Below are 57,671 nucleotides of genomic sequence, written 5' to 3'. Positions count from 1 at the left end.
TGCTAAAGGAATTATTGGTGTAAAATATGCTACTGACAGAGTTGGTGCATTCACTAAAACCGTAACTGTAACTTCTAACGCTGAAGGACAACCTACAAAAGTACTTACAATTAAAGGTACAGTTTTACCAGATCCAGTAAAAAGCTAATCTGAAAAACAATTAAATATCGAAAAAGCTTCCTTATCTTTGGAAGCTTTTTTTATGACCTGAATTTACTTCCAATGAGAAAACTTGAAAATAGCGAACTAGACAGAAAATCAATTGAAGATTTTAAAAAATCAGACAAAACACCTTTAATATTGGTTTTGGATGATATTCGCAGTTTACACAATATTGGTTCTGTTTTTAGAACTGCCGATGCTTTTTTGATCGAAAAAATTATTCTTTGCGGCATTACTGCTACTCCGCCAAATAAAGAAATTCATAAAACGGCACTTGGCGCTACAGAAACTGTTGCGTGGGAACATCACGAAAATGTATTGGAAGTTATTGAAAATCTAAAGAAAGAAAATGTTCTGACAATGGCAATTGAACAGGTCGAAAGTTCTGTTTTTCTTCAGGACTTTAAAGTAGAGAAAAATCAAAAATATGCTTTGGTTTTTGGAAACGAAGTTTACGGCGTAGCTCAGGAAGCGGTTGCCATTTGTGACGGTTGTATTGAAATTCCACAATTAGGTACAAAACATTCTTTGAATATATCGGTAAGCGCCGGAATTGTGGTTTGGGATTTGTTTCAAAAACTAAACTGGCCAAATAATTAATTTAGAAGTGTTTTCGCTAAAAAAATGTGATTTTTAAAATAGTTTCCAGCTTTAAATGTTAGAAATGTAAATATATTTTTTTATTATTATAAAAGTGATACTTTTATAAAATGAAAACTATCTATTACCAAAAACCACTACGTTTATTATTCTTACTGCTTTTCCCTTTTGTGGGATTTGCTCAATATACCTCTATTCCTGACCCAAAATTTGAACAGGCCTTAATTGATTTGAATATTGATAGCGGCGCTATTGACGGAAAGGTTTTGACTGCAAATGTTAAAGATGTAACAACACTGCTACTTCTTGGAAAAAACATTACCGACTTGACCGGTATTGAAGCTTTTGAAAAACTAGAAACATTAGGTCTAGACATACTTAATGATAATATATATCAAAGAAATTTTATTACCAATTTAAATCTTACAAAAAATATTTTCCTGAAACGTTTATCTTGTGGTTATAATGAATTATCTACAATAGATCTTTCAAAAAACACAGCATTAGAAGTTTTAACTATAAATAATAATAATTTAAGCAGTCTGGATGTCTCAAAAAATACATCTTTAAATACTCTGGTATTAAACAACAATAACATTACAAGTATAGATCTTTCAAAAAATACTTCTTTAACGACTATAGCTTGTATCTTTAATAAATTAACCACTTTAGATGTTTCGAAAAACATTAGTTTAATAAATTTAAACTGCAATAATAACAATCTATCAAATCTTGATATTTCTAAAAACTCAGCACTCCAAGCATTATACGTAAATAACAATCAAATAACTTCTCTGGATACTTCTAATAATCCAAATTTAGGATTGTTAATTTGCAATAATAATCAAATAACTTCTCTGAATCTCTCTAATAGTATAGGAGTCTTAGAATGCAGTCATAATCAATTATCTAGTTTAGATTTATCTAATAATACTAATTTAAATACTTTTTTTTGTGAAGATAACTTGTTAACCTATTTGAATTTAAAAAATGGACAGAATGCAAAACTAACCTCTCCAAACTTTAAATTTAATTCTGGTCTAACCTGTATACAAGTAGATGATGAAGCCTATTCAAACACAAACTGGACACGCAAAGATAATACAGCAAAATATTCAAACGACTGCAGTAAGATTTCAACAACTGCTCCTATTGTTAAAGCAACCGGAGATCAGTTATACTGCCCGCAAAATACAATCAAAATTGTAACTGATTTTACTATTACACACGATCCTGCAGAAACAGGAACCAAAGCTGTTTACATTCAAATTTCATCTGGTTATTCTAGTGGTTTAGATCAGCTTTCGCTTTCAAATCCGGCAGCGCACCCTAATGTAACAACAAGCTGGGATGCAACAGCAGGAAAATTAAGCATAACAAGTCCAACTGGTACTGATGTTTTATATTCTGATTTAGTTGCCGCTGTAAAAGACGTAGTTTTTACAAATTCTTCGGCTTCAGCTTCTGGAACAAGAACATTTTCGATAACAATTGGTAATGCCAATTATTTACCTTCAACACAGCATTTTTATCTATTTGTTCCAAGTATTGGCATTACATGGACAAGTGCCAAAGCTGCTGCTGAAGCCAGTACTTATTACGGATTACAAGGATATTTGGCTACTATTTTATCTCAGGATGAAGCCCAATTAATAGGCGAACAAGCTTCTGGAACGGGATGGATCGGCGGAAGCGATGCACAAACTGAAGGTGTCTGGAAATGGGTTACAGGTCCTGAAGCCGGAACTACTATGACTTATACTTTCTGGAATTCAGGAGAACCAAATAATCAGGGCGACGAAGATTATGCGCATATCACCCAACCAGGAATTGGAATTCGAGGTTCATGGAATGACCTTTCCAACACAGGTTCATTAACTCCAGGCGATGCTTATCAGCCAAAAGGGTATGTTGTTGAATATGGCGGAATGCCGGGAGAATCTCCACTTGAAATTGCGACAAGTACTAAAATTACGATTCCGGTTGCAACGCCTGGTACAAATCCAAATCCGGTTTGTGATTCTGGAACTTTTACTTTTAATGCTACAGCGACTGCCGGTGCCACAATCAGCTGGTATGATGCGGCTGTTGGTGGAAATGTATTAGGAACTGGAACTTCGTATACAACTCCAACCATAACTTCGACCACAACTTATTATGTTGATGCCGGATGCGAATCAAACAGAAAATCGGTAACAGCTACTGTAAATGCAACTCCTGCAAATCCCGTTGCGGGTCAAACCTCTTATTCAAACTGCGGACCCGGATCTGTAACGATTACGGCGTCTTCAAATATTGGAAATATTAATTGGTTTACAACTCCAACTGGCGGAACCAGCGTTTTTACAGGAAACAGTTTTACAACACCAACTATTTCATCCAATACAACTTATTATGCCGAAGCTTCAAATTCGGGCTGTGTTAATCCAAATCGTGTTCAGGTAGATATAGAAATTTATACGCCGCCTGTGGTTCAGGATGAAACTGTGGCTTTATGTCAAAATCAAACTGTAACATTAGATGCCGGAGTTTCAGGAATGACTTATTTATGGTCTAATGGCGCAACTACACAAACAACTGTTGTTTCTCAAGGCGGAACTTATACAGTAGATGTAATAAGTCCGTCACCTGAAAATTGTACAAGTCGAAAAACAGTAGTTGTTGAAGAACATCAGTTTCCTGAAATTGATCGAATTGATGTAAACGGAACCCGCGCTATTATTTATCTCAAAAAAGAAACTTCTTATTTTGAATTTTCTGTTGATGGTATCAACTTTCAGGATTCGAACGTTTTCTACGATGTTCCGGGTGGACTTCAAACGGCTTATGCCCGCGAGAAAAGCGGCTGCGGCGGTGATACACAAAATTTTGTAGTTTTAGTTTTTCCTGCCTTTTTTACTCCAAATAATGATACTTATAATGATTTATGGGAAGTAACCGGAATGGAAAATTACCCTCAGGCAGAAGTAACTATTTTTGACCGTTATGGCAAACTGATAGCACAGTTAAATAGTTCTAAAATGAGTTGGGATGGAACGTTTGAAAAAACACCGCTTCCGGCTTCAGACTATTGGTATGCTTTAAAAATAGACAATACAAAACCTATTTTAAGAGGACATTTTACTTTAAAAAGATAGTTTTAAATTAGAAAATGTGCCAATTAGAAAATGAGATAATTAACTTATAATTTTAAAAATTATCTAATTGACACATTCTCCAATTATCTAATTAAGCTTTTTCTGAATTTCATTTAAAACGAAAAGATAATCTTCCTGCTTTTTTACAAAATCGCGGTCAGAAACATCAATAATCAAAACGTTCAAATCAGTTTGAGATTTAATGTATTCCAAATATCCGTTGTTGATTTTGTCTAAATATTGAGCTTCAATGTTTTGTTCGTAGCTTCGGCCTCGTTTTTTAATATTTTGTAGAAGACGCTCGGTATTTTGATACAGATAAATGTACAAATCCGGTTTTGGCATTTCTTTGTAAATAATATCAAATAAATTTCGATACAAACGATATTCATCTTCCTGCAAAGTTATTTTAGCAAAAATCAGCGATTTAAAAATATGATAATCGGCTACGATAAAATCTTTAAACAAATCAAACTGCGCCAAATCATCTGATAATTGCTGGTAACGATCGGCCAGAAAAGACATTTCAAGCGGAAAAGCATATCGGTTTTGATCTTTATAAAACTTAGGCAGAAACGGATTATCAGCAAATCGTTCTAAAACCGTTTTGGCATTAAAATCATCGGCTATTTTTTGAACCAAAGTAGTTTTTCCGGCTCCAATATTTCCTTCAAAGGCAATATAATTATATTTCTCCAGCGGAATTTTACTCAGCGGACATTCTAATTCCTGAACAACCGTGCAAACACTGTCGTCTGGAGAAACGGCAATTAAGTCAGAAACAGATTTTTGAAAAACCGGATGATTCCAGTCCAGTTTTAAATCCTGCATTGGCAGTAAAACAAAATTTCGATTCTGCATCAAGGGATGCGGAATATGAAGTTTTTCGGTTTCAATAATTTCATCATCAAAAACAATCACATCAACATCAATAATTCGGGATTGATATCCTTCCTGATTTAATCTTATTCTTCCTAACTGTTTTTCAATTTTTAAAACCTGATTTAATATTTTTTGTGCCGATGAAGTAGTGTGCAAAAGCAGCGCACAATTATAAAAAGCATCACTTTCAAAACCCCATGCAGGCGTTTCATAAAGCTTCGAAACCCTGATCACAGTTCCCACTTCCTGATGTATCAAAGCAATACAGCTTTCGATGTTTTCTAACCTGTTTCCCTGATTACTGCCTATAGATAAAACGACTTGATGCTGTGATTTCATAATTAATGCAAATTAACTAAAACTATTTTAGAATTAACCAATATATTTGTGAAACGGCGTTATTCAATGAATTAAAATTTATGTACGAAATTTGTAACAAACAGCTCATTAACGCTACTTATTAAAAAAAATATATTTATGAAGTTTTTAGGAAATGTAATTGCCACAGTTGTTGGTATTTTTGTATTTATTATGCTTTTCTTTTTTGGAGCAATCCTAATTAGCGCCATTTTTAGCGATGGTGATAAAGTCACGGTTAAAAACGATTCGGTTATCGAATTAGATTTAAAACAAATTGATAACGATTATGCAGGAAAATACAAAGATCCGTGGGTAACCGTTTTTTCAGATAAAAAAGGTATTGGTTTAACCGATGTTATTAATGCTATTGAAGCGGCAGAAACCGACGATAATATTAAAGGAATTTCAATCTTAAACGATGAGTCTTCATTAGGACTTGCGCAATATAAAGATTTGAGAAATGCGCTGGAAAGCTTCAAAAAATCTGGAAAATTTGTCTGGGCTTACGCCAATACCTATTCGCAGAAAGAATATTACTTAAATTCTGTTGCCGATAAAATTTATTTGAATCCGGCCGGAGATTTAGATTTTAAAGGACTTTCGTCTGAAGTGATGTTCTTTAAAGATTTTCAGGAAAAATCAGGAATCCACATGGAAGTAATTCGTCACGGAAAATATAAAAGTGCCGTTGAACCGTTTTTAGAAAACAAAATGAGCGATGCCAACAGAGAGCAGGTTACAGCACTTTTAAATTCTATTTGGTCTACCGTTTGCAGCGATATCTCAAAAAGTAGAAACATTCCGGTTGAAAAATTAAACGAAATTGCCAACGGATTATTAGCCAGAACTCCTGAAATGGCAAAAACACAGCGTTTGGTAGATATTGTGGCTTATGAAGATGTGTACCACAATGCCATCCGAAAAGCTTTGAAAGTAAAAGATGATGAAGATTATAATAAAATTTCAATTTTAGATTATACTCAAAACCATCTAACTACCGCTTTAATGAATACTGCTGATAATCAAATTGCCGTTATTTACGCTCAAGGCGAAATTGCCAGCGGCGAAGGCGATGTAAACGTTATTGGTGAAGGCTCAATGCGTCGTTCTCTGCAGGAAGCCAGAAAAAATGAAGACATAAAAGCAATTGTTTTAAGAATTGACAGCCCGGGCGGAAGCGCATTGACTTCTGATTTAATCTGGAGAGAAATTGAAGTTACCAAAAAAGTAAAACCTGTTGTAGTTTCTATGGGTAATTACGCAGCTTCTGGAGGTTATTATATTGCCTGCAACGCTAATAAGATTTTTGCAGAAAGCAACACTATTACAGGTTCTATCGGGGTTTTTGGAGTATTACCAAACTTCACTCCGCTTGCCAATAAATTAGGAATCAATACAGAGCAGGTAAAAACACACGAAAATTCAGCCAACTACAGTCCATTTGTTCCTGTTGATGAAAAATTCAAAGCTTTTACACTTGAAGGTGTTGAACAGATCTACAAAACCTTTGTTACGCATGTTGCAGAAGGCAGAAAAATGACTTTTGCACAAGTTGATTCAATTGCTCAGGGAAGAGTATGGTCTGGAACAGAAGCTTTAAAAATTGGATTGGTTGATAAAATTGGAGGCTTAAATGATGCGATTGCCGAAGCTGCTAAAATGGCTAAAATCAAAGATTACAGCACACAAAATTATCCTGAATACGAAAAAACTTTTGGCGATTTAATGGGTAATCTGCCTTTTGCCCAATCTAAAGAAGCTTTTATAAAAGAAGAAATTGGCGAAGAAAACTACATGCTTATCGAGCAGGTAAAAAGATTACAGAGACAAAAAGGTGTTCAGGCGATGATGCCTTTTGGAATAAACATTAAATAATGTTGTTTAAAATGAAAAATATAGTTCTGTTTTTTATCGCTTTATTTTTGGTATCTGCAAATGCGCAAACGGCAAAACAAGATACTTTTACAGAAACGAATGTTACTTTAAAAATCAATATTGATCAGCTTTTTGGTACGCTTACCGTTCCTAATGAAGTAAAAAAATGTCCGGTTGCTTTGATAATTGCGGGTTCTGGTCCAACAGACAGAAACGGAAATAACCCGATGATGAAAAATAATTCCTTAAAAATGCTGGCCGAAGCGCTTGCAAAAAACGGAATTGCATCTTTACGTTTTGATAAAAGAGGAATTGGCGAAAGTAAAGCTTCTGCCGTTGCTGAATCGAGTCTCGTTTTTGAAAATTATACAGAAGATGTCAAAAGCTGGATTAACTTTTTAAAACAAGACAAACGTTTTACACAATTAACAATTATTGGTCACAGTGAAGGATCTTTAATAGGAATGATTGCCGGAGCCAAAGCCAATAAATTTATTTCGATTGCCGGAGCGGGAGAATCTGCAGATAAATTAATAAAATCTCAGATTACTTCAAAATCAAACAAACAATTAGAGGACATGACTTTCCCTATTATAGACAGTCTGAAAGCTGGAAATAAAGTAAACAAAGTCGATCCACTTTTAAATTCACTTTTCAGGGCCAGCATTCAGCCGTATTTGATTTCATGGTTTAAATATGATCCGCAGACAGAAATTAAAAAGCTAAATATTCCGGTTTTAATCATTCAGGGAAATAATGATTTGCAAGTTTCGGTAAAAGATGCAGAGGAATTATCAAAAGCAAAAACAAATTCAGAACTGGTAATCGTTGATAAAATGAACCATATTATGAAAGTTATCGATGGCGATAAACAGGCAAATATGGCAAGTTATACAAACGAAACCCACCCTATTTCTGAAACGATGGTAAATAAGATTGTTTCTTTTATTAAAAAATAGTTACAATAATAAAAAAGTAAAATCCGTTTGAAACTTATCAGGCGGATTTTTTTATTTAAAAACAACATAATTTTCCTACATTTTTAAGAAAATTTTATTCTTGTAGTTCAATAAAAAAACTATTTTTGCAAGAGTCTATTTTTAAAAATTAAACCTCAAATCTATAAATATGTTAAAGAAAATTTTAAAAGTAACTGCCATTGTTCTTGTGGTCATTGTCGCCGCATTATTTGCCATTCCGTATTTTTTTAAGGACCAGATCAAAGCAAAAATTGCCGATGCTATCAACGAAAGTGTTGATGCAAAAGTAAGCTTTGCCGATGCTGATTTAAGTTTGTTTAAAAATTTCCCGAATGCTGCGGTTGGAATCGAGAAACTGGTAATTATAAACAAAGCACCTTTTGAAGGTGATACTTTAGTTTCATTAGGAGAATTAAATCTTAAAATGAGTATTAAAGAACTTTTTAAAGGAAAAGATGAACCATTGAATATTCAGGGAATTACTTCTGAAAATGGTTTGATCAACATTATTTTCAACAAAGATGGTGTTGGGAACTTTGATATTGCTTTAAAAGATAAAAAAGAAGACGATAAAAAAGATGACAAAAGCAGTCCGCTTTCTTTAAAAATCCAAAACTATAAAATTGAGAACTTTACGTTTAGATATATCGATCAGGGTTCAAAAATTAAAATGGTTATTGATAGTTTAAATCATGAAGGAACAGGAGATTTTACCAATTCTAAACTGGATTTAAATACAAAAACTACCGCAAACGTATCTTTAGATATGGATAAAGTGAATTATATGAAAAACATAAAATTGACTTTAGACGCTGTTTTAGGAATCGATTTAGATCAAAGCAAATATACTTTTAAAGAAAACAAAGCTTTGATTAACCAATTGCCGTTAGAATTTGACGGATTTATTCAGATGGTTAAAGAAGGTCAGATTTATGACCTGAAATTTAAAACGCCAACTTCGTCGTTTACTAATTTCTTAGGATTAATTCCATCAGCTTATGCATCAAGTCTTGACGGTGTAAAAACAACCGGAGAATTTACTGTTGATGGTTTTGCAAAAGGAAAATTAACAGACACAACTGTTCCCGCTTTCAAAATTGCTATTGCGTCAAACAATGCTTCTTTCCAATATCCGAACTTGCCAAAATCAGTTCAGAATATTGTAATTGATACTAAAATTATCAACGAAACCGGAATTCTAAACGATACTTATGTAAACTTAGATAAGTTATCTTTTAGAATCGATCAGGACGTTTTCAGCGCTAAAGCAAATGTGAGAAACATTACTGTTAATCCGCTTGTAAATGCTGCTTTAAAAGGAACAATCAACTTAGCAAATCTTTCAAAAGCATATCCTATTAAAATGGATAAACCTTTGGCAGGTATTTTAAAGGCTGATGTTACCACTAATTTTGATATGGCTTCTGTTGAGAAAAGTCAATATCAAAACATCAAAAATGCCGGAACTATGAGTTTATCAGGATTTAAATATACTGATGAAAACAATAAATCTATGAACATCAGCACGGCTTTAGTGGAGTTCAATCCAAGTACAATCAACCTGAAACAGTTTAATGCTACAACAGGAAAAAGTGATATTGCTATAAACGGAGTTCTGGAAAATTTCTACGGTTTTATGTTCAAGAAACAAGAATTGAAAGGAAACTTCAACATGAGTTCAAATCAATTAGCTGTTGATGATTTTATGACTTCTGGAGAACCTGCTAAAAAAGAAGAAAAAACACCTGCAAAACCTGCTGAGGCAATGAAAATCCCGGCTTTCTTAAACTGTACTTTAAATGCTAAAGCAACAACGGTTTTATATGATAATTTAAAACTAAAAGATGTTTCAGGAAGATTGATTATAAAAGATGAAAAGGCACAATTAGAAAACTTTAAAACTTCAATTTTTGGAGGAACAATTGGTTTAAGCGGAGCCGTTTCTACCAAAACTAAAGTGCCAACTTTTGATATGAATTTAGGTTTCAATCAGGTTGATATTGCACAGACATTTACGCAGTTAGACATGATGAAAAAAATTGCGCCAATTGCCGGAATTATTAATGGTAAATTAAATTCGACTATTAAATTAAACGGAAATTTAGATGAGAAAGAATTAACTCCTGATTTAAAATCTCTTTCTGGAGATTTATTAGGACAATTGCTTTCTACAACTGTAAATGCTAAAAATTCTACTGTTTTAAACTCATTAACTTCAAACATTAAATTTCTGGATTTAAATAAATTGAATTTGAATGATTTAAAAATGGCTTTATCTTTTGATGACGGAAAAGTAAACGTAAAACCTTTCGATATTAAATATCAGGATATTAAAGTAACGGTTGGCGGAACTCACGGTTTTGACCAAACGATGAATTACAACTTAAAACTGGATGTTCCTGCTAAATATTTAGGAAACGAAGCAAATGCTTTTATTGCTAAAATGTCTCCTGCAGATGCTGCAAAACTGCAAAACATTCCGATTAATGCCGTTATTGGCGGAAACTTTTCAAATCCTAAAGTTACTACAGATATGAAAAGTGCTGTTTCCAGCTTAGCGTCGCAAGTGGCTAATCAGCAAAAAGAAAAACTGACACAAAAAGGTGCTTCTGCTTTGACTGATTTACTTAACAAAAACACAAAAGCCAAAGACACAACTCAGGCAGCTAAAAGTGAGAAAGAACAAAAAAATCAGGAAACTACTAAAAAAGCAACTGATTTAATCAATGGTCTTTTCAAAAAGAAAAACTAAGATTTACTCAAAATAAAAAAACAGCTCCGAAAATTTCTTTTCGGAGCTGTTTCATTTTATAGTAGTTTGATTTTATTTTAATTGATCGATCATGAAATGTGCCATTAGGCACGTAATATCGGTAGAAAATCACAAATCGAAAACAAATTTAGCGTGCCGTAGGTACGCAACAAACATTAACATTGCATACCTAGGGCACTCCTGTTGATTACAAACCTATTTTAGCTACCGATATTATGTGCTTAACGGCACATTTACATCTTATAAATTCTTTATTTATTCAGAATCTTATTTATAGCTTTTATATAATCCGGAATTCCTAATGTATTAGTATCAATTCCTACACTGTTATTTCCGTATGGCTGATATTTTTTAAGTACCGAAACCGAAAACAATCCTACTGTTGGTGCTTTTGAAGAACTTGATAAGTGCATGATACCACTATCTGCGCCTACAAAAACATCCACATTAGCTAGTACAGAACCTATTTCACGAATGTCTTTGCTGTAGAATGTAGGAGCCTGAAAATTAATTTGTGATACATTTTCAACCGGCAGAACTTCAAAAATATTATAGTCTTTGTATTCTTCTTTTAAAGCCGTATAAAATTCCTCCCACCAGGAAACGTTATAACATTTTTCGCCAGTAGCAAATGTAAAAATCGCGATAGATTTCTTTTCTTTATCAACGATATTATGTAGAATTTCTTTCCCTTTTGAAATTTCTTCCTGAGTTAATTTTAGATCCAGAAGAGCAACCGGTTCTTTTTTATCTTCTACTCCAAACTGGCTTAGAAAATATCTTAAATTGTAAACAGGGTATTTTGCAATATGCTCATGATCTTCATAATTTAACTGGACATTTTCCGGAAGATCTCCAAAAAATTTATATTTAGCAGTTGAAAATTGAACTGCTAATCGACCGGAAGAAGAATTTTGATCGACGTTTATTACAAGATCGTATTTTTGTTTTTTTATTAAAGTCCAGACTTTAAAATATTTTACTAATTCCTTGAAAGGTTTTTTAGGAAGACCAATTATCTTATCAATAGAATCGTAGTTTTCTAAAACTATAGGAGCAAGAGTTCCTTTTACAAAAATATCGATTTTACACCCGGGAAATGTCTTTTCCACTTCCTGAATAAGAGGAGTAACTAATAGTAAATTACCAAGTCTGCCATTGGGTCTGCAGATCAATACTTTTTTAATTTTACTTGTATCAATTGTTCCGCTTTTGCTAACGTTAGCAGCACCAATATTCTTGGTTAAAGTGCGCATTAAGCCACGCCTGACTTTATTAATGTTAACATTTTTTGAGTTGCTCATAAATCTTTTTTTTCGGGGAATTACAATTAAAAACAATAAAAAATGTTTTTAATTTTCTAAAAAAATAAAGCGTTATTTCCACACTTTTGTGTTCAAATATAGACTCTTTTTTCTTTCGAAATTAAATCTTATCAATAAGCATTTATTACAAAATTGTAATCAAATGTTATCAATAATTTCATTTTTTATGCTTTTGCACGAAATAAAAGTACAACAATTAACATTATAACCAACAAAACATAGACAGGGAGTCGATAAAAATCGATAAGTAACCTAAAAGTCTAGACGTTTATATTGACCATATATCCTTCTGATCCGCGGACATTAAATACGGCTCCGTTTTCAAAAATTAAGTACTGGCCTTTTATTCCAACCAGTTTTCCCTGAAAGGAAGGTGTTTTATCTAAATTCAAACTTGCAACTTTTGTGGGATAATATAAAACAGGATAATTCAAATCGTAAACGTCATTTTTCTGGCTGTAGAAATAGTCCTTAACCTCAGCCGGAATTAAATTTTCAACTTTTGATTTTTCAAAAATTAAATCACATGATTCCGCTGTACACTGAAGCATCTTTCTCCAATTGGTTTTATCTACATAATGATCTTTTAGCGCCACTTCTGTAATTCCTGCCAGATAACGATTTGGTACTTCAACAATTGCAATTGCCTGAGTTGCTCCCTGATCAATCCATCTTGTTGGTACCTGGCTTTTGCGTGTAACTCCCACTTTTATTTCGCTTGAAAAAGCCAAATAAACGATATGAGGCTGTAATTGTGCTTTTTGCTCATATTCTAAATCACGATCAGCAATTCCTAAATGTGCCGTGCTCAATTCAGGTCTCATAATCCAGTCGCCTACAGCCGGGCTTGAATAAAAACAGTCATAACAAAAACCCTGTCTGAATATTTTTTTCTTTTTATTACAGTTCAAACATTGGTAACCTGTAAAATTTATCTCAATCTCTTTGTTTAATAATTGATTTACATTTAGAAAACTATCTTCAAAAACTAAATAATATTGAATTGGATTTCCAAGTTCAGTTTGCATTTTTGTTAGTACGCCTTGATATGTCATTAGTTTAAGATTGAAGATTTTAGATGTTAAATTTTAGATTTCTCTGATTTATTAATTATTCAAAATCATTTTTTGAGTTAATCTTTCGTTTCTAAGTAGTGGTTTTTATTACAAAAAAACACTATTTTTGATACAATGACAAAGTTAATATTTGCTGATGGATATTCAAATTTTAAGTTTCAATTTGCACGAATCGTAAAATATAAATCTAAAATCAGCAATTTAAAATCTAAAATCTACCCATGCCTTTATCAATAATTAACTCTTTCGCTTCTTGGGTCCTGAAACAAAGGATACATCAAATTGAACTTTTTTTAAAATACCCAAATGAAGTTCAGGAAGAACTATTGCATAATTTATTGGTGGCTTCGGAAAATACCGTAATCGGGAAAAAATACGATTTTGCTTCTATAAACTCTTATCAAACTTTTGCCGAAAGGGTTCCTATTGCAAGTTATGAAGAATTACAGCCTTTGATCGAACGTACGCGTCAGGGCGAACAAGGTGTTTTTTGGGAAACACCTATAAAATGGTTTGCCAAATCTAGCGGAACAACTAATGCAAAAAGCAAATTTATTCCGGTAAGTAATGAAGCTCTTGAAGATTGTCATTATAAAGGAAGTAAAGATTTACTGTGTTTGTATTTAAATAATAATGAAGATTCTGAATTGTTTCTTGGAAAGAGTTTACGCTTGGGCGGAAGTTCTCAGATTTACGAAAACAATAATACTTTCTTTGGAGATTTGTCGGCAATTTTGATTGAAAACATGCCTATTTGGGCTGAATTCAGTAGCACGCCAAGCAGTAAAACTTCGTTAATGAGCGAATGGGAAACTAAAATCGCAGCGATTATTAATGAAACTAAAAATGAAAATGTAACCAGTTTTGCCGGAGTTCCTTCCTGGATGCTGGTTTTAATGAATAAAGTTCTGGAAAACACTGGCAAACAGAGTTTATTGGAACTTTGGCCAAATCTTGAAGTTTACTTTCACGGCGGTGTGAGTTTTTCTCCTTATAAAGAACAATACAAGAAAATTTTACCAAGCAAAGATTTTAAATACTACGAAATCTATAATGCGTCTGAAGGCTTTTTTGCAATTCAGGATTTGAATAATTCAAGTGATTTATTGCTGATGTTGGATTACGGAATTTTCTATGAATTTATTCCGATGGAAACTTTTGGAACTCCAAATCAAAAAGTGGTTCGCTTGGCCGATGTAGAATTGAATAAAAACTACGCCATTGTTATTACTACAAATTCCGGTTTATGGCGTTATTTAATTGGTGATACGGTTCGTTTTACTTCATTAAATCCGTATAGAATTCGAGTTACGGGAAGAACCAAACATCATATTAATGTTTTTGGGGAAGAATTAATGGTTGAAAATACCGATCAGGCCATTGCGAAAGCCTGCCAAATCACTCAAACTGAAGTTATTGATTATACAGTTGCTCCTATTTTTATGCAGGATAAAGAAAAAGGCGCGCACGAATGGATGATTGAATTCAAGAAAAATCCGGCTGATGTAGGTCTTTTCCAAAAAGTTCTGGATGAAACTCTGCAGACTTTAAATTCTGATTACGAGGCGAAACGCTACAATAATATGACTTTAAATCCTTTAGTTATTAATGTGGCTCGCGAGAATTTATTTTATGACTGGCTGAAAGAACGAGATAAATTGGGCGGACAGCATAAAATTCCGAGACTTTCTAATCAAAGAGATTATTTAGAGCAGTTGAAGGAGATGTAATTCCAAACAGTAACCTCAATTAATTGATCTATTTTAAAAACAAAAATGAAAAAATACATCTTACTTCTTTTCATCATACTTACTCAAAACCTAATATCACAAAATATTGAACCATTGAGCCCAATTCAAAAAGAGCTTTATGATTTTGAAACCGTTCAAGTAAAGCCTGAATTTCCTGGTGGAAAGGAAAAGTTTATTGAATATATAAAAGATAATTTAAAAAAGTCCGATATTGATAAAAGCAAAGAGCAAATTAAAACAAGCTTTATTGTTGAGATGGACGGCTCGATAACAGATGTTAAGGTTATAAAAGGCGCTGGAATCAAAATAAAAAAATCACTTAAGAAAATATTAGAAAATTCTCCTAAATGGCTTTGTGGAGAACACGAAGGGTATCATGTTAGAACAAAAGTAGATTTTGCTTTTGATATATGATGGATTAACCTGAAAGGCATGCTCATAAAAAAACCTTAGTCTTTAATTGAAAACTAAGGTTTTTATTTTTTATTTCGATGTCAGGCTGAGCGAAGTCGAAGCCCTTTTCGACGTGAAAGCCCTTCGACTTCGCTCAGGGTGACAATAATATTACATCATATCAATATATCGATCGTGATATCCTAAAAGGTATAAAACGCCATCAAGACCTAAACTAGAAATTGAAGTTGAAGCACTTTCTTTTACTTTTGGTTTTGCATGAAAAGCGATTCCTAAGCCGGCTAAGTTTAGCATTGGCAAATCGTTTGCACCGTCTCCAACTGCAATAGTTTGATTAATATGAATTCCTTCTTTTTCTGCAATTGCTTTTAAGTACTCGGCTTTCTTTTGCCCGTCGACAATATCACCCAGATATTTCCCGGTTAGTTTACCATCTTTAATTTCCAGTTTATTTGCGTGAACGTAGTCAATTCCTAATTCTTTTTGAAGGTATTCTCCAAAATAAGTAAATCCTCCTGAAAGAATAGCTGTTTTGTATCCGTAATATTTCAGAGCTTTCATCAAACGATGTGCACCTTGGGTAATTGGTAAATTTACTGCCACTTTTTGAAGTACTTCTTCACTTAAGCCTTCCAATAAAGCCATACGTTTTTTGAAACTTTCGTTGAAATCAATTTCACCATTCATAGCCGATTCTGTAATAGCTCGAACCTGATCTCCTACTCCATTTAATTCTGCCAGTTCATCAATAACTTCTGTCTGAATTAAAGTTGAATCCATATCGAAACAAACTAAACGGCGGTTTCTTCTGTAAATATTGTCTTCCTGGAAAGAAATATCAACATTCAGCGTTCTTGAAATTTCCATAAAACTTGCTGTCATGATAATTTTATTTACAATTTCACCCGTTACAGACAACTGAATACATGAACGCGGATATTCTTCTTTTTCTACAATTGAAGTTCTTCCGGTTAAACGTATAATGGAATCGATATTTAAATTTTGATCTGACATTATTTTAGTAACTGCTGCCAATTGTGATGCTGCTAGTTTTTCGCCTAAAATATTAATGATATAACGCTGCTTAGACTGTGATTTCACCCATTTTTCATAGTCTTCGATCGAAATTGGAATAAATTTTACTTTTATCTCTAATTCGTAAGCTTTGAATAATAAGTCTTTTAAAACCGGTGCCGATGAAGAACCTGCAGCAATTTCGAATAAAATCCCTAAAGAAAGTGTGTCATGAATATCGGCCTGACCGATATCTAAAATATTAGCATCATAAGCTGCCAATACAGCTGTTAAACCTGCTGTAACCCCTATTTTATCGTGTCCTGAAACTTTTAATAAAATAATTTCTTTATCCTCTACTGCCATTTTATCTTTATTGATTTTGAAGCGACAAAAATCGGCAATCTCTTGGTGATAAAAAAGAATAATCTTTGTTTTTTTTGCAAAGAAAAAGGGCATATTCATGCGCTTTTTCGAGTAATTTAACAATTCTGTTCCGCTATTAGAATAACGTAACTTTATTTATTATTTGTTTGGCTGGTTTTCGTCAAAGTTTACCATCCAGTTTATTCCGAATTTATCTTTGAACATTCCGAAATAAGCGCCCCAGAAAGTTTTATTCATAGGCATTTCAACTTTTCCACCAGCTGAAAGTCCGTTAAAGATTTTGTCTGCTTCTTCTGTGCTTTCTGTATTAATTGAAATTGAAAAATTATCCCCAAAACCTACATCTCCATATCGCGGATGACTGTCACTTCCCATTAAAATGGTATTTCCAATTGGAAGTGAAACGTGCATAATTCGGTTTAAAGCTTCTTCAGAAAGCTGTTCTCCTTCTTCTGCCGGAGCATCCTTATATTTTCCGATATAAGGAAATTCGCCTCCAAAAACTGATTTGTAAAATAGGAATGCTTCTTCGCAAGTTCCGTTAAACATTAAATAAGGATTAATTGCTGCCATAATGTTTTTATGTTTTAATTGTTTGTTGTTTATAAAATTGGATTAATTCTCAGAAAGTTCTTTTACGGCTTCCAATGCATTCGGAAAAGCATCTTTAAAATAATCAATGTGTTTTTCGATTACATCTACATTTGCAATCAGGGTTGTAAATTCATCTTCCGGAATTAAACGATACGTTTCCATAGCACCAGTCCACGTTTTTGTTTCTTCATTTAACGGCACTTCTTTAAAATCTTTTATCTCACCTACATGTTTAAAAGCCATGTATTCATTTGGAATTTTCTTTTCGATAACGCTGTTCATTCCTTCTCCGCCTGGCGACATAAAATGTATTTTGTCTCCTTCGTTCCAATTACTTTCTGCATAAGAACCTTCACAGAAAGCTCCAGTCCATTTTTTATACGTTTCATCTTCCCACAAAACCTTCCAGACTTTATCTGGATGTGCTTTGATTTTTACTGTAAATTCTAAAGTTTCCATAATTAAGATAGTTTAGCAAAATCCATATATAAAACATTCCAGCGATGACCATCCAAATCGGCAAAACCAAATCCGTACATCCAGCCCTGACTTTCGGCTGGTGAGGCAAAAACAGTTCCTCCTGCTTCTTCTACTTTTTTTGCCAGTTCATCCACTTCTTCTCTGCTCTCGGCATCAATAGAAATCAATACTTCTGAACTGGATTTTGTATCTGTAACTGCATTTTGAGAAAAACCAGAAAAAAGAATTTCCTCAAAGAGCATTACAACAAAATGATTTTCTCCCACAACCATACAAGTAGAACTTGGTGTATCATGTTGTTCATTGAAAGAAAAACCTATTTTCCAGAAAAAATCTTTTGCTTTTGCCACATTTTTCACGGGCAGATTTAACCAAATTTGTTTCGTCATTGTTTTGATGTTTTTCGTTATTTTTTTTTGAAACCATATTAGTAATCTAAGACTATTTTAGCTTGGGGCTTAGTACTCTTATTTTAAAATAAAAAACTTTGAAACTCTGAACCTTTGAAACCTTAAAAGATTCAATTATTCTCTACATAATTTTTAAAATTATCCAGAATAGCCTGCCAGCCGCCGCGCTGCATTTCTTCTGGATTTTGCGACTCTGGATCAAAACTTTCAACTACTTCTACTCCGTCAAGAGTTTCTTTAAAAAAAATTTCAACTTTTCTTCCGTCAGCCATAACGTATTTAATTGTTTTATTTTCTTCAACGAAAGTATATTCTCCTTCAAAATCAAAACTCATACTGCCGTCTTTTGCTGCCATAGTCGATTTGAATTTTCCTCCTTGTTTTACATCATTTTCGGCATAGGGCGTATGCCAGTCAGGAGAAGCAAAACTCCATTTTGTAATGTGTTCTGGTGATGTCCAAAAATCCCAAACTTTATTAATCGATGCGTTTACTGTATTCTGTACTGTTATCATTTATTTATCTATTTAAAATTATACTTATTTGAAATTTTCTACATACTTTTTAAAATTGTCAATAACTGCCTGACACCATTCTTTCTGCATATCTTCAGGATTTGATTTTTCCGGCTCAAATATTTCTGTTAGCCGAACTTTGTCATCTATAATCTCAAAATGTATAGTTCCCGTTCTGTTATCAAAAAGTTTATATTCTATAACTTTATTTTTCTCTACATTAGTATAAACTCCTTCAAAATCAAAACTTTCACTATTATGTTTCGCACTCATTTTATATTTGAAATTTCCTCCTGTTTTAATATCATTTTCAGCATGTGGAGTATGCCATTCCGCCGATGGTGTGTTCCAATTGATAACATGTTCGGGGGAAGTCCAGAAATCCCAAACTTTATCTATAGATGTATTAATTGTGTTCTGAACCGTAATCATTTTTTTCAATTTTAAACTCATTACATCTGATCCGGAATCTGACTTTCATCCATGTAGAAAACTTCCCAATGATGTCCGTCCGGGTCAAGAAAAGTTTTCTGGTACATCCATCCATAATCCTGTTCCCTTTTATAATCTGTCCCTCCGGCTTTAACTGCTTTTTCGACCATTTCATTAACTTCCTCTCTTGATTCTAAAGAAATAGAAATAAGGGCTTCGCTGGTTGTATGAGAATCACAAATCTGCTTATCAGTAAAAGTTTGATAAAACTCTTTTACCAAAAGCATGATAAAGATATTTTCACCAATAACTATACAGGCTCCTTTTTCATTTGTGAATTTCGGATTTGTAGAAAACCCCAATTCATTGAAAAATTTTACAGACTTGTTTAGATCTTTTACGGCCAGATTTAAATACATTTTCGTTTCCATGATATATAAAATTACAATTATTTATAACAAATTTAGAGTTTTAACACGTGGTTTATGATACTTTAAAAGTCAACTTTAGGGGCATTTAAGACAAAATCCCTACTTTTGTTTAGAAAGTAATTTTCCAAAAACCACAAATCATGAGCAAAAAAGTAGGCTTAATCGTGCCTCACGATTATAAATTGTTAAGTATTGCTGCTATTCTGGAAGTTTTTGAAACGGCAAATAAGTTAAGCAAGGAAAATGTAAAACCATTTGAAATTATGGTTTTTCAATCGGCTGAACAAATTGATCAGAAAAATTTGTTTGGATATGAAATTCATTCTATCGAATCTTCAAAAAATTTGGATTTAATTTTAATTCCGGCTTTTACGACTGATAATATGAGTGAAATGATTGCTAAAAACAAGAAATTTATTCCGTGGCTGCAAAAACAGCATCAAACTGGGGCTGAACTGGCTAGTTTTTGTACGGGTGCTTTTTTGTTTGCGGCTTCAGGATTATTAAATGAGAAACTGGCCACTACACATGTTGATGCCTGTAGTGCTTTTACTAAAGCGTTTCCGATGGTGAAATTAAAACCTGATGAGACTTTAACGGCAGACGGAAGTTTGTATACCAGCGGCGGATCGACCTCAACATTTCATTTGCTAATTCTTTTGGTTCAGAAATATTGTGGAAATGAGATTGCTGTACAGATTGCTAAGATTTTTTCTATTGATTTAAACCGATACAAGCAAAGTTATTTCAGTACTTTCAGACCGAATCATTTGCACAATGATACTTTGGTTGCAATGCTGCAGCAAAAAATAGAAAGTCAGTATCATAGTATTGAAAAACTGGAAGAAATTACCAAAGATATTCCAACCAGTACCAGAAACATGACAAGACGTTTTAAACAAGTTACCGGAATTCCGCCAATCGAGTATCTTCAGAATATTAGGGTTGAAAGCTCAAAAAAATATCTGGAGCAGACTCAGCTTTCGATTTCAGAAATTATCGAAAAAACAGGCTACAATGACCCTAAAGCTTTTAGAAAGGTATTCTATAAGATGGTTGGAATGAAACCTATTGAATATCGGGAGAAATTTAGGGTTCAGTGATTTTAGATCATAAAAAAAACCTGTTCAACAAATGAACAGGTTTAGAAGTAAGCTTTGTCAAAGTTTTAAACCTTGACAAAGATAGTATTTCAATTAAGAAGCAATTTCCATTCGCTTCAATAAGTTTTTACTTAAAGTATGTTCTGCATAATCTTTATCGATAGATAAAACTTTATCATCAGAACTTGGCAACTCATACATCGCATCTGTTAAGATTGCTTCACAAAGCGAACGTAATCCACGAGCTCCTAATTTGTATTCTAATGCTTTGTCTACAATAAAATCTAAAGCCTCATCTGTAATGCTGAATTCAACTTCATCCATTAAGAATAATTTCTGATATTGTTTTACCAATGCATTTTTTGGCTGTGTTAAAATCGCACGAAGAGTTTCTTTGTCTAAAGGATCCATGTGCGTTAAAACTGGTAAACGACCAATTATCTCCGGAATTAATCCAAAATCTTTAATATCTTTTGGAATTATATATTGTAACAAATTGTCTTTGTCTATATTATCTACATTCTTAGAAGTCGAATATCCAACTGCCTGACGATTTAAACGTTTTGAAATAATACGTTCTACTCCGTCAAATGCACCACCGGCGATAAATAAAATGTTTTGAGTATTTACTTCAACAAATTTTTGATCCGGGTGTTTACGTCCTCCTTTTGGCGGCACGTTTACAACAGTTCCTTCTAATAATTTTAATAAAGCTTGCTGAACTCCTTCACCAGAAACATCACGTGTTATCGATGGATTATCACTTTTACGTGCAATTTTATCTATTTCATCTATAAATACGATTCCTCTTTCTGCTTTAGTTACATCATAATCTGCGGCTTGTAATAAGCGTGTCAAAATACTTTCGACATCTTCTCCTACATAACCTGCTTCTGTTAATACAGTTGCATCAACAATAGCCAAAGGAACGTCTAACATTTTAGCAATTGTTTTTGCTACCAATGTTTTTCCGGTTCCGGTTTGACCCACCATAATGATGTTACTTTTTTCAATCTCTACTTCATCGTCTAATTGCTGCTGCATTAAACGTTTGTAGTGATTGTAAACGGCAACTGACATAACTTTTTTTGTCTGATCCTGACCAATAACGTATTGATCCAGAAAAGCTCTGATTTCTTTTGGCTTTTTCAGAATTAAATCGCCAACAAGTTTTGAACTTCCACTTGATTTTAATTCCTCTAAAACAATTCCGTGTGCCTGCTCAATACATTTATCACATATGTGTGCATTGATACCGGCTATTAATAAATTAGTTTCTGGCTTTTTTCTTCCACAAAACGAACATTCTAAAACTACTTTTGCCATTCTTTATTTAAGTTATTAAGCTGCAAAGATACTAAGTTTTTAAGCTTTTTTAAATTAAAACTTTAAAACTTAACTCCTTACAGCTTAATATTTTATTTTTTGTTTCAAGTTTCAGGTTTCAGGCTGGCACGTTATCTACGGAACTTGAAATCTGAAACCTGAAACAATTTAAACTTTAAAAATTATCCTCTTCTTAATACTTCATCAATCATTCCGTATTCTTTCGCTTCGTCAGCGATCATCCAGTAATCACGCTCACTGTCTTTGTGAACTCTTTCGAAAGATTGTCCTGAATGCTGTGAAATGATGTGATATAATTCATCTTTTAATTTCAACATTTCACGTAAGTTGATTTCCATATCTGTTGCAACACCTTGTGCTCCTCCTGATGGCTGGTGAATCATTACACGAGAATGTGGTAGAGCCGAACGTTTTCCTGCTGCTCCTGCACATAAAAGAACTGCTCCCATAGAAGCTGCCATTCCTGTACAAATTGTTGCTACATCTGGTTTGATGTACTGCATAGTGTCATAAATTCCTAATCCTGCATAAACACTTCCTCCCGGAGAGTTTAAATAAATCTGGATATCTTTTGATGCATCAGCACTTTCTAAGAATAACAACTGCGCTTGTACCACATTTGCAATCTGGTCGTCGATACCTGTTCCTAAAAAGATAATTCTGTCCATCATTAATCTTGAGAAAACATCTAAAATCGAAACATTTAATTGACGTTCTTCAATAATATTTGGAGTTAAATTCGTCGGCGTCATTGCGCTGATGATTTTGTCATAATACAAGCTGTTTACTCCGTGGTGCTTTGTAGCAAAATTTTTGAATTCTTTACCGTAGTTCATATTTTTAGTTTAAAGTTGAAAAGTCTAAAGTCAAAAGTGACTTAAACGAATTAAACAAAGTTCATACCTTTTTATAAAGGATGTCAATTTGTCTTCTTTTTTAAGATGCTAAGATTCTAAGGTACTAAGATTCTAAGTTTTTTAAACTAAGAAACGTTTACCAGCTTGAAACCTGAAACAAAAAAAGAACGTCAACAGAAGAAAAACTTCCATTGACGTTCAAATATAATTATTTTTATCTTTCAGTTTCTGTAATAAAATCTTAATTTTAAAAAAGTGTATTTCTTATCTTTTGACTTTATAACTTTCGACTTTTAGACTGGGTTTATTCTCCGTAAGAAGCAGCAATAAATTCTTCGTAAGTAACCTCTTTTGTTGTTGGGTTTGCTTTTTCTTTGAAAATATCTAACATCTTAGCTGCTACAACTTGCTCAGAAAGTCTTTTTACTTCGTCCTGGTTAGATAAAACTCTAGCCACGATTCCTTCTACTTCTTCGTCAGTTGGGTTTGTTTGTCCAAATTGAGCCATTTGTTGTCTAATTGCGTTTGATGTAAAAGCTTTTAAGTCTTCAAATGTAATTTGGATATTGCTTTGAGCTAAAGCTTTTCCTTCGATTAATTGGAAACGTAAACCTTTTTCTGATCTTGCGTATTCAACTTCAGCTTCTTCAGCAGTTAATTTTTTCTCTCCAACAGTTTGTAACCATCTTTTTAAGAATTCAGCTGGTAAATCAAATTTTGTGTTTTCGATTAAGAAATCCTGAACGTCTAATAATAATTTTTGGTCTGCTTGCTGTGCAAATTGAGCTTCAGCATCTTCTTTAATTTTTGATTTTAAATCTTCTAAAGAAGCTACTTTTCCTTCACCAAAAAGTCTGTCAAATAATTCCTGGTTTAATTCAGCTGGTTCAGAACCGTTGATTGCTTCGATAGTGAAGTTTACTTCAACATCTAAACCGTGAACACCTTCGTGACCCACTTTTAAGTAATCCATTAATTGGTGATCGTCATCAAATAAACCTTTTGTGCTTACTGTAACAACATCTCCAACTTTTTTACCTGTGAATTGTTTTTGAGCTTTTTTGCTGAATGCATCTACAGCAATTGTAGTTGTATTATTGATTCCGTTTGCTTCGCTTGAGAAAGTTCCGGTTAAGTCAGATTTTGCATCAGATACTTCTTGTGGAACAGCTTTTCCAAATTGTTTTTGGATACGCTCTACTTGTCCGTCGATTAATTTATCGTCAGCAGTAACGATATATTTTACGATATTATTTTTAGCTTCAAGATCAATTTCGAAGTTTGGCACTAAACCAATTTCGAATTCAAAAGTTAATTCTTCTGCATTCCAATCAAGGTTTTCATTTTCTTTAGGAAGAGGAGTTCCTAAAAGATTTAATCTTTCAGATTGAATATAACGCTCTAAAGCCAAATCAACTACTTTTTTGATCTCTTCCTGCTTAATAGCTTTTCCGTATTGTTTTTCAACAAGATCTTTAGGCACAGCCCCTTTTCTAAATCCTTTTACTTGCGCTAAAGGCATTTTTTCGTTAATTCTTTTTGCTACTTGACCTTTATAATCCATGTGAACAACGTTCATCACAATTGTCTCGTTTACAGCGTCTATTGCTACTCTTTTAATATCCATCTTCTTCTTTAATTTACATAATAAAATTGGGTTGCAAAATTATAAAATTTTTGCAACCCAACCAAGTTTTTAATTTATTGTATTTGAAGCAGTTTTAATCTCCTTCATTTGTTTTATTTATCGTCTCCCAGTATTTTATAAGTAATTGACTGTAGTATAGACAGGATAATACTAAAAATAAGTGCTGTCCAGAAAGAATCTACTGCAAAACCGCCTACAATATTAGTGCATAACAAAATAATGACAGCATTAATTACTAATAAAAACAAGCCCAGTGTTATAACCGTTACCGGAAGTGTCAATAGTACTAAAATTGGTTTTATAAAAAGATTCAGCAATCCTAAAACTACTGCAACAATTACAGCTGTACCAAAACTAGCAACATGAACCCCTGACAAAAGGTTAGATAACAACAGAACCAAGCCAGCAGTAACGAGAAGTCTAAGTAATAAATTCATGGTTTTTTCTGATTTAAAATTTAATTAAAAGTACTAAATTTTTTATCAAAAATAACTACTCTTTTAAAAACTCCGTTGTCAATTCAAAAAACATTTTTGGATTTTCGGCATGAAGCCAATGTCCGGCATTTGGAATGGTTTCTAATTTGAAATTTGGAAAATGTGCTTTAATTCCGTCCAAATCAGCTTCAACAATATAACCTGATTCTCCTCCTCTTATAAACAAAGTTGGTTTTTCGAAAACTAAATGATCAGGGAGAGGTTTACCAATTGCATCCAGATTATTATTAAAAACTTCAAGATTAAAACGAAATGCCAATTGCCCCGGTTCTTTCCAGTATAAATTTTTCAATAAAAACTGGCGTGTACCAAAATCAGAAACATATTGCGAAACAATCGCTTCAACATCATTTCGACTTGGTTTTACAGAAAAATCAACCGCATTTAAACCTGCCAAAATATCCTGGTGGTGTTGTTTGTAGAATCTTGGTCCAATATCTGCCACAATTAATTTATCTACTATTTCAGAATGTGTTGTTGCAAAAAGCATAGCTACTTTTCCTCCCATCGAATGCCCAAGAATATCAATTCTTGTTAGATTATTTGCCTGACAGTATTCAAAAACATCCTGAACCATGGCTTCGTAACTCCATTCATCTGAATGAAAACTTCGACCGTGGTTTCGCAAATCTAAAATATGAACCTGAAATCCCGCTTCGACATATTGTCCTGCTAATGTTTTCCAGTTATCAGACATTCCCAGAAATCCGTGCATGATGATAAATGGTTTTCCTTCGCCTTCTATTTTTGAGTATAACATTTTATTTTTATCTTAGGTTATTCTTTATTATCTAATTCAAATTTTTGAATATCGCTTTCAATTAATGCCTTTAATTCCTCTTCTTTTGGCATATATAATAAATACTGACTGGCAAAAACACTTTTTTTATCTGCCAGAACAGAGTATTTTACAATTGTTTCGTCTTTTTCAGAACAAAGCAAAATTCCTATTGTGGGCTGATCCGATTCTACTCTTTTTAAATCATCATACATGCGAACATACATATCAATTTGCCCAATATCCTGATGTGATAAACTACCGGTTTTTAAATCAATAATTACAAAACATTTTAAAATGTAATTATAGAAAACTAAATCAATATAAAAATCAGAAGTATCAGTTACAATATGTTGTTGTCTTGCTACAAAAGCAAAACCTTTTCCAAACTCCAATAAAAATTGCTGCAAATGATTTATAATTGAGGATTCAATGCTTCTTTCGGAATTTTTTGTTTCAGATGAAAGCCCTAAAAACTCAAAAATATATGGGTCTTTTATTAAATTTTGAATTGTTTCCGGCTTTTCTTTAACACTACTATGCTCTAAAACACGTTCAAAAGCCAAAGAGTTTATCTGTCTTTGCAATGTTCTGCTATTCCAGTTGTTCTGAACACTTTCATTTAAATAATAATTTATTTTCTCTTCGGAATTTAATCTGGACAATAATCTATAATGCGTCCAGCTTAATTCAGTACGCAATGCGTTCCAAATTGGAAATGACTTATAAAAAGCACGCATATTATTTAAGTTTCTTTCATCAAAACCTTTTCCAAATTCTAATGTAAGCTGATTTGCTAAATTCTTTAAAGTTGATTTACCATAATCTGCGCGATCTTTTCCTTTCTGTTCATTCTCAATTATCACTTTTCCAATTCCCCAATATGTTTCAAGTAAAGCTGAGTTTGCCATCCTGAAAACATGCTGCCGTGATTGAAGAATAATATCTCTTATTTCAGAAAACAATGGACTTTGATTTGTAATCATTATCAAACAACTTAGATTATTGAAGAATTACTTCAATTTATTTAAATACATATTTACAACATTATCCAAACCAAGATAAAGCGCCTCAGAAATCAAAGCATGTCCAATAGAAACTTCTAACAATCCCGGAATATTTTGTTTAAAAAACTGAATATTATCTAAACTTAAATCGTGTCCGGCATTAATTCCTAAACCTAATTCGTTTGCCAATTCTGCCGCTTTTACATAAGGATCAATTCCGTTTTTATTTCCTAACTCATATTGATGTGCAAAAGCTTCAGTATATAATTCAATTCTGTCAGTTCCTGTTTTTTTTGCTCCTTCAATCATTTCTAAAACCGGATCAACAAAAATCGAAGTTCTGATTCCGTTTCTTTGAAATTCCTGAATAACTTCACTTAAATAAGCCTGATTATTAATAGTATCCCAGCCAGCCGAAGAGGTTATAGCACCAATGGCATCCGGCACTAAAGTAACCTGATCTGGTTTGCATTCTAAAACTAAATCAATAAAATTATGCTGTGGATTTCCTTCAATATTATATTCGGTAGTAACAATTGCTTTTAAATCACGTGCATCCTGATAACGAATATGACGCTCATCCGGACGAGGATGAATCGTAATTCCCTGCCCTCCAAAACGCTGAATATCGGCAGCAACTTTTAATAAATCAGGAACATTTCCGCCTCGTGCATTTCTCAGCGTTGCAATTTTATTGATATTAACACTTAACTTTGTCATATAAATAGATAATTAATTCAAGTAACACTATATTTGTTACGACAAAAATACAAAGTAAAACGCAGCAGTTTTTGGTATTTTTTGATTATTTTGCATCAAATATCTTCGATTGATTTATGACAGAAATTACAAACTATATCACAAATGATTTCAGAGCGATTGATAGTCAGGAAACGATAGCCTCGATTCAGGACTTTTTTATTGATGTAAATTTTTCTCATTTTCCGATTTTAGAAGATGGGATTTTCATCGGAAGCATTTCTGCTGATGATGTTGAAACGTTTGACACAGACAAAAAAGCCATTGATTACAAATATACGCTGGAACGTTTTTTTGCCAGAAAATCGATGATTTGGCTTGATGTTTTGGAAGTTTTCGCAAAAAACCATACCAATATTATTCCGATTCTTGACGAAAATAATATCTATGTAGGATATTATGAAATGGAAGATATAATGCGATTTTTTCAGGAAACTCCATTTTTAAAAGAACAAGGAGGTATTATTATCGTTCAAAAAGGACTGCTTGATTATTCTATGAGCGAAGTAACGCAGATTGTAGAAAGTAATAATGGCAAAATTTTGGGCTGTTTTATTTCTGAAGCCGATGTAGAAAATGTTCAGATTACAGTTAAAATAGGTCTGGGAGCTATGAATGAAATCATTCAGACATACAGAAGATATGGCTATGAAATTATTTCAGAACATCAGGAAGACACTTATATTAACAGCTTGAAAGAGCGCTCTGATTATTTAGACAAATATCTTAATATATAGTATTGTTTGTTGAATCGGTTAATTGTTTAATCGTTTTAACGAAGAAAATTAACGATTAAACAATTAAACAAAAAATCGATTAAACATCAAATGAAAATAGCCATTTACGGACAATATTATCAAAACAGTACCGAACCTATTATAAAAGACATTTTCTCTTTTTTCAATTCCAATGATGTAGAAATGGTAATTGAAGAAAACTTCCTGAATATGCTTTATGAGAAACAGCTTGTAAAAAAAGAATACAAAACTTTTGCTCCAAATACTGCTTTAGATAATAGTTTTGAAATGCTGATTAGTATTGGCGGCGATGGTACCATTTTGAGAGCTGCAGCTTTTGTTCGTAATTCGGGTGTTCCATTATTAGGTATAAATGCCGGAAGATTAGGATTTCTTGCCAAAGTTCAAAAAGAGAATATCGACATTTTACTTCAATATGTTATAGACCAAAATTATACAACTTCTGAAAGAACTTTATTAGGTTTAACCTGCGAACCTTATAATGAAGCTTTTAAAGAACTTAATTTTGCCATGAATGAAGTTACCGTGAGCAGAAAAGATACGACTTCAATGATTACAGTCGAAACGTATCTAAACAACGAATATCTAAATTCATACTGGGCAGACGGATTGATTATTTCTACGCCAACCGGTTCAACAGGATATTCATTAAGCTGCGGTGGTCCTATTTTAACCCCTGATGTAAAAAGTTTAGTAATTACACCAATAGCCCCTCATAATCTAACCGCCAGACCACTTGTTATTCCAGACGACACTGAAATTACTTTACGAGTAACAGGAAGAGAAGATCAATATTTAGTTTCATTAGATTCCAGAATTTCTTCTGTAAAAAATGAATCAATCCTAAAAATTAAAAAAACAGATTATAAACTAAAAATGGTTGAAATTCCCGGCGAAACTTTCCTCAAAACACTAAGGAACAAACTGCTTTGGGGAGAAGACAAGAGAAATTAAACTCTTTTATTTTTCATCACTATACGATAATACCACATTTTCTCGTTCTGCATATAGCGAATCATCATTAAATGACTCAAAATCATAATGTAAATTGAAAAAGAGGCACATTTATGTAAAGGAACTTTGATTCGTATCGATAATTATTATATTTGCACGCAATTCTGAATTAAATGAAGAAAATTTTTAATTTATTGTTATGTTTTTTCCCTTTTATTACGCTAAATGCTCAGATAAATGAGCTTGGTGTTTTTATTGGCGGAAGTAACTTTGTTGGTGATGTGGGAAGTACAACTTACATTAAACCAGACAAACTGGCTTTAGGCGTTTTATATAAATGGAATAAAAGCCCGAGACATTCTTACCGTTTCTCTTATACACAATCTACTATTCTTGGAAACGATTTAGATTCAGATGAAACAGGACGCAGCAACAGAGGTTATCGATTTGAAAATGACGTAAAAGAGTTTTCTGCCGGTTTAGAATTCAATTTTTTCGATTTCAACCTTCATGATTATCATACAAAAGTTACTCCTTATATATATTCAGGTTTAAGCTTTTTCCTTTATGATGGGTTGTACCGTTATGAAACCAGTCCGAATGTAACGCAGAAGATTAATTCAAATTCTTTTGCAATACCAATGACTTTGGGGATAAAATCAAATGTAACGCCTCATTTTATTATAGGTGCCGAAGTTGGAGCCAGATATACTTTTACCGATAATATCGACGGCAGTAATCCTGACACCAGCAATACATCTATCAAAAAATTTGGAAATTTAAATAATAATGACTGGTATGTCTTTTCGGGTATAACTTTAAGCTATACCTTTGGACAAAAACCTTGCTACTGCGCAGAATAATACATAATGAATTTACTAGACTCTATAGATCAATCAAACTTACCTAAACATCTGGCCATTATAATGGACGGAAACGGGCGCTGGGCTAAACAACAAGGCTTCATGAGAGCTTTTGGACATGAAAACGGCACTAAATCTGTAAAAAAAACAATTACTACTTGTGCTAAACTTGGTATTAAGTATTTAACCTTGTATGCTTTTTCTACAGAAAACTGGAATCGTCCGAAATTAGAGGTAGAAGCTTTAATGAAAATATTGATCAATTCCTTAAAAAAAGAGCTAGTTACACTACAGGAAAATAATATTAGGCTTAATGCAATTGGTAATCTTGATAAATTACCAAAAACGGCACAAAAAGAGCTTTTAGATGTAATTGAAAAAACTAAAAACAATACCAGACTTACGTTAACACTTGCTTTGAGCTATGGTTCCAGAGAAGAATTAGTAAACGCTGTCAGAACAATAAGTGATAAAGTTAAAAATAATATAATTTCAATAGACACTATTGACGATTTAATTATAAATGAGCATCTTTACACGCAAAATTTACCTGACGTAGATTTATTAATACGAACAAGTGGAGAACATAGAATAAGTAATTTTTTGCTTTGGCAGATTGCCTATGCAGAATTGTATTTTACTAATGTCTTGTGGCCAGACTTTAAAGATCAAGATTTATATGAGGCTATTATTAGTTATCAAAAAAGAGAACGTAGATTTGGAAAAACCAGTGAACAAATTAAATAAATTTTTAGTGTTACAAAAAAGAATACCACAAATAGTCTGTACCCTTTTAATGCTGGGTAGTTTTTCACAAATTAAAGCTCAAGATAGAGTTCCTTTTGATCAAGGAAAAAAATACATTCTAGCTAAAGTCTCTGTTGTTGGTAAAATAAGCTTCAATGAGCAAACTGTTGTAACTTTCTCAGGTCTTCAGACTGGGCAGGAAATCACCGTTCCCGGGGAAGAAATCACTGGCGCTATTAAGAAATTAGGAAAACTGGGACTTTTTGACGAAATCTCTTTTTATATTAATAAAGTACAAAATGACAGTATTTATTTAGACTTAAATATTGTCGAACTTCCAAAGTTAAACGAGGTAAAATTTACTGGTGTTAAGAAAAGTAAAGTCGAAGGATTAATTAAGGATAACAACCTGACTAAAAACAAAATAGTCAACGAAAACTTAATTACTACCACCAAAAATTATATTGAAAATAAATATAAAAAAGACGGCTTTTATAACACCAAAGTTGTCATTACAACAACTCCTGACAGCACTGCCGGAAATCAGGTAAATATGCTTGTAAGGGTTGATAAAGGCGATAAAGTTAAAATCAGCAGTATTGATTTCATTGGAAATAAACAACTTACTGATACTAAGTTGAGAGCTGCTATGAAAGATACAAAACAGAAAAATCTGCTGCGTGTATTTAAAGCTTCTAAATTCATTCCGGAAAAATACAAGACTGACTTAGAAAAAGTTATTGCTGCTTACAAAGAAAAAGGATATCGTGATGCACGTATTATTTATGATTCTGTTACTTATAATAAACAGAAAAATATGCTTGCGATTAAAATTAATGTTGAAGAAGGAAACAAATACTACTTTGGAAACATTAAGTTTTTAGGAAATACTGTCTATTCAGATCAACAGTTAAACCGTTATTTAGGTATTAAAAAAGGAGAAACTTATAATGGTGTATTGTTAGAAAAAAGAATCGCTGACAACACAAAACCAGACGGAGAAGACATTACAAACTTATATCAAAACAATGGTTATTTATTCTCTAAAATTAATGCTGTAGAGGTAAAAACAGTTAACGATACTATCGATTTTGAGATTAGAATTACGGAAGGGCCTATCGCCTATTTCAACAAAATTTACGTTACCGGAAACGACAAAACAAATGACCACGTAATTTACCGTGAGTTAAGAACTAAACCAGGAAACAAATACAGCAAAGAAGAATTAGTTAGAACAATTCGTGAAATTGGTCAGTTAGGATTCTTTGATCCTGAGGCTATTAAACCTGAATTTAGAAACGTAGATCCAGCAGCTGGAACTGTTGATATCGAATATCAATTAGTAGAAAAAGGATCTAGCCAGGTTGAGCTTCAGGGAGGTTATGGCGGTGGAGGTTTCATTGGAACCTTAGGTTTATCTTTCAACAATTTCTCTGCAAGAAAATTATTTGATAAAGATGCCTATAAACCATTACCAATGGGAGATGGTCAAAAAGTAGCACTTCGTTTACAAGGAAGTACCTATTTCCAGACTTACAGTTTATCATTCTCTGAACCATGGTTTGGAGGTAAAAAACCAGTACAATTCAGTTCATCTATATCGTATAGTAAACAGTTCAATTACAATTACGCAACCAGAGACGTTGACAGAAACCAAAGTTTTAATATTTTTACAGTACAGGTTGGTTTAGCTAAGCGTCTTACAGTGCCAGATGATTATTTTGTACTTTCACAATCTGTTAGTTATCAGCACTATGATTTGAATAATTACTATACAGGATTATTTACTTTTGGTAACGGAGCTTCAAGAAACCTTGCCTATACAATAGGAATTTCAAGAAGTAATAAAGGGGTTAACCCAATATTCCCAACTTATGGTTCTGAATTTAGCATCTCAGCAAAAGTAACACCTCCATATTCTTTGTTCAATAATATTAATTATAGTGATTTATCGAACCAGAAAGAATATAAAATGCAGAATACCGGTGCAATGTATACTGGTGCGGATGGTCTTCCTGTTAATACTGGTGATTATACTAAAACTGAAACAATTAATGGTCAGTCAGGAACTGTGAGTGTTGGATCAGATTTTAAAAGTGCTGACACTGATGTTGGAAAAGTCGATCAAAAGAAATACAACTGGTTAGAATATTATAAAGTAAAATTTAAAGCTGACTGGTATACTAAAGTATATGGTAAATTAGTTTTAAGAACATTAACCGAATTTGGTTTCCTGGGAGCTTACGATCAGGCAAGAGGAGTTGTTCCGTTTGAGCGTTTCTATTTAGGAGGAGACGGTATGGCCAACTACTCTATGGATGGTAGAGAAACAATACAGTTAAGAGGTTATCCAAATAACTCGCTTACACCAATTATCGAAGACAGAACTAGTTCTAGATACGGTCAGCAGATTGGAGCAACCATTTACAATAAGTTCTCTATGGAGTTACGTTATCCTATTACACTGAAATCGTCTGCATCTATTTATGCATTAACGTTTTTAGAAGCTGGTTCATCATATCCAACGTTTAGAGATTACAATCCGTTTGATTTGAATCGTTCTGCTGGTGCTGGTTTACGTGTGTTTATGCCTGCATTTGGATTATTGGGTATAGATTTTGGTTACGGGTTTGATGCTCTTCCAGGGTCTACCACAAACAAGGCTAATGGCTGGGAAACACATTTTATTATTGGACAACAATTTTAGTGCTAATTTTATTACAAAGTTTAGTACATTTGGTTAAAAATTTAGAAATAAAAGTAATGTTATGAAGAAACAAGTTTTATTTATATTTTTAGCCTTGATTGTAGCAAATACAAGTCAGGCTCAAGGTAAGACGACTAGGATTGGTTACATTGATATGGAATATATTTTAGAAAATGTTGCTGACTATAAAGAAGCAAAATCACAATTAGAGATCAAAGCTCAAAAGTGGAAACAAGAAATAGAAGCCAAAAAATTAAATATTAATACTCTTAAGGAAAACCTTAAAGCTGAAAAAGCTTTATTGACAAAAGAATTAATAGACGAAAGAGAAACTGAAATTAAGTTCCTTGAAAATGAGATGCTGGATTATCAGCAAAAACAGTTTGGTGCTGACGGAAATTTAATTCGACAAAAATCAGCATTAGCAAAACCAATACAAGATCAGGTTTTTACTGCTGTTCAGGATATTGCAGAAGCAAAGAATTATGATTTTATTTTTGATAAGTCATCAGATTTGACAATGCTATTCAGCAATAAACGATTTGATATCAGCGATCAGGTTATACGTATCTTAAACAGAACAGAAAAAAGAGAACAGCTGACTAAAAAACAGCTGAAAGATCAGGAAGCTAAAGAAAGTAAAGAAAATGCAATTGATGAAAATCCGGCAATGGCTGATCGTCAAAAAGCATTAGATGAAAAAAGAACAGCCAGAGAAAAGCTTATTGAAGACAGAAGACTGGAGCAGGAAGCTAAGAAAAAAGAATACGATGACAGAAGAAAAGCTATTCAGGCTGAAAGAGAAGCCAAAAAAAATGGCACGGTTTCTGAAACTGCTAAAACAGCAACAGAAGCTGCTAAAACAACTGAAACGTCAAAACCTGCTGAAGCTGCTAAAACTGGAGAAACCGCTAAGCCTGCCTCTACTACAACTACAACTCCTGAAACAACAGAGCCGGTAGTAGACAAAGCTGCAGAAAGACAAAAACTGTATGAACAGCGCAAAAAAGAATTAGAAGAACGAAGAAAAAAAATACTCGAAGAACGAGAAGCGGCTAAAAAAGCAAAAGAAGCCGAAACACAAAAAACAAATACGACCAATAATTAATTAATATTTTAAAAATGATGAAACAAATCAAAACTTTACTAATTGCTGCAATACTTATTTTAGGAGCAAGTAATACAATGAACGCACAGGCGAAGGTTGCCCATGTTGATGTTAGCGAGATCATGTCGAAAATGCCTGCTATGTTAGATGCTCAAAATCAACTGCAAAAATTAAGTGGTACATATGATGCTGAATACAAAAAAATGGTTGATGAATATCAAACTAAAATCAAAAAGTATGAAGCAGAAGCTGCAACTGTAACTGAAGCTGTAAACGGAGATCGTTCTAAAGAAGTTCAGGATATGCAAAAAAGAATTGTTGATTACAGAGACAATGCTCAAAAAGAACTTCAACAAAAAGAAACTGATATAGTAAAACCATTAATGGAAAAAGTAAGAGCTTCTATCCAAAAAGTTGGAAAAGCTAAAGGTTTTCAATATGTTTTAGATGGTTCTACTCTTTTATTAGCTGATGGTCCAAACATTACTGCTGATGTGAAAAAAGATTTAGGATTCTAAGAAAACGATTCTGATAAAATAAAACGGCTCAAGCTTAAAAAGTTTGAGCCGTTTTTATTTTTTATGGATTTCCCTTGTAAAAAGATTGTTTATTAAATTCAAAAAGAAAAGGAGCCCAATATTGGACTCCTTTTCTTCAATACACAAAAGTGTATTAGCCTCTTGGCGGACATTTAGTTCCTGAAGGAAAACATTCCCAAATAGGTTTTCTGGTTTCATCAAATCCAACGATACAAGCTATGCCATAGCACTCTGGAGCATTTCCTCCATTGATTTGTTTAAGTTCTTGTTTAGATAATTTTTGAGCTCCTAATTTTTCAATAATTTTCATGTGGTAAATGTTTTAAGGTTTAGGGTAAATATAGTATTTTATTTACAATAAATTATACTTTAATTTAAAATTCCCGATTGCAGAAAAAGTAAGAAATATGTAACTTTGTCTTATGACAAACAATAATCCTATAGGCGTTTTTGACTCTGGTATTGGAGGAACTTCAATCTGGAAAGAAATACACGAATTACTTCCGAACGAAAAAACAATTTACTTAGCTGACAGTAAAAATGCTCCATATGGACAAAGAACAAAAGAGGAAATTGTTGCATTAAGCAAAAAAAATGTAGAGTTTTTGCTTGAGAAAAATTGCAAATTAATTGTCGTTGCATGTAATACCGCTACAACAAATGCCATTCGCGAACTTCGAAATGATTATGATATTCCGTTTATAGGAATTGAACCGGCAATTAAACCCGCTGCAAATAACTCTAAAACACAAGTTATAGGGATTCTAGCAACAAAAGGCACGCTGAATAGTGAACTATTTAATAAGACAGCCGAAATGTTTCAGCACACTACAATTATAGAACAAGTGGGTCATGGCTTGGTACAATTAATTGAAGATGGTAATTTATATTCGCCAGAAATGACGCAGCTGCTTGAATCTTATTTACAGCCGATGATCGATGCTAATATTGATTATTTGGTTTTAGGCTGCAGTCATTATCCGTATTTAATTCCGCAGATCAAGAAAATACTTCCTGAGCACATCAAAATTATTGATTCGGGAGAAGCTGTAGCAAGACAAACCCAAAATATTCTTCGTGAAAAAGTGGGTTTTACCGATGCTGTACAAAACGATCCGGAATTCTTTGTAAATTCAAACCCGGCAGTACTTCAATCAATTTTAGAAAATAAATATCCAGTTATAGAAAAAGATTTCTAAAAACTACTCTATTTTTCGTTTAACAAACCAAATTCCGTCTAAAGATAAATTTAGAGACAACTTGTGATAGTTTTCCTTTATTAATCCTTCAGAAATTCTCCCCTTTTGTCCGTATGAATATGAAATATTAAGAGACGAAAGTGAGTTTTCAATTGGCAGGTTGATTCCAACTGAAACTGATGCATTATTAACTCTTTTACCATCTATTTCAAGATATCCGGTATCAAAATTAGCGCCGGCAAAATATTGTATCCTATCCCAATATTTTCTGAAATTACTTTTCTCATCGAGATAAGCAAATCCAAGAGCAAATCGATCCTGGTTTACAAAATCGCCATATAAATCAGATTGTCTTGTATCATTCCACAAACTCTTTTGATAATCAAAATTCACAGTAAGAGCCTTCTTGAATTTTTTACTAATACCAACACCAATTTCCAGAGGCATATAATAATCATCAACGTCTGAAGGTGTATTTGATTCTATAACAGAGAGAACCTCATCAGCAACCGTTTCAACAGTCTGTACTTTTGAGCTTTTAATTTGTGTAGGCAGTTTTATTGTTGTTCCAATCGTAAACGTAGAATCGATTTTATACTGAGATCCTATTGTAGCCCGAAAACCATTATAATCTGTTTTTTTATGAATATTGGTTATTGAGTTTAAAATCGTAAAAGTTCTGTTGTCATCAACATTTCCAAATAGTAAAGCCGTAGAAATTCCAAGCGTAAATTTATCTGTAAATCTATATCCGTACGAAAAATCAAAGTTATTTAAACCTCCAGTACCTCCAGCTGTCAAGTAGTAAGATTCATTACTATCCAGAATAGGAAGTTTTAAATCAGAAATTTTATAAGATGCACTTGAATATGGTCGCAGCGAAACACTAAATCCTGATTTTTTAGTAACAGGAAATGCAAAAGCAAAATGAGAAAATTGAAAATTATTACGTTTCTCACTCTTAGAACTGCTTTGATATGTTGTTGCTATTGCCTTTCCTCCTACATCGAGCATAAAATGATTAAGAGGCATAAAACCTAAAGAGGCAGGATTCAAATTATTAATGAAGTTTGACGGCGTTAAAGCGATTCCTGAAGATCCCATTGAAGGAATTGCTCCAAAATCAGAATCGTATAAACTTCCAACTCCGTATAATGAATAAGGCGAACTTGAAATACTTTGAGAAAATGAAGTCAGCGACAATAAAATGAAGCAGCTCAAAAAGAATATTTTATTTTTCATTTAGTATGAGATGTAATAAACTTTAATTTGAATTTTATTATCCGGATGTTTTTGATCTCCTAAAACAATTCTGTTTACTGATTTGGAAATTCCCGGTAAGGTTAAGATCAAAGCTGACCTTGAATCTGATGCTTTCAACATTTCTTTCTGCAGAAAATTCCCTAATGGAATTGTGTACCCCAGATTTTCATTAAACTCATCAGTTTTCTTATTTAAAATACCATAAACGGCGGAGCCCGCAGCATTTTGTAAAGAGCCACTAATTCTGTTTAAATTATCTCCTACATATACCTTTAAGGAATCTGCCAGTGGATATTTATCTGAATATGAATTATTAATCGGCTTTATAAATAATTGCGCATCGACAATTGCCCCATTACTTGAAATGGATTTAAGCTGCTTTATATTTGGAAAATCGATCCGGCAGGCTACTCCGGTTCCAGACTGAATAAATCCTTGTTTATTAGTTAATGTACTTGAAAGTCTTTGAGTTGAAACAGGCAGATTTTGAATCAAAGTTCCTGTTTTGTCTGATGAAATCGAATTAAACTGTGTTGCAGCATTTGACATTAAAAAATCGATATAAAAAGAATCAGCCTCTGTATCAGCCTGATATTTTGAATAATAAAGTCTGACTTTACTTGTAGAGGAACTAAATCCTATCATACTTGATGAACTAGAAGTCGAGGGTACAAGGACTAATCCTTTTAAATATTCTTTAAAATTATCGAAGTCTGTAATTTCTCTTTTCTTTATTTTTTGAAAAAGCGCTTCACCAAAAGCATCGTCCATTCTAATATTGATCGAATCTTTTTCTATTGGACGTGGTTTATACGAAATTGTTCCCAAACTTTCATCACTATAAGTCAGAGTAGAGTTATTGTAAAAACTATCGTCGTCTGTATTAGGTTTTACTTTTTGAGTCAGCCTGTGGATGTCAAATTTCTGAACCTGAGTTGTATCTCCGTAGTAATAATTATCATATTTTAAAATCATCGAGATAGAATCAAAAACAAAATTCACCGCCTCTGTATCTGACCCGGAATTGTTTAAGGCATATGAACTTCCTGAAAGCTGAAAATAAGCGTTCGATTTTACTTTCCCGAAAATAGGATCATCATAATTACCAATTAAGATACGGCTTTGACCGGAAGTTACAAGTGAGTCAAAATTTATGGTCGACATTTCGACCGTAACGGTATCAACCATAACCACTTTATTACTTAGAGCCAGATAATCTGAACCAACAACAAACTCACCTGCATCAGTATCCGTACCGCATGAAAATATAGTAAAAGCAAAAACCAGCATTAATAAAAACTTGCCCATAATCAATTTTTTGGGCAAATATAAATTGCACTCTCCTGCGCTACACTATAACATATACAGTCTAGCTTTTTTTGACTATAAATGACCTAAAATCATCTACAATAGATTAACGGAAATAAATATTTCATTCGGCTATAAAAAGGGCTGTTTTGTCTATCAAAAAGAGCCATACATATATCTTCTTTTTTTTAAAACCTTCTCCAACCTACTTTTGAGCCAATAAATAAGTAATGAAAATAAGGTTTATAATTTGTTTGTTTTTTTTAGTGTCATTTCTGAACATGAAGGCACAGGAAAAATTTTCGGTAAACATGAATCTAAAAACAGAACCAACTGATAATATTGATTTCACCGAAACAAATATTGGAATAAAATTCAGCCAAAAAGTAAGTTCAAAAAGCCAGATAACAAACACATTAGAATATTCGAATTTAAAATTGAATTATGATTTAGGCGAATACGAATCATTCGAGAATTTAGATCGATTGCAAAAAATTCAGGACAAACTGGAGTTTACGCAGGAAATATCAAATTCTACAAAATTAAATTTTGCACTTAATCCAACATTTAATTTTCAACAAAATGTTGGTTTCTCTGATTTTGCACTTTTAGGAAGTTTTGAAATATATCAGCAATTAGGTTCGAAAACTACATTAAGTATTGGAGCAGCCCGAACAAGCGTTTTTGGTAATACTAATTTTTTGCCTGTTGCATCGGTAAATTATAGAATTAATGATAATGCTAATGTACTGATTGGTTTCCCGGATTCGAGAATTTCCTATTCAAATAATATTAGAAACAAGTTTAGTTTAAATAATAGTTTCAACGGAAGTTTTTACAATTTAAGCAGTCAAAACTATACAGGTATAAATGCGTCAAAAGCAGTTTTATCTCAAATGACTGCAGCACTCGAATATGAAAGAAATGTCGATAAAAACTGGTTTTTAAATTTTAAAGCCGGATATGATTTTGACAAAAAATATAAACTGACTGACGAAAATAATCATACTGCTTATGATTTTAATATAAGCAACGGATATGTTTTAGGAATAGGCATCAAATACAAACAATAAATAAATTAATACACTATGAATAATTTAAAAAAAGGAATATTATTCGCTACCCTGCTTTCGAGCCTGTTTTTTGTAAGCTGCAGCAACGACGATGAAGATGAATTAGTAGGAAACTGGATTAAAAAATCTGCGTTTGACGGTCCTGCAAGATCTAGTGCAACAAGTTTTGTTATTGGAGATTTTGCTTATATAGCAACCGGATATACCGGAGACGAATATTTAAAAGATTTATGGGCTTACAACTCTACTGGAGATTATTGGGAGCAAAAAGCAAATTTTACAGGAGTTGGCAGAAGTTCAGCATCAGCCTTTACATTAAATGATAAAGGATATGTAGGTCTTGGTTATGATGGGACAAATAAATTGAAAGATTTCTATCAATATGATCCAACTAGCAATAGCTGGACTCAAAAAGCTGATTTTGCAGGAACTGGACGTTATGCTGCTGTTGGTTTTCAGGTTGGCGGAAAAGCGTTTTTCGGAACTGGTTATGATGGAAATTATTTAAAAGATTTTTATCAATATGATGATCAGGCAAATACATGGACACTTGTAAACGGTTTTAGCGGAAACAAGAGACGTAATGCAACTGTATTTGTAATTTCTGATAAAGCGTATTTAGTTACCGGAGTTAATAATGGTGTTTATCAGGAAGATTTTTGGGAATTTGATCCTTCTACAGATGTTTGGACCAGAAAAAGAGATATTGACAAAGATACCGATGATGATTATTCATGGAATGATGATTATGCGATTACAAGATCAAACGCTTCAAGTTTTTCAATGAACGGATTAGGATATGTTGTAGGTGGAGAAAACATTAAAACAGTTTGGGAATACAATCCGTCAACAGATCTTTGGGAAGAAAGAACTGCAATGGAAGGTGCAACGAGAACTGATGCAGTTGGTTTTTCAATTAACAATCGTGGGTTTTATATGCTGGGAAGAGTGGGCTCAACTTATTATGATGATGCCTGGGAGTTTAGACCACAAGATGAACAAAGCGATGATGACAATTAATACTCAACAATTCTTCTGGAGTAAAATCCAGAAGAATTTATTGTTTTTGGTTCTTGTTTTATTAATAGCTTCCTGTACAAAAAAGGAAACATTAAAAGCAGAAGCATTTAAAACAAATTCAGGCTGGGGATATACAATTGCTTATAAAGATAAAATCTTAATCAAACAATCGATAATTCCTGTTATAAGTAATAATAAAAGTTTTGCAACCCAAGAAGATGCATTAAAAACAGGCCATTTAGTTATGGACAAACTCAAACACAACTTATCACCAACGGTAACCAAAAATGAATTAATTTTATTAAAAATAAAATTATAAATGAAACTAGATACCATTAAAAATACAAATTCAAATAAAATACTATTTCACGGTATCCTTTGGGTTTTCTTTATACTGACATCTTTAATTCAGTTTTATGAAAGTCCTTTTAGAATCAGCAATGATTTTTATGTACAATGGGCAACTGGAATTTTATTGTTTTATTTGAACTATTTTTATTTGGTACCTGCCCTTCTTTTACAAAAAAAGTATTGGCAGTATTTTCTTTTCATTTTTATTATTATTTCAGTGTTTATGATCATCAGGATTAATTATTTTATTCCTGAGTTCAGACATGCAAGACCCCGAATGTTCCCGCACGAAGCAATTAATCTTTACAAAGGACACAGAGGCAAAGTCATGTTCACACCAGCCAGACAGCCCTTGTTTTTTAAAATTGGGCCATCCTTTTTTTATATTTTAATTATTACAATAAGTGCAGTCATTAGAACATTGACAGAGTTTTATAATAATCAGCAAAACAAATTAATTGCCGAAACACACCGAACAAATACAGAATTGATATATCTGCGTAAACAAACCAATCCGCATTTTTTATTCAATTCGTTAAACAGTATTTATTCTTTGGCACATAAGAAATCTGATTTGGTTCCTGATGCCATCGTAACCTTATCTGAATTAATGCGCTATATGCTTTATGAAACAGATAATAAAACGGTGGCTTTAGAGAAAGAAATCAATTACATTCAAAATTATATTGAGTTGCAAAAACTCAGATTAAACAATATTGAAGACATTGTTATAAACGTTCACGGAAACACAAAAAATAAGTTTATTGAACCTTTACTTTTAATTTCGTTTGTTGAAAATGCTTTTAAATACGGAACCGATTATAAAGGCGCAACGCATGTAAAAATTAAGATATTCATTTCTGAAAACAACCTTGATTTTTGGATTGAAAATACAATCGAGAATTATGAAAAAGATCCTGAAAATTCAGGAATTGGACTTGTCAATATTCAAAGCCGACTAGATTTACTTTATCCTGATGCACATGAACTTACCATCAGTCAGGATAATAAATTTTACCGGGTTCATCTAAATCTTAAACTAGATGAAATTAAAACTACAGGAGAATAAAAAAACAGATATCATCGTAAAAATCTGAATAAAAACAAGATTTAAATTTTGTATAAATTCAGTATTTTTATGATAATTTTAAAACTTAAATCATTGGTTTAAAACTACTTTTGACTGCCAAACAAATTTAAAAACCTAATTCATAACAGATGAAATGTGTAATTATAGATGATGAACCTTTAGCAGTTGAATTATTAGAAGATTTTGTTAGAAAAGTAGATTCGCTGGAATTAGTCAATACTTTTAATAATGCTATTGATGCCGTTTCATTCATCAATCAAAATAATGTTGATTTGATTTTTCTGGACATTCAAATGCCGCATTTTTCTGGAATAGATTTTTTAAACACGATTGAAAAAAAACCTTTAGTAATTTTTACAACCGCTTATTCTGATTATGCCGTTGAAGGTTTCAATCTTGGTGCAGTCGATTATTTAGTAAAACCAATTCCGTTTCATCGTTTCTTAAAATCGGTTGTAAGAGCACAACAGATTAATAATCCGGCATCTACAGTTCAGGCTATTGCCGAAACCAATACAATTCCGGAAGCTGAACAGGATTTTATGTTTGTAAGAGCTGAATATGAAAACGTAAAAATGAATTTTTCAGATATTTTATTTATTGAAGGATTGAAAGACTACGTGAAAATTTATACTACAGATAATAAATTTACACTGACTTTAATAAGTTTGATAAAACTTGAAAATCTTCTTTCAAACAAAGGTTTTTCAAGAATTCACAGATCTTATATTATCAATATAAAACACGTAAAATCAATTCAAAAAAATAAGGTTTTGATTAGCGACAAACGAATTCCGATTAGTGAAAGTTATAAGACTGCTTTTTTCGAAAAGATTAATTTATAACTTTATTAAATTTCAAAAAATAAATCCCAAATTCCAACTGTCAATTGTTGGAATTTGGGATTTGAAATTTTTAATATTTATAGTTCTATTCTTCGTTTTTAAACCAGCTAGAATACATCACATAATTGTTTGAAATTCGGCCAATTTCGCCTGCAAAATCAGATTGGTCAATATCTTTTACTTTTTTTGCAGGAACGCCCGCAAATATAGTCCCTGAAGGTACAACTGTATTTTGAGTTAAAACAGCTCCTGCCGCTATAATAGAATTACTTTCTACAACACAATTATCCATCACAATAGCTCCCATTCCAATTAAAACATTATCATGAATGGTACAGCCGTGAACTATTGCGTTATGACCAATTGAAACGTTATTTCCTATAATCGTTGGGTGTTTTTGATACGTACAATGAATTATAGCTCCGTCCTGAATGTTGACTTTATTCCCTATTTTAATAAAATGAACATCTCCGCGAACAACAGCATTAAACCAAACACTGCATGATTCGCCAAAAGTTACATCTCCCACTATAGTAGCATTTTCGGCCACATAACAATCTTCTGGAATAGAAGGAGATTTTCCGTTTACAGATTTAATAAGCATATCAAAATATTAATTAATGGCCGGACAATTACAATCGTAACGTTCCTTTCTACAAAATAAGTCTATACCAAGAGTAATTTGGTGATAACCTCCAGTATCAAATTTCACGTCTCCCATAACCTGAGAATAGGTATAAGCAAACATAAAGTTCTTAAAGTTTACCCCCACAATTGGTGTGAAATATTGTAATTTTTGAGAAGAAACACCACTTCCTGAACTAAACTGAGCTCCGTCAAAACTTCTTCTATAGGATAAGGCCGCCCACAAACTTCCAAAATCTAAATTCTTATAAGCTTTTAAGTTGACATCAATAGATTTTTCTTTTGTCTGATCAAATAACTGAAACAATACAGAAGGTTCCCAGGTAATTTTATCTCTTTTACCAAATACATAGCCCACACTTAAAAGGTATTTTCTTAAGTTATCGCTTTCGTAATCTGTATATAATTCTCTTCTTGTTTCGAGAACGCCCTGAACAGTTGCATGAGCATAAAAATCTAAATAATTATAAGAGGCACCAATATCTAAATTGAAATAAGAATCTTTTTGAATCGAACCAAAAACAATTGGGTCAAAAGTTCCGCCAAATTTAGTTTCATCTAACTGATTCTGAATCAATCCGCCGCTAATACCAAACGACAACTGATTCAAATCGACTTCATCTCTTGAAAACATAATATGATGCGCATACGTAAGCTTAACTCCTTTTTGAGAATGGTATCCGTTTTTATCATTAAAAACAATAATTCCGGCACCCGAACGCTCTCCTAGCCTTCCGTTAAAACTCAATGTTTGCAGAGAAGGCGCATCTTCCTGACCAAACCACTGTTTTCTTGCAGTTAACCTGATTTTTGCACAGTTTGCTGCTCCCGCCATCGAAGGATGAATTAAGTAGTAATTATCTGATAAATAATCTGAATAAACTGGAATTCCTTCTTGTGAGTAAGTATAAAAAGACGTTATTAAAAAAACAATTAATAACTTGATTTTTAATTTCATAATGGCTGGCTGGTTAGTCTAATTTTTGCACTCTTCATAATTTCGTACGAATTATTTGAAGAGAGTCTTAATTATTTTATTAAAAAATCAAATATAGGTAATAGTAGAAAATAACTTTAGTAAATTTGCAAAAAATTAATGCCATGACAAAAATCACTATAAAAGAGACTCAAAATCCTACTATTTTAAAGTTTGAATTTGAAGATTTCATTACTCAAAACGAAAATTTTGAATTTAAAAACATAGATGAAGCACAAGCTTCACCTTTAGCACAACAATTATTCTACCTTCCGTTTGTAAAAACCGTTTATATTTCAGGAAATTTTATCGCAATTGAAAGATACAGCATTGTAGACTGGAATGACGTAAAAGAAGATGTAGCAGAACAAATCGCTGCATTTGTAGACAAAGGCGGTGTAATTATAAAAGTTGACGAAAACAAAGCTAAAAAACAGCCTATTACAGTTTACGGAGAAACAACTCCAAATCCTGTCTGCTTTAAAATTTGTAGTGAGCAGAATGCTGACAAGAAATGCCGTAGAGTACAAAAACATTGACCAGACTGCTTCTTCTCCATTGGCACAGGAATTATTTAAGTTTCCTTATGTAAAAGAAGTTTTTATTGATGAGAATTATATTTCTGTTACTAAATATGAAATTAATGACTGGTCTGAAATCACTTTAGAATTAAGAACTTTCATCAAACAATTTATCGAAAACGGCGGAACTGTTTTAGACGAAAGTTTAATTCAGACAACGGCTAAAAATGATACTGCAAAAGATGAAGCTTTTGACAAACTTGATGTTACGTCTCAGCAGATTATTAATATTTTAGAAGAATATGTAAAACCTGCAGTTGCTGCCGATGGTGGAAATATTGCTTTTGATTCTTATAATGAAGATGATAAAACAGTAAAAGTAATTTTGCAAGGTGCCTGCAGCGGCTGTCCTTCATCAACCTTTACTTTAAAAAGCGGTATCGAAAATATGCTGAAAAGCATGCTAAACGATGAAGCGATTAAGGTTGAAGCTTTAAACGCATAAAAAATACTTCAGTAAATAAAAAAAGCGTCTCAATTGAGGCGTTTTTTTATACCATTAATTAATGAAAAATTTCATTGTTTTAATTCAAAAATAGTTAATATTGTACTTATAACTAATCAATTTAAAGCCATGGGATTATCATCATTTTTCAGTAATTTATTCGGTTCGGCTAAAGAAACCACACAAGATTTAGCTGTTGAAGCCGAGAATACTTTTGAAGAGGTTAAAGAAGCCGCAGAGCCTATAATAGAAAATGCGGCTGAATTAATAAGCGATGTATTTGATTCGATAAAAGAAGTTATTTCAGAAAACACAAATGCAGATTACGAATTAGTTTCTGAAACTGTAGTTGATGTAAGCGAAGACGGAGTTACAGAAACCGATTCTGAGGAAGACAAGTAACTGAAACTATTTTCGCATAAAAATAAAATATATTTATATTTGCAAAAATTAATATACCTTCTCTTTGAGAAGGTTTTTTTATACACAAAATTATGTACATCACTCCAGAGCAGCTAAGCAATTACGCAGCAAGATTTATAAACATTTTAATTGATTATTCGCCAAAGTTAATCTCTGCTATTTTAATTTTATTTGTTGGTTTATATGCCATTCGATTAATCAACAGAGTTATCAGAAAAATAATGGTTAAGAGAAATCTTGACCCAACATTGACAAAATTTCTTGCCGATATTTTATTATGGGCACTTCGAATTTTATTGTTTGTAACGTTTATTTCAAAACTCGGAATTGAAACTTCTTCGTTTGTTGCCATTTTAGGAGCAATGGGTCTTGCTGTAGGTTTATCGCTTCAGGGCTCACTTTCTAATTTTGCCGGAGGAATGCTTATTATTGTGTTTAAACCATTTAAAGTTGGTGATACAATTGAGGCACAAGGCGTTATTGCAACAGTTTTAGAAATCCAGATTTTTGTAACTAAAATGCTTACGGGAAACAATCAAACGGTTTTTATTCCTAACGGAGCTTTGTCAAACGGAACGATTATTAATTATTCTATGCAGGGAGAAAGAAGAGCTGATTTGACATTTTCTGTTTCTTATGATTCTGATATTAAAAAAGCCAAAGACATTTTGTTAGAGGTCTTAAATAAAAATCCAAAAGTTCTTAAAAAGCCTGCGCCAGAAGTTTTCGTAAAAAATCTATCAGCTAGTTCTGTAGATTTTGCTGTTCGTCCGTGGGCAAAAAATGCAAATTACGGAGCCGTATTTTCAGAAACGCTGGAAGATTGCAAAACAGCTTTAGATGAGGCAGGAATTTCTGTTCAGCCGTTTACACTTCAAAAATAAAATTTGATTATTGCTTTTTAGGCAGAGTCATCATAAAATCTTTTAAATAATAAGGTTCAAAATAAGCGACATCAACGGTGTCGCTTTTTTGATATTTATCGTAACTGATCTTACTCATTTCGTTTGCCGAAGGATATTTTATATCTTCTAAAAAGATGAAATTGTCTTTAGTTAAAACTGGTTTGCATTTCTCTGCACAATCTCCTACGAAATATACTTTTTCTGAATATTCAGCAAAAGAATCTTTTGTAATAATTTCAGCCTGAATTGTTCTTTCAACTTGTAAATCAGAAGTGAAAATTTCACTGTAAACTTCCATTCTTCTGGCATCAAGCATTGAGATAATTTTTCCGTCAGAAACATTTGCTTTTGATGCTAAAGTCTGCAAAGTATCTACAGCAATCAACGGAATGTTTAAGGCAAAACATAAACCTTTTGCTGCTGAAACCCCAATTCTCAAACCTGTATATGAACCCGGCCCCTGACTTACTGCAATTGCATTTAAATCCTGAACTGAGATTCCAGATTCTGTAATTACTTCTTCAATAAAAACGTGAAGTTTTTCAGCATGCGAATATCCTTCTTCTGCAATTTCTTTACAAAGAATAGTTTCTCCGTTTTTTGCAATTGAGACTGAACAGTTTTTGGTAGCGGTTTCGATGTTGAGAATATAAGCCAAAGAGATAAGATTTTTGGTTAAACTATCTAAAAAATTACAGCAGCAAAAGTAAGGCTTAATAGCCAAAATAAAAGAAATGCCACTAATAAATTTGCTAATAAAAAACTTATATATAGAATCAATTTTTTTCCTATTGAAAAATATATAAATTCATCACTATAATATTTTGTTTTATAAGTACTATAATGTCCCCATATTAAATATATAACGGCACAAATAAAACCTCCGAAAAAACCAAAAAAGAGGTCTGCAGAAGGTCCGCTATACAATGCAGTGGTCATAATTAAAATTACTTTTTAGGAGTATCTGCTGATTTGCGTTTTACTTTATCACCAGAATTTAATTCTTTTGATACTGTTGTATAAGGTCCCGTAATAACTACATCTCCCGCTTTTAATCCAGACATTACTTCGATATTGGTATCGTCCTGAATTCCGGTTTTAATGATTTTAATTTTAGCCTTATCTCCTACTTTTACAAAAACACATTCTAGCTTTTTGTCTTTTCTTGGAGCGGCTTTTTTATCTTCATCCGGTTCTTCAACCGCAAAATCTTTTACAGCCGTAGTATCCGATTTTACTACAACCGCACTAATTGGCACTGCCAGAACATTATTTTTGGTCGTAGTTATAATATCAACCGTAGCTGTCATACCTGGCCTAAAAGGTGAATACGCTTCTGGTTTTCCTTCTAATAAATCCTGATATGATTCTTTTAAAATACGAACTTTTACTTTGAAGTTTGTTACCTGATCTGAAGTTAAAGTTGTACTTGCAGAATTTGAAATACTGGTTACAACTCCTTTAAATTTCTTTTTTAAATAAGCATCAACTTCAACATTAGCTTCGTCTCCAATCTTAACTTTTACGATGTCATTTTCATTTACATCAACTTCAACTTCCATGTTGTTAAGATTAGCCACTCTTAAAAGCTCAGTTCCTGCCATTTGCTGAGTACCTAAAACACGTTCGCCCAACTCTACATTTAACACCGAAATTGTACCATCTGCAGGAGCATAAATTGTGGTGCGTCCTAAATTATCTCTGGCTTCTGTTACAGATGCCGAAGCACTTTGAACATTATAATAAGAAGATTGTTTTGTGGCTTTTGCAACTTCATAAGCTGAAACAGCTTTATCCCAATCAGATTTTGAAATTACGCCTTTATCGTAAAGCGTTTTATTACGCTCATAATTCGCTTTTGCTTCTTTAAAACTGGCTTCAGACTGCACTAAACCGGCTTTGGTTCCTGATAAATTGGCCACTGATCTTTCTAAACCGGATGTATATAAATCCGGATTTATTTTTACCAGTAAGTCTCCTTTTTTTACAACCTGGCCTTCTTTTACGTTTAATGCAATAATTTCGCCGGAAACCATAGATGAAAGTTTTACTTCGATTTCAGGCTGGATTTTTCCTGTTGCCGAAACCGTTTCAACAATAGTCGAAGCAACTACTTTTGATGTTTCAACTTCTTTGCCTTCATCTTTGTTTCCTATTACTCCCGCCTTAGAAAGCCCTATTAATGCAACAATAATAATTACGGCTAAACCAATTAGGTAGTAAACTGTTTTTTTCTTCATAATGAATTATTTTGTAATAATTGGAACGATTGGAATTCCAAAATAAAATTCAAGTATTTTTATTTTAAACATATAATCGTACTTTGTTCTGATAACATCAGATTGTGCGTTTGTAAGCAGGGTTTGCGCTTGTGTAAAATCAAATGAATTCATCAACCCAACATCATACTTTTCTTTAGCATAATTATATGCCTGCTGTCTTGCTTCTAAAGTAACCGTAGCTGATTCATAAGTATTTAAAGCTCCTTTTGCATCTGTAAAGGCAGTGTATACGTTACGTTGCAAATCTAAACTTTTTTGCTCTAAATCTATTTTAGATTTCTCTAAACTTACTTTATTTCTTTCGACATTGTTTTTTACAGTGAAACCATTAAATATCGGAACACTTAATTGCAAACCAAAATTATGTCCTTTATTATCACTAAACTGTTGGAAAACCGGATTCGGACCTGCATAAATTGGATTTCCTGCACCATCTGTTCCAATTAATCTGTCACTGTAACTTGCACTTGTACTAAATTGATAAAAACCTCTTAATGTTGGCTGATACGCTCCTCTGGCAATAGAAACATTTTTCTCCGCAATTTCCAGATTCGTTTGTGCTAGTTTTAGCTCTGTTCTGGTTTCTTTGGCTTTATTATAAATATCAATTGGACTTTGCGCCATGATATTGTTCTCGTCTTTTGCATTTGTGTCGTCAACTACGTCAAAATCTGCAAATTCTTTTAATTGTAAAAGCTGCGCTAAACTTAATTTTGAAATCAGCAAACTATTTTCAGCAACTGTAATATTTTGTTTATCTGTAGCAACAGTCGCTTTTAAATCGAATAAATCCCCACGAGGAATTGTTCCTGCATTTACCATTTCTTCAGAACGTGATAAACGCTTTTCATCTATAGTTAACTGTTCTTGTCTTACTTTCAGATTTTCTTTATTTGATAAAATCTGCAGAAAAGCATTTGCCACATTTAATGAAATATCTTCCTGCATTTTCAGCAATTGATATTTTGATGCTACAATAGCAAGGCTGGCTCTTCTATAAGCATTTTGATTTTGCAGACCTTTGTAGATATCCACATTTGCATTTACTCCCAATGAAGAATATTGAGTTGTTTGCGTAGTTGCAATATTGGTAACCGGGTTAACGTTCAAACCAATATTCCAGGAATGCGAAGCATTACCATTTACCGTAGGAAGGTAACTCCCTAACGCTCCCCTTTTATCTATATCGGCTGTTTTAACATCTAACTCAGATAATTTAATCGTGATATTATTATCTAATGCATATCGTACACATTCTTCGAGTGTCCATTGCTTTGTTTGAGCGTGACCGGTTAATCCAAAACCAAACAACATCGCAAAAACAAGACTATTATATTTATTTATTTTCATATATTTTGAATGAAAGCGCAGTAAACGGTTCTACGCAAATTTAACATTTTTTAAAACCAAAAACTCTTTATAGACTCAAATTACTTTTTCTCTTCTTTTTCGTCAATTAAACCCTGATTCCAGATTTTTATTTTATCTGTGTTTTTAATTCCGCTTTTAACCTGAACATAAATTCCATCGCTTACGCCAAGAACTAAATCTCTTCTTTGGAATTTTTGATATGAAGTTTCAACTTCTACATAAGGTTTTTGAGTTTTTTTGTCAAACTGAACTAATGATTCTTTTATAGCCATAACTTTATCAGCTTTTTCAAGAATGATAGATGCATTTGCACTTAAACCGGCTCTAATAAATGTTTCGTCTCTATTTTCTAATCTTGCTTTTATTTCAAACTGAATTGCTCCATTTTCTACAACTCCTTTTGGTGCAATATCTGTCAAAACTGCGTCGAACTTTTTATTTTCTATAGCTCCAACTGTAATTTCAATTGGCATTTTTTCTTTGATTTTTCCAACTTCAGATTCATCAATTTTTCCAATAAAAATCATTCTTCCCACATCGGCAACACTTGCAATTGTAGTTCCTTCGTTGAAATTATTACTTTCGATAACCTGATTTCCTACTTTTACAGGAACTTGTAAAACCATTCCGTTTACCGTAGAACGAATTAATGTATTTGCATAACTTCCTAATGAAGAAGTTGTTCCTGTTTTTACAATATCTAAACTTTGTTTTGCTGCAAGGTAAGTTTGTTTTGCCTGATTGTAAGCAACTTGAGCAGCATCAAAATCATTTGCTGAAATTACATCTTTCTCAAACAATGTTTTTTGTCTCTTGTAAATTCTTTCTTGATTATCTAAAGCAATTTTAGCAGTCTGAACCTGATTTTGAGTACTGCTTACGTTCGAAACGTTGGCAACAACTCTAATTTTAGCAATCATATCGCCTGCTTTAATCTTTTCTCCAGCTTTGATATAAACTTCTTCAATAATACCTGAAATATTTGGTTTGATTAGGACCTCTTCATCAGGCTGAATATTTCCAGTCGCAATTGTATTTTTTACGATTGTTTTAATCTCTGCTTTCTCCGTTTTATAAATAATTGGTGATTCCTGGTTCTTTGCGTACAAGTAGTAAAGTGCGCCAAAAAACACAATGGCAATTAAAATTAAAATGGTTACGGTTACTCCTTTTTTCATTTTGTTTTCGGTTTAATCGATTATTTTGATTGATAATTTTATTCTGTTCGTAAAGCATCTACCGGCTTTACATTAATTGCGGTCTGCGCCGGAATAAATCCTGCCAGCAAACCTGATCCTACTAATATTATTAAGGCAACAAATACAACTCCTAAATCTACGCTTGGATTGGCAAACATAGTATCGTTTCCGGGCGGCATAGAATCAAGAGCTAAATTTAAAAGCGCAATAATTCCGGTTGCAACAGCAATGCCGAACATCCCTGAAATGATGGTTAAAAATATTGACTCAGTTAAAATTTGTGATCTAATTGCTCCCGGAGTTGCCCCTAAAGCTCTTCTGATTCCAATTTCTTTGGTACGTTCTTTAACTACAATAAGCATAATGTTTGAAATTCCGATTACTCCGGAAATCAGGACTAATGTCCCAACGAAATACGCTATGATTTTTAGAATATTAAATAAGCTCTGTACTTTATTAAACTGTTCGTACAAGTCAAAATTTCCAACTGCTCTGTCATCTGCAGGGTTTATAGAATGAAGCGATTTTATTATTTCTAAAATTTTAGGTTTTAGATCTGTAATAGAAGTTTCATCTTTAGCAGTAAGCGCCATCCATCCTACTTTATCTCCGTAATTAAAAGCCTGCTGAAAGGTTGTAAACGGAATAAAAATGTTTTTTTGTTCCTGTTCTGCATTTCCTCCCTGTTGTTTCGATTTATAAACACCAACCACCATGAAATTTATTCCGTTAATTTTGATGTACGTTCCAACAGCTTCTTCTTCTTTCCCATACAATTCGCTGATAACCCCTTTCCCGATTATGGCTACTTTTCTTTTATCCTGAATATCCTGCTGATTTATAAATCTGCCCTGAATAATATCCATTGGCTGCTGTTTAATCAGTTCCGGGTAATCTCCATAAATGGTAAATGCCGAAGTTTTTGTTCCGCGAACCACGTTATTTGTTCCGTTAAAATCCCCTAACTGATTTCTTGGCGAAACATATAATAAATCTGGCAATGCCGCTTTTAATGCCGCTACATCACTATTTCTAAAATCATAGCGGCGTGTTTTTGGCAGTCCTTTATAAGCTTTAGAAGTCGTTTGGCTCCACATAAACATGGTGTTTGTGGCAATTCCGTCAAATCCTTTTTTAATTCCGTTTTCTAAACCATTCCCTGCAGCCAATAAAATCACCAAAATAAAAATTCCCCAAAATACACCAAAAGCAGTCAGAATAGTTCTGAAGGGATTCGCCGTTAAGGCCTGTAAAATCTCATCCCAATTATCTTTTTTAAACATAATTATTCGTCTCTAAGTGCTACAATAGGTTTAATTTTGGCTGCTCTGTATGCCGGAAAAAATCCCGCTAAAGCACCGGCAAATACAAGTAAAAACAATGTTGTTAATGCCACATTGAAATCTACTTCAGGATTTCTAAAATACTCACTCTGCACCATCGGACCTACAAATTCTAACAATGCCAAACTTGCCAAAAGTCCTGTAAAACCAGCTATCGTAGTAATAAAAATAGATTCGTGAAGTATCATCGTAATGATAGAAAATGGAGACGCACCTAATGCTTTTCTAATTCCAATTTCTTTTGTTCTTTCTTTTACAATAATCAACATAATATTACTCACACCTACAACACCGGCAATAATGGTACAAATACCAACCCACCAGAAAAACAGTCTTATGTATAAATTCAAATCATAAAATTGTTTGGCATCTTTAACAGAATTATATGCTCCAATTCCGCTGTCATCTTCTGGAGCTACAATATTTTTACTTTTCAACAAGTTTTTTAAATCCTGCGTAAACTTTTCAGATTGTGCCAAAGCTTCATCGTAATCGTTTGTCTTTTTCATCGTAAAAAACATATTACTGATTTTATCTCCTGCTCCAAAAGTTCTTTGTACCGTTGTCAAAGGCAGATAAGCTCTCGCTTCTTCTCTTTCTCCTCCCGGATCTGTAAAAATTCCTATTACTTTAAAATTGATATTATTGATTAGAATTTCTTTTCCAAGTGCATCCTGATCTTTAAACAAATCTGTTTTTATTTTCATCCCGATAGTGGCGACTTTTTCGTTGTTTTCTAAGTCTTTACTATTTACATAACGCCCCTGAACTATCGTTAAATTCTCAATTCCGCCATAATCAGGATTAACGCCTCTGTATTGGTAATTGCCATTTTCTTTGCCGTAAGCAAATTGTGCTCCCCAATAATTTTGTGTAGAAGCTCTTAAATCTAATTTATCTTCAAATTTCTGAACTGATTGATTATAATCGCTATTTCGAAACTGAATCTGTCTTCCCGGATTTAAACCTTTATACTCTTTTGTTGTTGTACCTGGCCAAACCTCAATAATTCCGGCAGCATCACGCTCGAATTGTTTTTCAATACCATTTTGAAGACCTTTTCCTGCTCCCAGCAAAATCACCAAAATGAAAATCCCCGATGCTACAGAAATTCCGGTTAAGAATGTTCTTAAACGGTTTTTTGAAATAGCATCAAATATTTCCTGCCAACGCTCAATATTAAACATAAGATGAAGCTCTAACTTGTTCTACTAATTTATCATCGATAATTAATCCGTCTTTCAGGACTACATTTCTTTTGCACATTGCGGCAATATCCGGTTCGTGTGTAACGATCAAAATTGTTTTTCCTTCGTCGTTAATTCCCTGAATAAGCTCCATAACTTCATAAGAAGTTTTAGTATCTAACGCTCCTGTTGGCTCATCGGCCAATAAAACTTTTGGGTTTGATGCCAATGCTCTTGCGATAGCCACACGCTGTTTTTGTCCTCCCGAAAGTTCGTTTGGTAAATGGTGAGAATGCGATCCTAAACCTACTTTTTCAAGATATTTCATCGCTATATCATAACGTTCTTTTCTTTTTACACCCTGATAATACAAAGGCATTGCAACATTATCGAGTGCCGATTTGTAATTAATTAAGTTGAAAGATTGAAAAACAAATCCTAAAAATTTATTTCTGTATTTTGAGGCTAAAGTTTCGTTTAATTTTTTAATTGGAGTTTTGTCTAAAGTATAACTACCAGAATCGGCTTCGTCAAGAATTCCTAAAATATTTAAAAGAGTCGACTTTCCAGATCCTGATGATCCCATAATCGCTACTAATTCTCCTTCGGCAATATTAAAATTAATTCCTTTCAACACATGTAATTCCGAACTTCCCATTTTATAGGACTTGTGCAAATCTTTAATTTCGATCATGGTATTGTTAAATTTTTAAAACAATAATAATATATTTTATAAGTAAATTATGATAATAAAACGTTAATAATTGTGTTTCATTATCTAAATAAGACGGTAGTTATTATCAAATGTTACACTTTCCCTGAATAATTTAATTGTTTTCTTAATTTTGCTTCACCTAAAAAAATCATTAAATATGAAGTTTTTTTCTACAATCTCAATGTTTATCGCAGCTGTAGTCCTTGTAAGCTGTTCTACATCACAAAAATTAGAAACTTTAAAACCAGAACCAGACGATGCAAGTCCGTTAATTTATGATGCTAATCCTTCATTTATAAATCTGCCTATCACGGTTAAATTAAATGATATTGAAAATCAAACCAATACTATTTTAAATGGCTTGATTTACGAAGACAATAATATTGAAGATGATGATATTGAAATGAAAATCTGGAAACAGGCTCCTATAAAAATTCAAAATGATCCTGCCAATCCGGATAAAAAAATAAAAACAATTCTGCCTTTAAAAGCCAATATCAAATATAGAATTGGCACCAAAAAACTAGGCGTTGAACTTTATGATACCCGGGAATTTAATTTAAACGGCGTTATTACTTTATCAAGCGAGGCTGCTTTAACGAATTGGAAATTAAATACTAAAACTGAATTCAAATCTTTAGACTGGAACGAAAGTCCAACGATGACTGTTTTTGGGAAAAATATGCCGATTACCTATTTAATCAATCCGGCAATTTCTATTTTTAAATCTAAACTGGAGCATAAAATTGATGAAGCTATTGAAAAATCAATGGATTTTAAACCAAACGTTTTATCGGCTTTAGAAAAAATCTGTACGCCATTTCAAATGAGCGACACGTATGAAAGCTGGCTGAGAATTGTTCCTATTGAAGTTTATTCAACGAACGCCAAACTTAAAAACGATTCTTTTTTGATGGAAATGGGAATGAAATGCAACATGGAAACTATTGTTGGCAAACAACCGGAATCGAAATTCAATACCAATAAAATTGTTTTAAAACCAGTTACAAAAATTCCTAATCAAATTTCTGCCAATATTGCTCGCGATTTCAAGCTATGTTGATGCGTCAAAAATTATGACCAAGAATTTTGCCGGACAAGAATTTGGTTCAGGAAGCAAAAAGGTTACCGTGAAAAATGTTTCTATTTGGCATAAAAACGGCAAAATGGTTATTGCACTCGATGTTTTAGGCTCTGTAAACGGAACACTTTATTTGAATGGTTTTCCGCAATACAATCCGCAGACAAAAGAGATTTATTTTGACAAACTGGATTACGTTTTAGACACAAAAAGTAAATTAATGCGCACGGCAAACTGGCTCGCTCAAGGTTTTGTTTTAAAGAAAATGGAAGAAAGCTGCCGATACTCGATTCAGCCGAATTTAGAAGATGGAAAGAAAAACATGGCAGCTTACCTGAAGAATTATTCACCAATGCCCGGCGTTTTTGTAAACGGAAAAATGGAAGATATTCAGTTTGATAAAATCCAATTAACCAATCAGGCCATAATAGCTTTTATAGAAATAAACGGAACGGTTAATGTTTCAGTAAACGGATTAAAATAAAAAAAAGGCAGAATTAAACTTCTGCCTTTTTCTTTTTAGATCGGTACATCTTATAAATAAGAAAACCTATTATTGCTACGAGTAAATAAGGGATAATCATTAAAAAAACAATTCCGTCATTTACAGCTTCTGCTTTTTTTATGTTTGAATCTCCTGCCAGCGCCGCGCGGCACATTGCACATTGCGCATTGGCCGAAATTCCAATTAGGAAAACACAAATTCCAAGTATTAATCTTTGGATTTTGGAATTTGTTTTTTGGATTTTATTTTTAGTATACATAATACGGAGAAATCATTAAATAAACTATAACACCTGTAACCGCTACATATAACCAAAGCGGAAATGTTATTTTTGCTATCTTTTTATGTTTGTCAAACTTTTGTGCCAATGCTCTTACATACGTTATTAAAACCAATGGAATGATCGCAATAGACAACAAAATGTGAGTTACTAAAATGAAAAAGTATACATATCGAATAACTCCTTCTCCTCCAAATTTAGTCGAATCTGAAGTCATATGATACGCTACATACATTACTAAAAAAGCAACCGATAACGCAATTGCAAAAGTCATTAAACGCTCATGCAGTTTAAGTTTTCCATTTTTCACGGCA

55 protein-coding genes and 2 pseudogenes (2 of these 57 running past the window's edge) are annotated in these 57,671 nt (G+C 32.9%); 26 read left to right on the top strand and 31 right to left on the bottom strand.

Annotation, left to right across the window (positions count from 1 at the left end):
• The 3 genes from ABDW27_RS15785 to ABDW27_RS15775 form a co-directional block, all read left to right on the top strand.
• A protein-coding gene (locus ABDW27_RS15785; protein WP_343696778.1) for a DUF1573 domain-containing protein crosses the window boundary here: on the top strand, positions 1–148 show its 3' portion. Its footprint begins 284 nt before the window's first position; the window shows 148 of its 432 coding nt (coding positions 285–432); the start codon falls outside the window, past its left edge; its stop codon occupies positions 146–148.
• 74 nt (positions 149–222) lie between these two features.
• Complete coding sequence (locus tag ABDW27_RS15780) at positions 223–762, top strand: RNA methyltransferase (protein WP_343696777.1); 540 nt, start codon at positions 223–225, stop codon at positions 760–762.
• 110 nt (positions 763–872) lie between these two features.
• Complete coding sequence (locus ABDW27_RS15775) at positions 873–3,899, top strand: T9SS type B sorting domain-containing protein (RefSeq protein ID WP_343696776.1); 3,027 nt, start codon at positions 873–875, stop codon at positions 3,897–3,899.
• Between the two features lie 87 nt (positions 3,900–3,986).
• Here the strand turns inward: ABDW27_RS15775 and folK are convergent, their stop codons facing one another.
• Positions 3,987–5,120: a 2-amino-4-hydroxy-6-hydroxymethyldihydropteridine diphosphokinase gene (gene folK / locus ABDW27_RS15770; protein WP_343696775.1), complete on the bottom strand. Its 1,134-nt coding sequence runs from the start codon at positions 5,118–5,120 to the stop codon at positions 3,987–3,989.
• 138 nt (positions 5,121–5,258) lie between these two features.
• Between folK and sppA the strand changes: the two genes are divergently transcribed.
• The 3 genes from sppA to ABDW27_RS15755 all read left to right on the top strand — a co-directional run bounded on the left by sppA (position 5,259) and on the right by ABDW27_RS15755 (position 10,748).
• The gene (sppA, locus tag ABDW27_RS15765) at positions 5,259–7,016 is read left to right on the top strand and encodes a signal peptide peptidase SppA (protein WP_343696774.1); all 1,758 of its coding nucleotides are present in this window, start codon (positions 5,259–5,261) and stop codon (positions 7,014–7,016) included.
• A gap of 11 nt (positions 7,017–7,027) precedes the next feature.
• Positions 7,028–7,975 (top strand): alpha/beta hydrolase, encoded by a 948-nt coding sequence (locus ABDW27_RS15760; protein ID WP_343696773.1) that lies wholly within the window; start codon positions 7,028–7,030, stop codon positions 7,973–7,975.
• A gap of 169 nt (positions 7,976–8,144) precedes the next feature.
• Entirely contained in the window at positions 8,145–10,748 is a 2,604-nt protein-coding gene (locus tag ABDW27_RS15755; RefSeq protein ID WP_343696772.1) for an AsmA-like C-terminal region-containing protein, read from the top strand.
• A 272-nt stretch (positions 10,749–11,020) separates the two neighbouring features.
• Here the strand turns inward: ABDW27_RS15755 and ABDW27_RS15750 are convergent, their stop codons facing one another.
• Both ABDW27_RS15750 and ABDW27_RS15745 read right to left on the bottom strand, forming a co-directional pair.
• Positions 11,021–12,073, bottom strand: a complete 1,053-nt coding sequence (locus ABDW27_RS15750; protein WP_343696771.1) for a glycosyltransferase family 9 protein — start codon at positions 12,071–12,073, stop codon at positions 11,021–11,023.
• Between the two features lie 281 nt (positions 12,074–12,354).
• Positions 12,355–13,149 carry a DUF2797 domain-containing protein gene (locus ABDW27_RS15745; protein ID WP_343696770.1) on the bottom strand — a complete coding sequence of 265 codons (795 nt, stop codon included), beginning with the start codon at positions 13,147–13,149 and terminating at the stop codon, positions 12,355–12,357.
• A 242-nt stretch (positions 13,150–13,391) separates the two neighbouring features.
• Here ABDW27_RS15745 and ABDW27_RS15740 point away from each other — a divergent pair, with 242 nt between their 5' ends.
• Both ABDW27_RS15740 and ABDW27_RS15735 read left to right on the top strand, forming a co-directional pair.
• Complete coding sequence (locus tag ABDW27_RS15740; RefSeq protein WP_343696769.1) at positions 13,392–14,900, top strand: GH3 auxin-responsive promoter family protein; 1,509 nt, start codon at positions 13,392–13,394, stop codon at positions 14,898–14,900.
• A gap of 45 nt (positions 14,901–14,945) precedes the next feature.
• A complete protein-coding gene (locus tag ABDW27_RS15735; RefSeq protein WP_343696768.1) occupies positions 14,946–15,335 on the top strand; it encodes a hypothetical protein in 390 nt (129 codons plus the stop codon).
• A gap of 150 nt (positions 15,336–15,485) precedes the next feature.
• On the opposite strand, the gene serB is transcribed toward ABDW27_RS15735, so the two are convergent.
• The 7 genes from serB to ABDW27_RS15700 form a co-directional block, all read right to left on the bottom strand.
• Positions 15,486–16,715: a phosphoserine phosphatase SerB gene (gene serB / locus ABDW27_RS15730; protein WP_343696767.1), complete on the bottom strand. Its 1,230-nt coding sequence runs from the start codon at positions 16,713–16,715 to the stop codon at positions 15,486–15,488.
• Positions 16,716–16,874: 159 nt separating this feature from the next.
• Positions 16,875–17,309 (bottom strand): VOC family protein, encoded by a 435-nt coding sequence (locus tag ABDW27_RS15725; RefSeq protein WP_343696766.1) that lies wholly within the window; start codon positions 17,307–17,309, stop codon positions 16,875–16,877.
• A gap of 42 nt (positions 17,310–17,351) precedes the next feature.
• Positions 17,352–17,789 carry an SRPBCC domain-containing protein gene (locus tag ABDW27_RS15720; RefSeq protein WP_343696765.1) on the bottom strand — a complete coding sequence of 146 codons (438 nt, stop codon included), beginning with the start codon at positions 17,787–17,789 and terminating at the stop codon, positions 17,352–17,354.
• Between the two features lie 2 nt (positions 17,790–17,791).
• The gene (locus ABDW27_RS15715) at positions 17,792–18,199 is read right to left on the bottom strand and encodes a VOC family protein (RefSeq protein ID WP_343696764.1); all 408 of its coding nucleotides are present in this window, start codon (positions 18,197–18,199) and stop codon (positions 17,792–17,794) included.
• 131 nt (positions 18,200–18,330) lie between these two features.
• The gene (locus ABDW27_RS15710; protein ID WP_343696763.1) at positions 18,331–18,735 is read right to left on the bottom strand and encodes an SRPBCC family protein; all 405 of its coding nucleotides are present in this window, start codon (positions 18,733–18,735) and stop codon (positions 18,331–18,333) included.
• A 24-nt stretch (positions 18,736–18,759) separates the two neighbouring features.
• Positions 18,760–19,167, bottom strand: coding sequence for an SRPBCC domain-containing protein (locus ABDW27_RS15705; protein ID WP_343696762.1), 408 nt, complete (start codon positions 19,165–19,167; stop codon positions 18,760–18,762).
• Positions 19,168–19,187: 20 nt separating this feature from the next.
• Complete coding sequence (locus ABDW27_RS15700; RefSeq protein ID WP_343696761.1) at positions 19,188–19,598, bottom strand: VOC family protein; 411 nt, start codon at positions 19,596–19,598, stop codon at positions 19,188–19,190.
• A gap of 140 nt (positions 19,599–19,738) precedes the next feature.
• On the opposite strand from ABDW27_RS15700, the gene ABDW27_RS15695 reads away from it, so the two are divergent.
• Positions 19,739–20,701, top strand: a complete 963-nt coding sequence (locus ABDW27_RS15695) for a helix-turn-helix domain-containing protein (RefSeq protein ID WP_343696760.1) — start codon at positions 19,739–19,741, stop codon at positions 20,699–20,701.
• 93 nt (positions 20,702–20,794) lie between these two features.
• Here ABDW27_RS15695 and clpX read toward each other — a convergent pair whose 3' ends face one another.
• The 7 genes from clpX to ABDW27_RS15660 all read right to left on the bottom strand — a co-directional run bounded on the left by clpX (position 20,795) and on the right by ABDW27_RS15660 (position 27,555).
• Positions 20,795–22,027 carry an ATP-dependent Clp protease ATP-binding subunit ClpX gene (gene clpX / locus ABDW27_RS15690; protein ID WP_343696759.1) on the bottom strand — a complete coding sequence of 411 codons (1,233 nt, stop codon included), beginning with the start codon at positions 22,025–22,027 and terminating at the stop codon, positions 20,795–20,797.
• 182 nt (positions 22,028–22,209) lie between these two features.
• Positions 22,210–22,884: an ATP-dependent Clp endopeptidase proteolytic subunit ClpP gene (gene clpP, locus ABDW27_RS15685; protein WP_229354478.1), complete on the bottom strand. Its 675-nt coding sequence runs from the start codon at positions 22,882–22,884 to the stop codon at positions 22,210–22,212.
• Between the two features lie 325 nt (positions 22,885–23,209).
• Positions 23,210–24,532, bottom strand: coding sequence for a trigger factor (locus ABDW27_RS15680; RefSeq protein WP_343696758.1), 1,323 nt, complete (start codon positions 24,530–24,532; stop codon positions 23,210–23,212).
• 113 nt (positions 24,533–24,645) lie between these two features.
• Positions 24,646–24,990, bottom strand: coding sequence for a phage holin family protein (locus ABDW27_RS15675; protein ID WP_343696757.1), 345 nt, complete (start codon positions 24,988–24,990; stop codon positions 24,646–24,648).
• 55 nt (positions 24,991–25,045) lie between these two features.
• Complete coding sequence (locus ABDW27_RS15670) at positions 25,046–25,810, bottom strand: alpha/beta fold hydrolase (protein WP_343696756.1); 765 nt, start codon at positions 25,808–25,810, stop codon at positions 25,046–25,048.
• Positions 25,811–25,827: 17 nt separating this feature from the next.
• On the bottom strand, positions 25,828–26,814 hold the full coding sequence (locus ABDW27_RS15665) for a PDDEXK nuclease domain-containing protein (protein ID WP_343696755.1): 987 nt from the start codon (positions 26,812–26,814) through the stop codon (positions 25,828–25,830).
• Positions 26,815–26,841: 27 nt separating this feature from the next.
• Positions 26,842–27,555: a pyridoxine 5'-phosphate synthase gene (locus ABDW27_RS15660; RefSeq protein ID WP_343696754.1), complete on the bottom strand. Its 714-nt coding sequence runs from the start codon at positions 27,553–27,555 to the stop codon at positions 26,842–26,844.
• 116 nt (positions 27,556–27,671) lie between these two features.
• Here ABDW27_RS15660 and ABDW27_RS15655 point away from each other — a divergent pair, with 116 nt between their 5' ends.
• The 7 genes from ABDW27_RS15655 to ABDW27_RS15625 all read left to right on the top strand — a co-directional run bounded on the left by ABDW27_RS15655 (position 27,672) and on the right by ABDW27_RS15625 (position 35,249).
• Positions 27,672–28,331, top strand: a complete 660-nt coding sequence (locus ABDW27_RS15655; RefSeq protein WP_343696753.1) for a CBS domain-containing protein — start codon at positions 27,672–27,674, stop codon at positions 28,329–28,331.
• Between the two features lie 90 nt (positions 28,332–28,421).
• The gene (locus ABDW27_RS15650; protein WP_343696752.1) at positions 28,422–29,306 is read left to right on the top strand and encodes an NAD kinase; all 885 of its coding nucleotides are present in this window, start codon (positions 28,422–28,424) and stop codon (positions 29,304–29,306) included.
• 173 nt (positions 29,307–29,479) lie between these two features.
• Positions 29,480–30,169, top strand: coding sequence for a DUF6089 family protein (locus ABDW27_RS15645; RefSeq protein ID WP_343696751.1), 690 nt, complete (start codon positions 29,480–29,482; stop codon positions 30,167–30,169).
• 6 nt (positions 30,170–30,175) lie between these two features.
• Complete coding sequence (locus tag ABDW27_RS15640) at positions 30,176–30,916, top strand: isoprenyl transferase (protein ID WP_343696750.1); 741 nt, start codon at positions 30,176–30,178, stop codon at positions 30,914–30,916.
• Positions 30,849–33,623, top strand: coding sequence for a POTRA domain-containing protein (locus ABDW27_RS15635; protein WP_343696749.1), 2,775 nt, complete (start codon positions 30,849–30,851; stop codon positions 33,621–33,623). Before ABDW27_RS15640 ends, ABDW27_RS15635 begins: the two co-directional genes overlap by 68 nt.
• A 61-nt stretch (positions 33,624–33,684) precedes the next feature.
• A complete protein-coding gene (locus tag ABDW27_RS15630; protein ID WP_343696748.1) occupies positions 33,685–34,731 on the top strand; it encodes an OmpH family outer membrane protein in 1,047 nt (348 codons plus the stop codon).
• Positions 34,732–34,745: 14 nt separating this feature from the next.
• Positions 34,746–35,249 (top strand): OmpH family outer membrane protein, encoded by a 504-nt coding sequence (locus ABDW27_RS15625; protein WP_177178064.1) that lies wholly within the window; start codon positions 34,746–34,748, stop codon positions 35,247–35,249.
• A gap of 154 nt (positions 35,250–35,403) precedes the next feature.
• On the opposite strand, the gene ABDW27_RS15620 is transcribed toward ABDW27_RS15625, so the two are convergent.
• Positions 35,404–35,580, bottom strand: a complete 177-nt coding sequence (locus tag ABDW27_RS15620) for a bacteriocin (RefSeq protein ID WP_343696747.1) — start codon at positions 35,578–35,580, stop codon at positions 35,404–35,406.
• A 112-nt stretch (positions 35,581–35,692) separates the two neighbouring features.
• Here ABDW27_RS15620 and murI point away from each other — a divergent pair, with 112 nt between their 5' ends.
• Positions 35,693–36,469: a glutamate racemase gene (murI, locus tag ABDW27_RS15615; RefSeq protein ID WP_343696746.1), complete on the top strand. Its 777-nt coding sequence runs from the start codon at positions 35,693–35,695 to the stop codon at positions 36,467–36,469.
• Between the two features lie 3 nt (positions 36,470–36,472).
• Here murI and ABDW27_RS15610 read toward each other — a convergent pair whose 3' ends face one another.
• Together ABDW27_RS15610 and ABDW27_RS15605 are read right to left on the bottom strand one after the other, a co-directional pair.
• Positions 36,473–37,711: an aromatic hydrocarbon degradation protein gene (locus ABDW27_RS15610; RefSeq protein WP_343696745.1), complete on the bottom strand. Its 1,239-nt coding sequence runs from the start codon at positions 37,709–37,711 to the stop codon at positions 36,473–36,475.
• Positions 37,712–39,040 carry a DUF4270 family protein gene (locus ABDW27_RS15605; protein ID WP_343696744.1) on the bottom strand — a complete coding sequence of 443 codons (1,329 nt, stop codon included), beginning with the start codon at positions 39,038–39,040 and terminating at the stop codon, positions 37,712–37,714.
• 281 nt (positions 39,041–39,321) lie between these two features.
• On the opposite strand from ABDW27_RS15605, the gene ABDW27_RS15600 reads away from it, so the two are divergent.
• The 5 genes from ABDW27_RS15600 (at position 39,322) to ABDW27_RS15580 (ending at position 43,419) form a co-directional block, all read left to right on the top strand.
• Entirely contained in the window at positions 39,322–40,113 is a 792-nt protein-coding gene (locus ABDW27_RS15600; RefSeq protein WP_343696743.1) for a DUF6268 family outer membrane beta-barrel protein, read from the top strand.
• Between the two features lie 15 nt (positions 40,114–40,128).
• Positions 40,129–41,133, top strand: a complete 1,005-nt coding sequence (locus ABDW27_RS15595) for a kelch repeat-containing protein (protein ID WP_343696742.1) — start codon at positions 40,129–40,131, stop codon at positions 41,131–41,133.
• On the top strand, positions 41,120–41,452 hold the full coding sequence (locus tag ABDW27_RS15590; protein WP_343696741.1) for a DUF4907 domain-containing protein: 333 nt from the start codon (positions 41,120–41,122) through the stop codon (positions 41,450–41,452). The genes ABDW27_RS15595 and ABDW27_RS15590 overlap by 14 nt, the downstream gene beginning before the upstream one ends.
• Positions 41,453–42,553 carry a sensor histidine kinase gene (locus ABDW27_RS15585; RefSeq protein ID WP_343696740.1) on the top strand — a complete coding sequence of 367 codons (1,101 nt, stop codon included), beginning with the start codon at positions 41,453–41,455 and terminating at the stop codon, positions 42,551–42,553.
• Positions 42,554–42,702: 149 nt separating this feature from the next.
• Positions 42,703–43,419: a LytTR family DNA-binding domain-containing protein gene (locus tag ABDW27_RS15580; RefSeq protein ID WP_343696739.1), complete on the top strand. Its 717-nt coding sequence runs from the start codon at positions 42,703–42,705 to the stop codon at positions 43,417–43,419.
• An 85-nt stretch (positions 43,420–43,504) separates the two neighbouring features.
• Here the strand turns inward: ABDW27_RS15580 and ABDW27_RS15575 are convergent, their stop codons facing one another.
• Positions 43,505–44,023 carry a gamma carbonic anhydrase family protein gene (locus tag ABDW27_RS15575; protein ID WP_343696738.1) on the bottom strand — a complete coding sequence of 173 codons (519 nt, stop codon included), beginning with the start codon at positions 44,021–44,023 and terminating at the stop codon, positions 43,505–43,507.
• A gap of 9 nt (positions 44,024–44,032) precedes the next feature.
• Positions 44,033–45,022, bottom strand: coding sequence for a type IX secretion system membrane protein PorP/SprF (locus ABDW27_RS15570; protein WP_343696737.1), 990 nt, complete (start codon positions 45,020–45,022; stop codon positions 44,033–44,035).
• 143 nt (positions 45,023–45,165) lie between these two features.
• Here ABDW27_RS15570 and ABDW27_RS15565 point away from each other — a divergent pair.
• The 3 genes and pseudogenes from ABDW27_RS15565 (at position 45,166) to ABDW27_RS15555 (ending at position 47,373) form a co-directional block, all read left to right on the top strand.
• Positions 45,166–46,066 (top strand): annotated as a pseudogene (locus ABDW27_RS15565) (NifU family protein).
• A gap of 129 nt (positions 46,067–46,195) precedes the next feature.
• Positions 46,196–46,468, top strand: coding sequence for a hypothetical protein (locus ABDW27_RS15560; protein ID WP_343696736.1), 273 nt, complete (start codon positions 46,196–46,198; stop codon positions 46,466–46,468).
• 92 nt (positions 46,469–46,560) lie between these two features.
• On the top strand, positions 46,561–47,373 hold the full coding sequence (locus ABDW27_RS15555; protein WP_343696735.1) for a mechanosensitive ion channel domain-containing protein: 813 nt from the start codon (positions 46,561–46,563) through the stop codon (positions 47,371–47,373).
• Between the two features lie 7 nt (positions 47,374–47,380).
• Here ABDW27_RS15555 and tsaB read toward each other — a convergent pair whose 3' ends face one another.
• The 7 genes from tsaB to ABDW27_RS15520 all read right to left on the bottom strand — a co-directional run bounded on the left by tsaB (position 47,381) and on the right by ABDW27_RS15520 (position 55,470).
• A complete protein-coding gene (gene tsaB, locus ABDW27_RS15550) occupies positions 47,381–48,052 on the bottom strand; it encodes a tRNA (adenosine(37)-N6)-threonylcarbamoyltransferase complex dimerization subunit type 1 TsaB (protein WP_343696734.1) in 672 nt (223 codons plus the stop codon).
• Between the two features lie 289 nt (positions 48,053–48,341).
• Positions 48,342–49,634: an efflux RND transporter periplasmic adaptor subunit gene (locus tag ABDW27_RS15545; protein ID WP_343696733.1), complete on the bottom strand. Its 1,293-nt coding sequence runs from the start codon at positions 49,632–49,634 to the stop codon at positions 48,342–48,344.
• Between the two features lie 6 nt (positions 49,635–49,640).
• Positions 49,641–51,026 (bottom strand): TolC family protein, encoded by a 1,386-nt coding sequence (locus tag ABDW27_RS15540; RefSeq protein ID WP_343696732.1) that lies wholly within the window; start codon positions 51,024–51,026, stop codon positions 49,641–49,643.
• 80 nt (positions 51,027–51,106) lie between these two features.
• The gene (locus tag ABDW27_RS15535; RefSeq protein ID WP_343696731.1) at positions 51,107–52,225 is read right to left on the bottom strand and encodes an efflux RND transporter periplasmic adaptor subunit; all 1,119 of its coding nucleotides are present in this window, start codon (positions 52,223–52,225) and stop codon (positions 51,107–51,109) included.
• 38 nt (positions 52,226–52,263) lie between these two features.
• Positions 52,264–53,529, bottom strand: a complete 1,266-nt coding sequence (locus ABDW27_RS15530) for an ABC transporter permease (RefSeq protein ID WP_343696730.1) — start codon at positions 53,527–53,529, stop codon at positions 52,264–52,266.
• A gap of 2 nt (positions 53,530–53,531) precedes the next feature.
• A complete protein-coding gene (locus tag ABDW27_RS15525; RefSeq protein ID WP_343696729.1) occupies positions 53,532–54,776 on the bottom strand; it encodes an ABC transporter permease in 1,245 nt (414 codons plus the stop codon).
• On the bottom strand, positions 54,769–55,470 hold the full coding sequence (locus ABDW27_RS15520) for an ABC transporter ATP-binding protein (RefSeq protein WP_056204476.1): 702 nt from the start codon (positions 55,468–55,470) through the stop codon (positions 54,769–54,771). The genes ABDW27_RS15525 and ABDW27_RS15520 overlap by 8 nt, the downstream gene beginning before the upstream one ends.
• A gap of 178 nt (positions 55,471–55,648) precedes the next feature.
• Between ABDW27_RS15520 and ABDW27_RS15515 the strand changes: the two are divergent.
• Positions 55,649–57,056, top strand: a pseudogene (locus tag ABDW27_RS15515) (DUF4403 family protein).
• Positions 57,057–57,069: 13 nt separating this feature from the next.
• On the opposite strand, the gene ABDW27_RS15510 reads toward ABDW27_RS15515, so the two are convergent.
• Positions 57,070–57,336 (bottom strand): hypothetical protein, encoded by a 267-nt coding sequence (locus ABDW27_RS15510; RefSeq protein ID WP_343696728.1) that lies wholly within the window; start codon positions 57,334–57,336, stop codon positions 57,070–57,072.
• Positions 57,326–57,671 carry the 3' portion of a DUF420 domain-containing protein gene (locus tag ABDW27_RS15505; RefSeq protein WP_343696727.1) on the bottom strand. Its footprint extends 197 nt past the window's final position, so only the last 346 of its 543 coding nucleotides appear in the window; the start codon falls outside the window, past its right edge — the gene reads right to left on this strand; the stop codon is at positions 57,326–57,328. Before ABDW27_RS15505 ends, ABDW27_RS15510 begins: the two co-directional genes overlap by 11 nt.

It is taken from the genome of Flavobacterium sp. (genome assembly GCF_039595935.1).
Lineage (GTDB): Bacteria > Bacteroidota > Bacteroidia > Flavobacteriales > Flavobacteriaceae > Flavobacterium.
Note: the sequence above shows the minus strand (reverse complement) of the source record. Positions and strands in the feature narration are given on the sequence as shown.

Bases quoted from the DNA above. Each gene is read 5' to 3' on its own strand.
- ABDW27_RS15780 (WP_343696777.1), top strand. From the start codon at position 223: ATGAGAAAACTTGAAAATAGCGAACTAGACAGAAAATCAATTGAAGAT.
- ABDW27_RS15775 (WP_343696776.1), top strand. From the start codon at position 873: ATGAAAACTATCTATTACCAAAAACCACTACGTTTATTATTCTTACTG.
- folK (WP_343696775.1), bottom strand. From the start codon at position 5,120: ATGAAATCACAGCATCAAGTCGTTTTATCTATAGGCAGTAATCAGGGA.
- sppA (WP_343696774.1), top strand. From the start codon at position 5,259: ATGAAGTTTTTAGGAAATGTAATTGCCACAGTTGTTGGTATTTTTGTA.
- ABDW27_RS15760 (WP_343696773.1), top strand. From the start codon at position 7,028: ATGAAAAATATAGTTCTGTTTTTTATCGCTTTATTTTTGGTATCTGCA.
- ABDW27_RS15755 (WP_343696772.1), top strand. From the start codon at position 8,145: ATGTTAAAGAAAATTTTAAAAGTAACTGCCATTGTTCTTGTGGTCATT.
- ABDW27_RS15750 (WP_343696771.1), bottom strand. From the start codon at position 12,073: ATGAGCAACTCAAAAAATGTTAACATTAATAAAGTCAGGCGTGGCTTA.
- ABDW27_RS15745 (WP_343696770.1), bottom strand. From the start codon at position 13,149: ATGACATATCAAGGCGTACTAACAAAAATGCAAACTGAACTTGGAAAT.
- ABDW27_RS15740 (WP_343696769.1), top strand. From the start codon at position 13,392: ATGCCTTTATCAATAATTAACTCTTTCGCTTCTTGGGTCCTGAAACAA.
- ABDW27_RS15735 (WP_343696768.1), top strand. From the start codon at position 14,946: ATGAAAAAATACATCTTACTTCTTTTCATCATACTTACTCAAAACCTA.
- serB (WP_343696767.1), bottom strand. From the start codon at position 16,715: ATGGCAGTAGAGGATAAAGAAATTATTTTATTAAAAGTTTCAGGACAC.
- ABDW27_RS15725 (WP_343696766.1), bottom strand. From the start codon at position 17,309: ATGGCAGCAATTAATCCTTATTTAATGTTTAACGGAACTTGCGAAGAA.
- ABDW27_RS15720 (WP_343696765.1), bottom strand. From the start codon at position 17,789: ATGGAAACTTTAGAATTTACAGTAAAAATCAAAGCACATCCAGATAAA.
- ABDW27_RS15715 (WP_343696764.1), bottom strand. From the start codon at position 18,199: ATGACGAAACAAATTTGGTTAAATCTGCCCGTGAAAAATGTGGCAAAA.
- ABDW27_RS15710 (WP_343696763.1), bottom strand. From the start codon at position 18,735: ATGATAACAGTACAGAATACAGTAAACGCATCGATTAATAAAGTTTGG.
- ABDW27_RS15705 (WP_343696762.1), bottom strand. From the start codon at position 19,167: ATGATTACGGTTCAGAACACAATTAATACATCTATAGATAAAGTTTGG.
- ABDW27_RS15700 (WP_343696761.1), bottom strand. From the start codon at position 19,598: ATGGAAACGAAAATGTATTTAAATCTGGCCGTAAAAGATCTAAACAAG.
- ABDW27_RS15695 (WP_343696760.1), top strand. From the start codon at position 19,739: ATGAGCAAAAAAGTAGGCTTAATCGTGCCTCACGATTATAAATTGTTA.
- clpX (WP_343696759.1), bottom strand. From the start codon at position 22,027: ATGGCAAAAGTAGTTTTAGAATGTTCGTTTTGTGGAAGAAAAAAGCCA.
- clpP (WP_229354478.1), bottom strand. From the start codon at position 22,884: ATGAACTACGGTAAAGAATTCAAAAATTTTGCTACAAAGCACCACGGA.
- ABDW27_RS15680 (WP_343696758.1), bottom strand. From the start codon at position 24,532: ATGGATATTAAAAGAGTAGCAATAGACGCTGTAAACGAGACAATTGTG.
- ABDW27_RS15675 (WP_343696757.1), bottom strand. From the start codon at position 24,990: ATGAATTTATTACTTAGACTTCTCGTTACTGCTGGCTTGGTTCTGTTG.
- ABDW27_RS15670 (WP_343696756.1), bottom strand. From the start codon at position 25,810: ATGTTATACTCAAAAATAGAAGGCGAAGGAAAACCATTTATCATCATG.
- ABDW27_RS15665 (WP_343696755.1), bottom strand. From the start codon at position 26,814: ATGATTACAAATCAAAGTCCATTGTTTTCTGAAATAAGAGATATTATT.
- ABDW27_RS15660 (WP_343696754.1), bottom strand. From the start codon at position 27,555: ATGACAAAGTTAAGTGTTAATATCAATAAAATTGCAACGCTGAGAAAT.
- ABDW27_RS15655 (WP_343696753.1), top strand. From the start codon at position 27,672: ATGACAGAAATTACAAACTATATCACAAATGATTTCAGAGCGATTGAT.
- ABDW27_RS15650 (WP_343696752.1), top strand. From the start codon at position 28,422: ATGAAAATAGCCATTTACGGACAATATTATCAAAACAGTACCGAACCT.
- ABDW27_RS15645 (WP_343696751.1), top strand. From the start codon at position 29,480: ATGAAGAAAATTTTTAATTTATTGTTATGTTTTTTCCCTTTTATTACG.
- ABDW27_RS15640 (WP_343696750.1), top strand. From the start codon at position 30,176: ATGAATTTACTAGACTCTATAGATCAATCAAACTTACCTAAACATCTG.
- ABDW27_RS15635 (WP_343696749.1), top strand. From the start codon at position 30,849: ATGAGGCTATTATTAGTTATCAAAAAAGAGAACGTAGATTTGGAAAAA.
- ABDW27_RS15630 (WP_343696748.1), top strand. From the start codon at position 33,685: ATGAAGAAACAAGTTTTATTTATATTTTTAGCCTTGATTGTAGCAAAT.
- ABDW27_RS15625 (WP_177178064.1), top strand. From the start codon at position 34,746: ATGATGAAACAAATCAAAACTTTACTAATTGCTGCAATACTTATTTTA.
- ABDW27_RS15620 (WP_343696747.1), bottom strand. From the start codon at position 35,580: ATGAAAATTATTGAAAAATTAGGAGCTCAAAAATTATCTAAACAAGAA.
- murI (WP_343696746.1), top strand. From the start codon at position 35,693: ATGACAAACAATAATCCTATAGGCGTTTTTGACTCTGGTATTGGAGGA.
- ABDW27_RS15610 (WP_343696745.1), bottom strand. From the start codon at position 37,711: ATGAAAAATAAAATATTCTTTTTGAGCTGCTTCATTTTATTGTCGCTG.
- ABDW27_RS15605 (WP_343696744.1), bottom strand. From the start codon at position 39,040: ATGGGCAAGTTTTTATTAATGCTGGTTTTTGCTTTTACTATATTTTCA.
- ABDW27_RS15600 (WP_343696743.1), top strand. From the start codon at position 39,322: ATGAAGGCACAGGAAAAATTTTCGGTAAACATGAATCTAAAAACAGAA.
- ABDW27_RS15595 (WP_343696742.1), top strand. From the start codon at position 40,129: ATGAATAATTTAAAAAAAGGAATATTATTCGCTACCCTGCTTTCGAGC.
- ABDW27_RS15590 (WP_343696741.1), top strand. From the start codon at position 41,120: ATGATGACAATTAATACTCAACAATTCTTCTGGAGTAAAATCCAGAAG.
- ABDW27_RS15585 (WP_343696740.1), top strand. From the start codon at position 41,453: ATGAAACTAGATACCATTAAAAATACAAATTCAAATAAAATACTATTT.
- ABDW27_RS15580 (WP_343696739.1), top strand. From the start codon at position 42,703: ATGAAATGTGTAATTATAGATGATGAACCTTTAGCAGTTGAATTATTA.
- ABDW27_RS15575 (WP_343696738.1), bottom strand. From the start codon at position 44,023: ATGCTTATTAAATCTGTAAACGGAAAATCTCCTTCTATTCCAGAAGAT.
- ABDW27_RS15570 (WP_343696737.1), bottom strand. From the start codon at position 45,022: ATGAAATTAAAAATCAAGTTATTAATTGTTTTTTTAATAACGTCTTTT.
- ABDW27_RS15560 (WP_343696736.1), top strand. From the start codon at position 46,196: ATGGGATTATCATCATTTTTCAGTAATTTATTCGGTTCGGCTAAAGAA.
- ABDW27_RS15555 (WP_343696735.1), top strand. From the start codon at position 46,561: ATGTACATCACTCCAGAGCAGCTAAGCAATTACGCAGCAAGATTTATA.
- ABDW27_RS15545 (WP_343696733.1), bottom strand. From the start codon at position 49,634: ATGAAGAAAAAAACAGTTTACTACCTAATTGGTTTAGCCGTAATTATT.
- ABDW27_RS15540 (WP_343696732.1), bottom strand. From the start codon at position 51,026: ATGAAAATAAATAAATATAATAGTCTTGTTTTTGCGATGTTGTTTGGT.
- ABDW27_RS15535 (WP_343696731.1), bottom strand. From the start codon at position 52,225: ATGAAAAAAGGAGTAACCGTAACCATTTTAATTTTAATTGCCATTGTG.
- ABDW27_RS15530 (WP_343696730.1), bottom strand. From the start codon at position 53,529: ATGTTTAAAAAAGATAATTGGGATGAGATTTTACAGGCCTTAACGGCG.
- ABDW27_RS15525 (WP_343696729.1), bottom strand. From the start codon at position 54,776: ATGTTTAATATTGAGCGTTGGCAGGAAATATTTGATGCTATTTCAAAA.
- ABDW27_RS15520 (WP_056204476.1), bottom strand. From the start codon at position 55,470: ATGATCGAAATTAAAGATTTGCACAAGTCCTATAAAATGGGAAGTTCG.
- ABDW27_RS15510 (WP_343696728.1), bottom strand. From the start codon at position 57,336: ATGTATACTAAAAATAAAATCCAAAAAACAAATTCCAAAATCCAAAGA.